Genomic DNA, 57,671 nt, shown 5'->3' on the forward strand with positions numbered 1-57,671 from the left:
TCCACTTACGAGGATGATCAATGATAGGAATCATCGTGGCTTCCTCTATGAGATTCTGAAGAGGAATTCCACTATAACCACGGTCCGCCATCAGATATTCCGCTCTCTCCATGGTCGTTTGACGCATGTTTCGAATCAACCTTTTGGCAACGGTAGGTTCCCCCTCTGAGGCCGTCGTCACTTCCCAAACAACAGGCAGTTCATAAGTCGCATCAACCACAAGATGACAACGATAGCCATAGTGTTTCTCCATAGAGACCGTTCCATTTTTATGATGCCGTTTTTTTATAGCCATATCGGCATCACAGTCAGAGCGTCTATCCTTTCTTTGTTTCTTACCATAAGGACTGGCATAGCTATCAATGAACTTACCATCTAAGGCCAAGTTAACACCGAAATTGGGAAGAAGGTTGTATAGTTCAGATATACCAGATGAAACCCATTCTTCAATATCTGGACAAACCTCTTCCAAGTCTTGGATGAAACGGGAGTAAGCAGATTTTGAGGGGGCATGGACCAGTTTTATCGTCCCGTTTTTTAAGTTAACCCCGTGGGTTTCAAAGCCACAGATTTGACGTAGTTGACTGTTCATGTTTAACTGACGAATCAACTGTTGATCCGTTTCCAGTTGAAGAACTATTTTAGCAATATAGGCAATGAAGTAGGACTGGATGCTGTAATCTTTACGACCATGTTTTCGTTTGGATTCTAACTTGTCAAAGAGATCCGTTTCCGGAAGACCATCTAGTACCATCAAAATTTTTTCCAAATCACCTAGTTCCTGATCCTCAAAAAGGTTAAGCTGTGTTATAATTTTCATAGTGAGACCTCGTTAATAGGGATTTTTGACTTAAAACTATTATAACGCTTTGACGTTTCATTGAGGCTCACAAAGGGGAAAAATCGCTACTTACCGTGGCGATTTTTCTTTTTGAAAGTTTGAAAAGCTATGATGGGTAGGGCATAACCAACTACGGGAATGATTCTTATCGTTTTTCTGTAAAAAAATACCTGCAGAGCTCAGCGCTACAGGTATTTTTTTACTATACTTGTTCTTCTAAACTTGGAAGGGAAATGGTCCGTTTGACCCCATCCTTATCTACAAGTCGAACAACTTTGCTTGTTGCATCATATTCGAAAGCTTCAAAAGAAACTTTGTAACGGTCTGAGAGCGTGACCAGACTTTGTTCAAAGGTTTTGAAGTCCATGCCAAACTCTTCTGCTCTTCGTTTTAATTCTTCTGTAAACTCGTCAATTTCCTCAGTTTCTTCAGAAATGATTTCTTCTTCACTTTCTTCCGTCTCTGTTTCTTCTGTTGATTCAGATGGTGTACTTGGTGTAAATACTCCCCAGCCATCGTCTGAAACTGGGCGTTCTTGTGGATTAGTCATGTAGTATTTAACCGTTGCTAGGAAATCTTCTAGACTATACCCTTCAGGACTTCTTGCACTGCCTTGGTCAAACCATTTAAAGGATACATAGTGATAGTGATCTTGATGCGGAATCACTAGAGTCCCGTTGCGTACTTCGGTCGCATAGCCAGCATTGTAGGTCAGTGCTTCGAAAGGAACGACTTTCTTCGCTTCAACTCGGTTGTAAATTTCCTCTGCTGTTTCTTTGGCAACTTGTGGCTGTTCTGGCGTTGTTGTCTCGCCTGCACTTGTTCCTGTTTCAGTTGGTGCAGGTGTTGACGGTGAACTAGAATTAGATTTCTCACGTTGAGCTACCATAGCCTCTGCTGGGATCAGCTCGCTTAAGTAATTCAAATCACTCTTGTTAATCCGACGGTAACCATCTGTAATCACACGTGGGATGCGATAGTTATCCGTACCTATTTTCACTTTTGGATCTAATAGGTCTGCCGGGTCAAAAATATAGCCGTCTTTCGTTGTATATTTTCCTGCTACCTTAGCTTCTGCCAATTCTTCTGCCGAGTGAACAATTTGCCAATTTTTCAAACCTGCACGTTTCTCAATTGGTGTGACATTTTTCGCCAATTCTTCAGCGTCTCGTTTATCAAGAAGAGTTTGTACAGCTTCCAATTCTTCTTTAGATAAATCTTTCTTGGAAATTGAACGCAGAGAACCACCTGTCGCTCTTGGTAGACTGAATGCTTGACTAAAGACAAAACTTGCTGGATCTAGTACGTCTTCCGCCGAGAAGATATAGCCGTCATTTGTTGCAAATTTCCCTTTTGCACGTGCATCCATGACTTCTTCTGCGGTGTGAATGATTTGCCAATTTTTCAAGCCTAAGCGGTTTGCTTTAGGTGTTGCATTTAGAATTGGGGGAACAAGATCCGTTGCTTCTCCATCACCATGTCCACTTGTAGTCCAAGCAGATGGACGAATTTCAGGATGTTGCATGATATAACGGATCGTTGCAATTTGTTCCTTACTCAACCATGTGTAAGGTAGGACGTGGATGTGATCAATGTGTGGAATAATAAAGGATTGTCCAGTATCATAGGTCGCATTCGCTCCCTTCATCGGAATTTGATCCATACCGACCAACATGGCTGGCGTAAGATCTCCTTCTGCAAGCGGTGCAATATCAAAGATATACTGCTTATCTTTTTCTGCCAAGGTCAACTCAGCAAAAGAGATTTTCATCAAATCTAGTTCGTCACGACCATACGTATAAGTTTTTCCACCTACTTCCATTTCATAAACAACTTTTCCAGCCAACTTACGTTTAGCCGTTACTTGTTTGTATTCAAATGCAGGGCGATTTTCTTCTTGAATTGGTTTTACAGGTTTTGAATCATTCCCTTGACTTGGTGTTGTGGGTTTAGCATCGTTTCCTACTTGTTCAGATGTTTTCGGTGGCACTTGTTTGCCCGCCTTCTCATTAACCCATTCCTCTACTTGCTTGATTTCAAAATCTTCGAGTTCGCCAAAACCAACATAATGGAAATGATCTCCATGACTAGCTATCAACCCTTGATCATCAACTGAGGTAATAGAGGATTTGCTAAAGATGTATCCATCACTTGTAAAATATGCCTTACCATCTAACCCTTTTCCATAAGCAGGAATTTGACGTCCCATATAGGAAACTACTTTCCCTGTTGACCGCTTCGGTTGTGTTGGTAATACTGGTTGTGCAGGCGATACCGGTTGCGTTGTAACCGTGCCGATTGGTGTTACTGGACGATTTGGTTGTGTCGGTGTGTGTTGGGAGTGACTTGCTTGTACACCAGAAGAAACACCTGCTCCATTTACACCAATCATTCGAGAAATCTTCTCCTCTAAAGGAGACATCTGGCTGTATGGGATAAAGTGGTAATGGTCGCCGTGTGGAACGATGACACCTGCTGCGGTTTTCTTCGTAATCGTTCTTGGGTCAAATACCAATCCATCCGCTTCTACATGGCGTTGAGATAGCGGCGTTGCATCCAATTGAGCCAATAAACTAGCCAAATCCTGACCTTGCCCCGCACTAATTGTTGTCTGTTGAGCTCTATTGTTTCTATCGCCATATTGACTACCACTAGCCGAGCTCACACTTCCTTTTTGATTCCAGTAATCTTGAGCAGCCTTCAATTCGGCAGCTGATAAATCTTTTTTAGGAATAAAGTGGAAATGGTCGCCGTGCGGAACGATAAAACCATCTCCCGTGTCTTCAATAACATCTGTCGGATTAAAGACATAGCCATCGTCTGTTCTGTAGCGGCCGTCTTTACTATTTCCTGCTGCCTGATTCTTACTGTCAGCAGAAGAGATTCCTTTTTGCCGCTCCACTTCCTCTTTGCTACGAACATTTTTACGTTTGCTAGGGTCTTTTAGATAGAGATAGTATTTCCCATCGACTTTTATGACGTAGCCATCCTGGACTTCATTGATGATGTGACTGTCTTGTAAAACATAGTTCGGGTCCTTCATGACCAATTCTTCACTAAAAATTGCATCGAAGGGAACTTTTCCATTATAATAATGAAAATGATCTCCGTGTGACGTCACATACCCCTGATCAGTAATCTTAACAACAATTTGTTCCGCATCGATATTTTCCTTGGCAGAAACCTGTTCAGGAGTCAATTGCTCCGCGACCCATGATTCTTCCTTTTGAATATCTTCAATATAAGACACTCGATTTTTTTGTTCTTCCATCGCTTGGAAACGTCCAAGCTGATAGCTACAGAGACTCATCCCCAAAACAAGGGCGGCTACGGAGCCAACAACTACTTTTTTCTTCATTTTTTCTCCTTTCGGTCGATAGAATTCGGCCTTTTATTTTAACTCTCGAGCTAATGTTTCTAAGACTTGCTCTAGATTTTCTAGATAGGTTAAATTATTTTCTGGATCTGCTTCAAGAGGATCCAACACTTTTAAGTCCACACCTGTCGAACTCGCCAATGCCTTGGCAAGCTTATCCGAGGCACCTTTTTCTGTAAAAATTGTTTGCACATTGTAGGTGTCAACAAATTCTTTAATTTCCGCCAACTGTCTAGGGCTTGGTTCCTCCTCTGAAACTCCTGCGATTCCCAACTGCTTCAACCCGAAGCGTTGCGCAGTGTAAGAGAAGGCTGTGTGTTGAGTGACAAATGTTTTTGATGTGGCTTTTGAAAAGATTGGGCTATACTTGTCTGCCAACTTTTGCGCCTTTTCCTCCAAGGTTGCAGCATTTTGACGATAATAATCCGCATTCTTAGGATCACTTTCTGCTAAAAGTTCACCGATCGCAACAGCTTCCTGACCAACTAAAACCGGATCCAACCATGTGTGAGGGTCATATAAACTAGCTTCATCAATCCCTTGACCAGCTTCCATGTCTTCTAAGCCTGGAACCTTTGTCAGCGGTAAATTAGTCGAAGCCTCCAAAACCTTGACAGATGAACCTTGCAAATTAGGTTCCAAACGTCCTGCCCAGGATTCCAAAATTCGCGAATGATAGATAAAAACATCTGCATCGTATATGGCCTTTATGTCCGCAGCCGATGGTTCATAAGAGTGTATGCCCTGTCTTGACCCAATCATTCGAACATCATTTTTGCTCCCAGACACTTCCTTAACCAGTGAATAAATTGGGTAAAATGAGGTGACTATTTTCATTCCTGGCTGTACTTGACTCGCTTCCTTCTGAGCCGAGCAAGCTGCTAAAACAAAACCGAATAAGGCAACAAAACAGCCCCTTATCACTTTCTTTAACATAACTACCTCCTTCATTAACCAGTTAACTATATCACAATAATATTAACCAGTCAAGTATTTTTTTTTAAAAGATGGGAGTGGGAAAGAACTCGACCAGTCTAAAAAGATGATTAAACAAAAAAACCCGACAAAGTCGAGTTTTACAATTTACATTATTATTTTACAGTTGCAGTGCTTGTGATCACTTCTACAGCTTTCTTCACAGCGATGTCGTGTTTAAGCATTTCTGGTGAAAGCAAGCTACGAACTTGTGCGACTTCCATGTTGTAAGTTGCTGCCAAGTCTTCGATTTCTTTGTTGATTTCTTCTTCAGTTGCTTCGAAACCTTCTGCTTTCGCTACTGCTTCAACAACCAAGTTTGTCTTAGTGCGTTTTTCAGCATCTGCTTCGTATTGTTTATGAAGGTCCTCACGAGTTGTACCAGTGATTTGGAAGTACATATCTGGTGAGATACCTTGTTGTTGCATACCACCCAAGAATTCGTTGATTGCACGGTGAACTTCTTCGTGGATCATTTCTTCTGGCAATTCAACGATTTCAGCGTTTTCTACAGCCAATTCAAGAGCTGCTGATTCAACTGCATCGTCAAAGGCAACTTCTTTTGCTGCTTCCAATTCTTTACGGTACTTCGCTTTCAACTCATCAAGTGTTTCTACTTCTTCGTCGATGTCTTTTGCCAATTCGTCATCCAAAGCTGGAACTTCTTTGGCTTTTACTTCGTGGATTTTTGTTACGAAGAGGGCTGGTTTACCAGCAAGGTCAGCTGCTTGATAGTCTTCTGGGAAAGTCACTTCAACGTTTACTTCTTCACCAGCTGCGTGGCCTACCAATTGTGCTTCGAAACCTGGGATGAATTGACCTGAACCAAGTCCAAGTGAGAAGTTCTCGCCTTTACCGCCGTCAAATTCAACACCGTCGATTGAACCTACAAAGTCGATAACAACTGTATCGCCTTCAGCTGCTGGGCCTTCTTTGATAACCAATTCAGCCAAGTTGTTGCGTGCAGCTTCGATTTTTGCATCTACTTCTTCGTCAGATACTTCTTTAGTTGCTTCTACTGAAACTACCAAGTTTTTGTAGTCACCCAATTTTACTTCAGGTTTTGTCACAACTTCAGCAGTGATGGTCCAGTCTTGGCCTTTTTCCATAGATACAACGTCGATTTTTGGTTGTGCAACCACTTCAAGACCAGCTTCTGCTACAGCTGCTTCATAGGCTGCTGGCAAGAGTGCATTTACTACATCTTGATAAAGTGCTTCTTCACCGAATTTTTGGTTGAAAACAGCACGTGGCAAGTGACCTTTACGGAAACCTGGAAGATTGATATCTTTCTTAACTTTGTTGAAAACGCGGTCCAATTCTGGTTTGATTGCATCTTGACCGATTGTGAAAGTCAAAACGCCGCGGTTTGTTTCTTTTGCTTCAAATGATACAGACATTCTGTCATTCTCCTTAAAATTTTATTGCATACTCTTCATTATACCACAAATGACAAGGATTTCAACGATTTTATAGCGGACTTTTGGGAAATGGCAGAGCTGGAAGCTAATCTTCTAATCTGGTTGTTGTCCATCATGGGCCAACCACTTGCAGTCAGTCAAGCTCATTTCGGAAAAGACCGCTTCAAAAGAAGAATCTTCTGGCGAGCAGGCATAGATGCCAAAATGGACACCATCTTTAGAGTTTTCAATGCAGAAATCGCTACCCCGTCGGCTCAAACGATAATAGGTTAACTATTACTCATTATTCAACTGACGAATCCAAGTAGCATAACCCCCTCGCTCCATCTCCTCTTCGGTAAATCGATACGGCGAATTGACAGATTTTAATAATCCATATCCGATAAACCTCATCAATATGAACGTTCCAATAAAGAATAGTATTATACCCCAAAAAATATCGGATTTTGTCAGCAATTGATGTGAAATCGTATAGTAAAACCAATAACTACCAATCGTTGCATGTCCAAATACTACTCCAATTTGACCCGGATTGTAGATACGACGAAGTTTTAACGGAGTAATCAAAACATGAACAACAATCTGACCAAATCCCATCAAAACCGGCCAAAATGCTAGCCAAATACTATTCGGAAATAAAATTGGCAATGTGTATGGAATCCAAATTAATGTATTCATGACCATAGCATTATTTGAATTTAAAGGATAAGCATCTATCGGACCTATGTCATTTTTTTGCATCAACATATTTGTAATTGCTGCTTCCCCACCTGGAAATCGATACTCTTCAAATTGATGAATAGTCAAAGCCAATAGATTTCCAATAGCTAGACGTTGAAGGATTGATATATCAGTCCAAAATACCCATAATGAAAGTCCTGAAATAAAAGCAATAATCAGTGCAATATAATCCCAATATTTACGTAAAAAACTCATAGAAAATTCCTCTTTATAAAATTTGTTTTTTCCAACATACTGTTGTATAGTGAAGATTATACATTAGAAAAATAAAAGTTCAACCAACAATATTCATCAAATTGTTGGATTTTGGAGGATAAATGAAGAATTTTTCAAAAAAATCAAATATAACTAGGCAATCTATTCTGACAGAATTTTTCAATGAAATCAAACAAAAAAGAGTCGAAAAAATCACCATTTCTCACCTGGCTCAAGTTACAAACTTAAACCGAAGCACAATATATCAATACTTCTTGGATACGTATGACATACTTGAGCAACTTGAAGACGACACAATATTTGCGATTCAAAATAAACTACTATCAACTCTACAGTCAAAAGAATATCAAGATATTGAACAATTTCTTCCAGTAGTCGAAGAATTTACAGAAAGAATTTATTATCTCAGTCAAACAAGTCAAGGCCATAACTTTAAAGCGAAACTCTTAGTAACTTTGGAACCATTCTTTATTCAATTACATCAGCTTCAAATTCAAGATAATAACATCAATTTTCAACTCTATATTGTTCAACATGCAATTTTTAATGCCATTAATTACTGGTACGAACATCCTGAAAAGGATCTATTGGATTACCTTAAACAGTTGCAACAACTGATTTTTATTCAATAATATGAAATTTTTGAATTACTTGTTTTGATCTGTCTATTCCAGGTATTTTATTATTCAAATTTTAATTAAAGTGAGTTTTTATACTATCTAGCTTCTTATTCTCTAAAAAGTTCATCATACAGTTAAAAGTATCCTCAGACACAAATCATTTCTAACTGTCTTGCCAAATTTTCCTGTTCTGCATTGACCACTTGGGACATATCAGTTGTCGCACCTGTCAAACCTTCGGAATTGTTAGACTCGATGAAACTATGCACAGCTTCTAGATAGTCGATGACCGCGACTGTGCGACCTGCATCTTTCACATCTTCTATAAAAGGCTTGTCCTTTCGGGAAATGGCAGAGCTGGAAGCTAATCTTCTAATCTGGTTGTTGTCCGTCATGGGCCTGCCACTTGCAGTCTGTCAAGGTCATTTCGGAAAAGACCGCTTCAAAAGAAGAATCTTCTGGCGAGCAGGCATAAATACCAAAATGGATTTTTCCACCGCCTTCATGTAGGTGACAAATCCGCATCTGCTCAAAATGAACACCGTCTCTGGAGTTTTCAATGCAGAAATCACTACCCCGTCGGCTCAAACGGTAATAGATTGACTTGACAGAAGCAGGTATTTCCTGAGTTGCCCAGTCTGAAAAGCCGTGATTGGTCACGACACTGCCTAAGTGCTGAAAGTCTTCATTTTCATACTCAATCGAGCCCTTAATCCAGTTTTCCGAATCCTGATAGACCACGACACCACACTGGTCAAAGCGGGTATGACTATTGGAAAAATCTGTCTTAACCGTAAAGGAAAAATACTCTTCCTCCGTATCCATCAAGAGCAGGGGAGCATTGTCATTGACAAAATGATAATAGGTCTTCTGCCACAAGTCCGTATGAGCTTGGGTTGTGATTCTGATTTCCTTATCTGAAATCTGGTAGTTTTCTGGCTCTCGCACCCAGTAAAAATTCTTGATATTCATTTGATTTCCTTTCACTTTTAGACTATTATACAGGCAAAAGAAAAAGAAGACAAGTAACTCTTTCAAGAGCAGGCTGGGGTGATTTTGGGGACTTTGCAGGCCTTGTATCATCAAGAGTAATAGGGACTATTCCTCCAAAAAGTCTATCAAGGCTGTTGAAAATACCTCTGCATTTTGGAAGATAGATCCGTGACCCGCATTTGGATAGATGATGAGTTGGCTGTTTTTGATTTTCTCATGCATGATATGAGAATTTTCAGTCGGAACTTGCATATCCTTGTCACCATTGACGATCAGCGTTGGTTGCGTGATAAAGGCCATATCTTCTTGAAGGTCTTTGCCCCACCGTTTGATTGCCTTCAGCTGTGTCAAAAATCCTGGGACATTCATGTCCTTGTCTGCATACTCAACTTTTCTTTCTCCCATACGACCCAAAACTTTTTCAGCTTCCAGTCGACCCGCTTCATCGTGGTTGTAGAAAATGTAGCGTTTGGGATCCACGCGCTCCAGACCTGCCTTCAGCATATAGCGAAAAGTTTTTCCTGTCACCTTATCGACTTCAACACCGCCACGAGGTCCTGTTCCTGCTAGAATCAAGCGGTTAACCATTTGACTATCAAGACGGACGATTTCTTGGGCAATAAAACCACCCATAGAAAGACCGAGCAGGTTGATTTTCGTATGCCCCAAGGCCTTGATAATAGCAACAGCCTGCTCTGCCATTCCTGGAATAGTAGAAGCTACCTTGCCTTGACTGGCTCCGACGCCAGGCAGGTCTAGGACGATAATGTGCTCTTTTTCAGCCAGTAAATCTAGCAATTTTGGATCCCAGTTGTCCAAGGTTGCGGCCAAATGGACCAACATGACCAAGGGCAGTTTGGACTTCCCCTTGCCTAGTTCACGGTAGGCAATCTGATTGCCAGCGACAGTAATATATTGATTTTTGGTTGTGATATAAGACATGACTTCTCCTATTTTTCAAAACTGAGGACAGTTTTTCCACGTGAGCGACCGTTTGCGACCTTGTCCAAGGCTGCGTTGACTTCTTCAAATGGATAAACGGTGTCGATAGACGGTTTGATTTCTAGCTTGCTGAAAATATCTGCCACTTCTTGCAACTGTTGCCCGTTGCTTTCTACGAAGATGAAATGGTAGTGCACGCCGTAGCTTGCCGCCATCTTGTCAAACTTGCGACCGACCAAACCAAGCAGGACTTGCTTCCATTTTGGTAGGTTCATACGTTTGGCAAATTCGCCATTTGGCATAGCACGGAGGGAAACCAACTGGCCACCTTTTTTCATAATCGACATTTGTTTTTCGGTTTCTGCACCGCCAAGCGTGTCCAGTACATAGTCGATTTGGGAGAGGGCTTTGGTGTAATCTTCTGTCTTGTAGTCGATAAACTGGTCAGCACCCAGTGCCAATACCCGCTCTGCATTTGCCCCGTCACCGTTGGTAATGACGGTCAAACCCTTGGCTTTAGCAATGGGAATAGCCATGCCGCCGACACCGCCTGTCCCGCCTGAGATGAAAATGGTCTTACCAGCCTCTGCACCCATGAGGTCCAGTGCCTGCATAATGGTCAGGGCAGTCAGGGGAACGGCCGCCGCTTCCACATCAGTCAGATAGGTAGGAACTTTAGCGAGGGCAGCAGCCTCTACCGCCACATACTCGGCAAAGGCACCGATGTTGTCGAGGGGAAGACGACCAAAGACACGGTCACCAGCTTCAAACTTGGTCACGCTTGAGCCGACTTCTGCAACCAAACCAACAACTTCATTACCCGCTGTTTGTGGTAATTTGTAAGGGACAATCATCTTGACATCTCCACGAGAAATCATGTTGTCTAGAGGATTGACACCTGCTGCGGTCACTTTGACAAGGACTTGATTGGGTTTGATTTGAGGTTTAGCAATGTCAGTTAGGTTAAGTACGATATTGTTTTTGTTATAAGATGTGTGTTGTGCTGCTTTCATGGTTTACTCCTTTTATTTTAAGACTTGTATCTGATACAAGTTAATGTTTATTCTTAGAAAATCTGACACTTGGTCAGATACGTTTTTGATTGGCTGATTGGTAGAGATTGGTAATGACATTATCCAAGGTTTCTTGCCCTAGTTCTTTTTCAAGTTGCTCTTCAACCTTAGAAAAAATAGGAGACATGGCACTCTCAATGTGCTTACCAACTGGACATGCCTGGTTAGCATTTTGGTGAATTTGGAAGAGATTAATATGTTCTACTTCCTGGGTGGCAAAATAGATTTCCAATAAGGTCATCTCTTTTGGCGACTTACTTAACTGGTATCCTGAACGCCCTTGTTGCGAAGTGATGAGTCCTGCATTTTTCAGAAGTGCAATCACCTTACGAATGTAACTAGCATTGGTGCCAACACTTTCTGCTAAGGCTTGCGAGCTGAGGACTTCCTTGCTCTCACTAATCATGGTAAGAATATGAAGGGCAACAGAAAATTTTGTATCCATCATAAGATATTCCTTTCTGTTCATGTATCAACTACAAGAACAAGTTTAACATAAAATGATCTCCCTGACAAGTCTTTTACTTCATTTTTTTCAGTTACATGATCAGGGAAATATTTACTGTTTACAGGTCCGTACGTTTGCTGATTTCTACAAAGGTTAAGGTTTTATCAATGCGATAAGCCTGCAAGGCAGAAACATATGAAACAAGTTTCATATTTAACTCAGTAGCAACAGTCCGATAAAACGCTTCTCTTGCTGCTTGATTCGCAAAACCAATCATGATAGAGGAATGAAGATGCTCTGATTTTGGATTGTCATGGGCAACATTCGGAGTGTCCCAGCTTGCTTTGTTCCAAGGCATATAGACTTGCGATCTCACTTCTGTAACACCTGCAACTTGTGAAAGTGTCGTCGCAAACTCATCATTGATAAAGTTTTTGAAGTCACCGCTTCCCACATCTTCTTTTCTACGCAAGTATAGAACATCACGCAAGGCTGTCTCTGAGTCGTCACTTGTTTGAAACCATCGTGAAGAATAGGGAAAGCCCATGTGCATAAGCGTTCTACGAAAGACATTGACTTCATCCTGAAATGCTAAGGCTGTTTGTTTTCTTCCCGCAACTGGTGCCAAAAGATTTTCAAAAGTCACTTCTGCGATACCATCAATGCGGCGATCTGGCGGAATCTGAGTATCCAATCCAGCTACCTCAGGCCAAAAACTATGCTGGGTTTCACTTAAATGTTGCTGACGGTATTCAAGTAACCCCGGTGACGAGGCAATGATCTGCGAATGAGGACCCGACCAATAATCCATTCCCTCTTGGCGTGGTTTATCTTCTCTCATCCAGAGTAAAATAGAAACTGAAAATCGTTTTTCATATTCTTTAGTCATTTGTATATCCCTTTTTTGAGTTGTATCAATTACAAGAACAAGTTTAGCATAAAGAAATCTACTTGGCAAGGAGTTTGTTCAAAAAAATCACAACCATCTGGCTGTGACTAATTTTTCCGTATCTGATCTTCCAGATAAGCCGCACGGGCTCCGCCAATCAATTTTGGACGGCTGGCAAGGGCTGTAACATGGGCCTGGCCGATCTCACGCAAGCTCGGTCTAATTGGCACTTGGACGTGCTTGATGTGCATACCAATCGCCGTATCACCGATGTCCACACCCGCCTGAGCGGTGATAAATTCCACTTCGACTGGATCCTTCATATACTTGAAGGCCGCCAACTGACCAGAGCCTCCTGCATGAAGGGTGGGCAATACATTGACCATTTCCAAATCTTTCTGAATAGCCAATTCCCGCTCCACTACCAAGGCACGATTGAGGTGCTCACAGCCTTGGACAGCTAGGTAAATTCCCTTGGGAGTTAAAATATCCAGAATGGTTTCGACAACGGCTTCACCAACTTCCAGACTGGAATTTTTGCCAATATGCCCACCATTGACCTCACTAGAAGACAAACCCAGTACAAAAATCTGACCCTTTTGAAGATTGCTGAGTTCTAAAACTTCTTCGACAACTTGCTTAGTTTGGTCTTTAATTTCCTTTAATGACATGATTTACTGCACCAATTCTTTCTATTGCCTGAGCCAAGATATAACCTAGTACCAAACCAACTGTGTTTTGCAGGGTATTGCTCATCAGACTTGTAACAGCGTCAGCTACATTATACATGAAACTAGATGCCACAAAATAGCCACCAATCATGGAAAGACTGGCAAGAGCAACTCCAATCAAACGTTTCTTACCCGTCCATCCTGCAAAATAACCCTGAGCACCGTGGAAAAGCAAGCTAAAGAAAGTCCACTGGGGATAGCCCAACAAGAAATCAATCAGAAGCCCTGACAGTCCGCCGACAATGGCTCCTTCTTTCTTACCCAAATAAAAGGCTGTAAAGAAAACTCCAACATCCAGCAGGGATGTAAAGCCGTTTGGAGTTGGTACATGGATAAATGCTAGAACCAAGGTCAAAGCTGTTAGAATGGCCAGCAATACAAGTTCTTGCGTCTTTTTATTTCTCATACTGAATTACCCCATATTGATCTGATTTTAAGATGGCTGCATGGACAAAGTCCTTGGACAATTTGACCGCCTCCAAAGAGTTCTGACCTAGCAAAAGCTGACTGGCAATGCTGGACGCAAAGGTACAGCCTGCCCCCACATTGTTTTCTGAAAGCAGGGGCGACTTAAGCACCACCACTTCCTGACCGTCGTAGAAAACATCGACCGCCTCTGAGCCACCCAAGCGGTTGCCCCCCTTGATGACCACCGACTTGGCACTCAAGTCGTAAAGCGCCACCGCCGCCTGCTCCATCTCTTCCACCGTTTGGATGTCTTTTTGGAGCAATAGCTGAGCTTCTGCCAGATTTGGCGTGATGATGCTGACATAGGGAAGGAATTTCAAGAGTTCATCCCTCAGCTGGCTGACCTCGGTATCATGCGTTTCCTTGCAGACCAAGACCGGATCCAAGACCACTGGAATGTCCTGATGAGCCTTGATAAACTCCAAAGCCTGCTCTGCTATTTCCACAGTCGGAAGCAAGCCAATCTTAATAGCTGAAAAGGGCACATCCTTCAAACTAGCCAACTGCTGGGCAAACACCGCCGCATCTGTCGGAATGACCTCAAAACCTTTTTCCGTCATAGCTGTCAAGCAGGTCACCGCCACAAAACCATGCAGGCCATGGACTGTGTAGGTGGTCAGGTCTGCATGGAGGCCGCCACCGCTGAAAATATCATTGCCCGAAAGCGCCAAAATATACTTAGTCTTCATAGATAATCTCCTTTAGATAGAGGCCGTTGCCTGCCGCAGTTGGACCTGCCAAGCCACGATCTTTTTCTGCCAAAATCCGCTTAATCTGCCCCACAGGCATCCGACCATTGCCAATTTTCAGCAAGGTCCCCACCATATTCCGCACCTGCTTGTACAAAAAGCCATTGCCTGAAAAGGTAAAAATCAAGAACTGGCGCCGCTGGTCGTACTCCATGGTCGCCGCCGTGATGGTCCGCACCTTGTCCTCGACTGAAGTCCCTGATGCCGTAAAGCCTGTAAAGTCATGGGTCCCCACTAGGTCCTGAATAGCTTCTTCTATCAAGCCCAAGTCCAAATCATAGGGATAGAAGGTCGCATAGTGGCGCATCATGGGATTCTTGGGTCGGCCAATGTCCACCAAAAACTCATAGGTCTTGCTGTGCTTGGCATAGCGGCAATGAAAATCATCCGCCACCTGCTCCACCTGGACCACATCAATGTCCTCAGGGGTTTGGGTATCCAAGGCAAAGCGGAGCTTCTCAGTGTCTCGACTGCCAGCCAAGTCAAAGTGTATAACCTGACCGTAGGCGTGTACTCCCGCATCTGTCCGACCCGCACCATGAACGGTTACTGGCTGGCCACTATTCAATCTTACTAACGTTTTTTCGATTTCTTCCTGAACTGTACGAGCATGGGGCTGGCGCTGAAAACCAGAAAAATCATGTCCGTCGTAGGAAATAATTGCCTTATATCTTGTCATGTTTTGATTGTAGCACAGGAAAAGTATGTAAACAAGTCATGAGACATCAAACTGTCCTATGACAGATTTCCTGTCTCAAAATTGACACAACCTCCCAAATACACTATAATGAAACTGAATATTGCATCTTAGAATTTTTATAAAATAGTAACGAAAGGAGGAAACTATGGAACTCCATTCTCACCTCAATGCAGAAAACCAAACTGCCTTTGAACATGTTATTCAACACTTAAAGGAAAAAGGTATTCGCATTACAGAAACACGTAAGGCTGTTGTAGCCTATATCATTGATAGCGACGATCACCCAAGTGCTGAAATGATATACAAAGACCTCCTGCCCAACTATCCTAACATGAGTTTGGCAACTGTCTATAACAATCTCAAAGTGCTCTTAGAAGAAGGATTTGTCACTGAACTCAAGCGTACCAATGATACGACAACCTATTATGATTTCATGGGGCACGAGCACCTCAATGTTATTTGTGAAGTCTGTGGAAAAATCACTGATTTCATGGATGTAGAAATCCCGAGCTTGAAGAAGGAAGCTCATACCCAAACTGGTTACAAAATTACAAAAGAGGTACTATCCATCTACGGCATTTGTCCTGATTGTCAACTAAATAAAGAGTCTTAGAAAGCAACCAGTAGTTGCTTTTTTGCTTTCTCTTTGAATTGTCTGAACTTTATTATTTAGAATTATTCTAAAAAGACTTGACTTTCTATTTAGAACTGTTATAATCAACTTAGGTAAATGATAATTATTCTAAATAAAGGAACTAAAACTATGACACTCGTAACCAACCTCAAACAACACAGCCACATCATCACAACCGCTCTCTGCTTGGCGCTCATTCTAATAGGTATCCTTCTGTTTCAGACTGGACAAGGATGGGCACCCATCCTCTTCATTCTAGCCTTTGTCATCGGTGGCTACCAGTCTGCCAAGGAAGGTCTGACTGAGCTGATTTTCGATAAGCACCTGTCTGTCGACCTGCTCATGATTTTGGCTGCTATCGGATCTGGTCTGATTGGCTACTGGATGGAAGGATCCCTGCTCATCTTCATCTTCTCCCTTTCTTCTACTCTGGAAGAATTAGCCATGGAAAAAAGTAAGAATGCCATCGCAGCTCTGATGAACATGACCCCTCCAACGGCTCGTAAAATCGAGGAAAATGGTGACATCACTGTCTTAGACACCGCGGCCATTCGCATCGGCGACCTCCTGCAAGTCCGCAAGGGCGACACGGTCCCACTGGATGCCACTCTCATCAGTGAGCAATCAATCTTTGACGAGTCCATGATTACAGGCGAGCCGCTCCCTGCGGAGAAAATGGCTGGTGCGGCTGTTATCGGCGGAACCATTAACCAAGGCCCAACTGTGACCGTTCAAGTTACAGCTGAAAAAGGCGATGCCCTCTTTGACAAAATCGTCCAAATGGTTGAAAATGCCCAAGAATCCAAATCAAAAACAGCGACTTTCATTGAAAATATGGAAGATACCTATGTCAAGGTTGTTTTGGTGGTGGTGCCGCTCTTTATCCTCTTTGCTCATTTTGCTCTGGGTTGGGACTGGTTGACTGCCTTCTACCGTGGCATGATTCTCTTGACCATTGCTTCTCCATGTGCCCTTGTAGCGTCTTCTTCACCGGCGACACTTTCTGCCATCAGCCGTGCGGCACGCAAGGGCATGATTATCAAGGGCGGTGATATTGCGGATAACATCGCCAATCTAAAGGCCATCGTCTTTGACAAGACGGGTACCCTGACCATTGGTAAACCTGAAGTTGTTGGAGCGACCTATCTTGGCGATGAAAAACTTATCAAGCAGGTTGTTCAGGCAGTTGAAAAACAATCAAGCCATCCGATCGCCCAGGCTCTCATGACCTATACGGCTGACAGCTCTGCTATTGCCCTCCAAAGCCTAGAAGACGTGACCGGAAAAGGCTTGGTGGCGGGCTATGAGGGCGACAGCTGGAAAATCGGAAAGGCAGGCTTTGTGGTGGATAGTTTGGTGAGTCCCCTGTCTGCTGACTTGCTGGCACAGATCGATGAGGCGGAAAGCACTGGAAAAACCCTGGTCTATGTCAGCCAAAATGATGTGCTGGCAGCGATCTTCATGGTGGAAGACAGTTTGAAGCCAGAGAGCAAGCAGCTGATTGCCCAGTTGAAAGAGATGGGCGTGACGCCAATTCTCTTAACGGGCGACCAAGAAAAGACCGCTCGTTATGTGGCGAGTCAGGTCGGTATTGACCGTGTGATTGCCAACTGCCTGCCGACGGACAAGGCTGCTGTTATCCAAGAACTGCAAACCGAGTTTGCGTCTGTCGGTATGGTGGGCGACGGTATCAACGACGCTCCTGCCCTTGCCCAAGCCAATGTCAGCTATGCCATGGGAAGCGGAACGGACATCGCTATGGAGTCAGCCGACATCGTACTCATGGAAGATCTGACACGGATTCCTTACTCCATTCGCCTCTCTAAGAAAATGCGGGGCATCATCAAGCAAAATATCGTCTTTGCCCTATCTGTCATTGCCCTTCTTATCATCTCCAACCTCTTCCAGTCTATCAACCTCCCACTCGGTGTGGTGGGCCACGAAGGATCAACGATTTTGGTGATTTTGAATGGGTTAAGACTCTTGTATTTTAAATAGCATAAAGCCGCCAAGCGATTGGCGGTTTTCTTATTATTCTTTTTTAAAAAAACGCTTGCATTTCAGAAATTATTGTTTTATAATAATTTTAAAGGTAATATTATCATAAAACAATAATAATCGGAGGTTTGCTATGAAAACCAATCTACTCAAAATAACTGGCATTGTGGCTGCTTGTGTTCGCTATTTCTTCTATTTCATGATTGCTCTCTATGCCTTCATTACCTTGGTAGGTCTTGGAGGCCACTCCTTTGTGATAGACTCTTGGGAATACACCTTTAACAAACCCATTGACCAGATTAACATCTGGCTCATTCTATTAACGACTGGATTGATCTTAATTGTCTTGGCGGCACTCAGTCATATTGCCCACCTGATCCAAAAGCTATGTAAGCTACTTCTGGAAGAAGATTATTTCGCCTCATCTAGCCTAGCACTCTATCAGAAACTCTTGGTCAGTTTACTAATTTTGACTGCTGGTCAATTTTGCCTAACCACTTTGTTTTTCCTGACACATGCTACTAATCCAAACACCTTCCTCAATCTTCGCTGGTCAGACTTTATCCTCAATGCCCTCTTCCTCTTCGCAACTTATTTTGTCTGGACCTTAGTACAAAAGGGGCAACAACTTGAAACAGAGAACAGCGAGTTTATCTGATATGGAAATGATTCGCGTAAACTTAGACAAGGTCCTCAAAGACCGACAAATGACTTCCAAGGACTTGGCCGAGCAAGTCGGCATCACCGAAGCCAACCTGTCCATTCTTAAGACAGGCAAGGCAAAAGGTATTCGTTTTAATACCCTGATGAGCATCTGCCGAATCCTAGACTGCCAACCAGGAGATATTTTAGAATATGTGAGTGAGGGAGAATAGCATGAACAAAAAGATATTTTTCAACATCGTCATACAATTGCTAACGTTTATTCGTTATGGATTGATTGCCTTAACTGGATTGATAATTTTTGCACTTCTTATTCTACTTATAGGCGGGAAACCTATTCAAAATAGCCTACAACTAACTGTCCCTTTGTCTATCATTGTTATCATTCTAATCATAAGTATCGTATTGGTAGTTTGCTTCATCTACCTAGCTACCATACTCAAAAAATTGATCATCAACTTTCAGAAAGGAACTATTTTCTCAACTGAAAATGTAGTCTATACAAAGATAATTTTAGGAACTCTGATCGCATGGACTAGCATACAATTTGCAAGTGCTTTTTTCCTATCTTACCTAGATTTAAAGAATGTAAGTGATCTATATGATTTTTCACTTAGTGACTACTTCATAAATGGTGTACTGATTATTATTGCATTACTAGCAAAAATTGTATTGGAAAAAGGTGTACTTTTACAAGCTGAAAACGATGAAATTATATAAAGGAGCCCATGATGAAAAAGTATATTTCCCTTATTGCACTCTGCATGATGATACCTTGCCTAAGTGCTTGTCACTCTGTCACTTCAGAAGTTAATAAAGAAATGCAAAACGAGCTAACAGCAGCTTCCATCGAAACAGAAAAAGCTCTAAAAACAAACGAAAGTCTGGCTAAGATTGAGAACTTTCAGCAAATTGTCGAAATCGCGGCATCCAAAGGAGAGTTCTCTCTTAAATCGCCTTTCTCTGGCAAAATCTATTTAATGGCAACAAAAGAAAATCTCGCGAAACTCTCAAAAGAAGAGTTTACTCTAAATGAACTTAGTTTCTCAACTATCGATTCTAGTAGTAGCAATGATTTTAATATTCGCTATAAAAAACAGACTTACTTCACTGTTCAAAGCTTATCCGTGCAAGATCTGGAGGATTTCGAATACACCAAACCCTCTCCCACTTCTGCTATTCTTGTGTTCTATCCAAACTAGCAAAAATTCCTCGATTCAAAAGAACCGAGGAATTTTTTAATAAGTCGCCAAGCGTTTTTCCAAACGCACCTGTCCGACAGCATACAAGGTACAGATAACCCAATAAATAAGGGCCACACAGATGTAAACGGTCATGTAGTCCGACTTGGCTCCGCCTACTATTTTTGCCTTATTGAAAATCTCTGGTACCGTAATCATAGCTGTCAGAGAGGTACTTTTGACCATGTCTAAGAGGACGTTGCTAAGAGGTGGAAGGGCAATGCGAAAGGCTTGGGGAATGATGATTTTTCGGTAAATCACATTGGTACGCAAACCCAGGGAACGTGCCGCTTCCCATTGCCCCTTATCAATGGCTGAAAGAGATGCACGAATAATTTCAGAAATGTAGGCACTAGACATGGATGTAAAGGCGATGATAGAGGCTGTAATGGCATCTAACTGCAAGCCCATAAAGGGCAGACCAAAATAAATGAAGAAAAGAAGAACCATGAGGGGAATACCACGCATGAGAGAAATATGGGCCATAGCCAACCAACGCAAGGGGCCAAACTTAGACATCCGCATGAGGGCTACAAAAAATCCACAGAAAGTCCCCAAGGCAAAACCAATTAGGGATAGGGATAAAGTGTAGGGAAGTCCCTCCAAAATCTGTGGAATAGCCTCTCTTGCAATATCTGCATTAAAAACTGCCTGCCAGTTAATATCCATATCCTCTCCTCTTTCCTAAAAACCAGATAGACCTTGCCAGTCTGTGACTGACAAAGTCTATACAAGATGCATTTATCGTCATTTAGTTTTTCTTTTATTACTTCGACGTAAGAGGAAACTCTGTTTCCTTATTTCCAACTTCAAACACTCCACTGGAGTGTTTGAACTCGCCTTGCCTGATTTTGCAAAAGCGACTTGCTCCGCAAGTTTTATCTCCCACCTTGCACTGTCCATTAACTGTGCAAGCAATCTGGGGGACTGTTCCAAGTCAATGCCAAGAAACAAGAAAGCATTGAGATATGCCTGCGGCAGTTGATGCGAACTTTGTTCGCTTTATTTGCAACCTCCAACTATCTCCCAGATAGTTGGAGCGAGTACTAAAAGTAAACTAAAAGGCTATAATTTGTTACTAATTCTTATTCAACTTCGATAACTGGCAATTTATCAGCATTTTCAACAGGGACTGTCAAATCTTGTCCTGCATAGTATTTCTCAGAAATTGCCTTCAAAGTTCCGTCAGCTTTCATTGCTTCAAGAGCTTCGTCAATTTTTTCTTTCAAGCTTGTATCAGCCTTGCTCATGACAATACCTTGTTCAGTTGGGTTGTATTTTGCATCACCCATCTTCACTTTGATGTCTGGGAAGTTGGCATTGACCCATTTGATGGCCATGACTTGTGTATAGTAGTCATTTGGAATGAAGTCTGTACGACCTGTTGATACATCACGCAAATAGACATCGTTGGTTACGTTATCATAGATAACTGGCTCTGCACCTTGCTTTTCAGCAATTTTCATATACTGAGTACCTGCACCACCACCAGCTTTTTTACCAGTCCAGTCGCTCAAGTCAGCTGCTTCGATTCCTGATGAACCATCTTCACGGACGATGTAGCCACCAACTGAATACTTGTAAGGGATAGAGAAATTGTACTTTTCCTTACGTGCTTCCGTCATGTCAAAGTTGTTCACAGAAATATCTACTTTACCGCTATCAACCGCTGTAAAGGCTTCTGCCACACCGATTTCTTGGTATTCGATTTCCAATTTCAAACGTTTACCAATTTCATTGATCATGTCAATTTCATAACCGACCAATTCTTTAGCATCATTGTAGTAAGAAGTTGGGAAAAGGGTACCTGGTGTTGCAACCTTCAAGACACCTGCTTCTTGTACTTTTTCCCATTGAGTTTGTTCAGCAGAAGAACTGCTAGTATTAGAACTTGAGCTAGAACATGCTGCCAAGGTCAAAGTAGAAACCAAGAGAGCTGAGGCCAAAACTTTTTTCAACATAAAACAATCTCCTTTGGAAGCCATAGCTTCCTTTTTACTTTTTCTAGGTGTTAACCCACCAACTTTTACAGGTTAACATTTTGAAAACGTTTTGGCAAATAATTGAACTGAAAAAATGAATTCCCTTACAAGTTGAGTAAACCTGCTGCCTCCATTTGGTCTGCCAACTGCAAGAGTAAATCCTCTCGTCCCTTGGCTGCTGTCAATTGAATGCCGATTGGCAAGCCGTCAGCCCGCACATAAGTTGGCAGACTAATCGAAGGTTGTCCTGTGATGTTTGCCTGCTGGGTAAAGGGTGTCCAGGCCAGACTTTCTGCAAACATCTCCCAAATCAAACTCTGCTGCTCTGCCATTGCCAACTCCTGCGTGTGCAACAAACGGTCCAACATCTCTTGCGAGTGAGTGAACTGGTCAAGCTTGGGCGCCACATCTGCCACGGTCGGCGTCAGAAGGAGGTCGTAATGCTGGTGGAAGTCCGCGATTCTGGCACTGTAGCGGTCCCAATCCTGCAAGACCTTGGAGTAGAGTTTGGCTGGAACGGTCTGTCCACTCTGGTAAATGGCCCAGGTCATGACTTCCATGTCATCAGGTGTCATGGACCGCCCCAACCCTGCCTCTATCTCTTCAAACATCTGAGCTGTCTCGACGCTGTTCATCAGATAATAGGCCTGCATGATCTCAACGCCGTCCAGGATAGGATTTGATAGCTCCGTAATCTGGTGCCCCAGTGCTTCCAGCTGAGGCAGAAGGGACAAGACAGCCTGTTTAGCATGAGCGGAAACTGAACTGCCAATTGGCGATTCTAGACTGTAGGCAATTTTCAGGGGCTTATTCCTGGATGAAAAGAGAGACTGCTCAGGCAGAAGAGCCAAAGGAAAGGGAGCCTCGACTTGATAGGTCTGCAAGTGATAGAGGAGGCGTTTGGTATCGCGAACCGACTTGGTCAGGGCAAAGTTGCTGGAAGCTCCCTGCCAGCCACGATAGGAATGTGGGCCGACCGGAATACGGCCCCGACTGGGCTTTAGACCAATCAAACCGTTGAAAGAGGCGGGAATGCGGATTGAGCCGCCACCGTCCGAAGCTGCTGCCAAGGGGACCATGCTCGAAGCCACCGCAGCTGCTGCACCACCACTGGAGCCACCTGCATTGCGACTCAGATCTAGGGGCAACTTGACTGGCCCATGCAGGCTAGAATCCGATATGTTCTTGAACCCAAACTCTGGCGTATTGGTCCGTCCCAAGGTGATAAAACCCAGGTCCTTGAAAGCCTGCACCAGTTTGTCTGTGTGACCTGCACGGTAATCCTGAAATAGACGTGAGCCTGCTGTTGACAATTGCCCCGCTTCATTTTGCCCCAGATCCTTGAGCAAGAAAGGAACTCCAGCAAATGGCTTGCCCAGATAGTCTTCTTTCTCCGCTTCTTTCAGGGCTTCATCATATTGCTTGCTGACAACCGCATTGAGGGCGGGATTGAGTTTTTCAATCCTGTCAATGGATTCTTGCACCAACTCCTTGGCAGAAACCTGTTTTTGATTGACAGCCTGGGCCATAGCTGTCGCATCATTCCATTTCATAGATTTTCTCCTCGTGAATTCCATATTTTTCCATAGACTGCTTGATGGTCTTTCCGAGCGCCATACAATCAGCCATGTTGTCCGACGAAGGATAAAAGGTAGTCAGAAAAGCCCCGTTTTCAATCAAGACATGCTCAATTCGTGTTTTCATATCCTCCACCGTCACATCCTGACCTACCAAGTCTGACAGATTGGCCATCGAATCCGGATCCACCTGTGGAAATCTGTCCGATACTTCTTGCGGAGCAAAACTTGCTGCATAAAAGTCAGCCACCACTTGCCCTCGTTTGACTTGATTGCCTGACACACTGATATAGGCAGAAATAGCAATGGCCTCTTGGTAAATCCGCTGAGCCAATCCAGCAAACTTCCGCCCCTTGATACTAAGGTCGTAGGTCCCAGGACAATAGGAAGTTGCCACCTCACCACTGACCACCTCGAAGGGAAAATCCGAAAGCGCCTGAACAATCACATCCACCATGACCTGATAAGACTCCCGCAAATCAACCTTGTGACCAGAGGGATTAGGCAAAATCAGAGTGACATTTAAAATCCCCTCATCCGCAACAACTGCCAAACCGCCCAAACTCCGAATTATAGGACTGTATCCCGCCTGACCAATACTGGCCAAGCCCTTGTCCAGCTGGGCAACCTGGCTGTCCATCATCCCCAGAATGACTGTTTGGTCCATGGGCCAAAAATGTAAAATCCCTGTATTGGACTGACGATTGACTTCGCGCAAAAAGACCTCGGTCCACACCAGCGGTCCCTGTTTCAAACCCGTCAAGCCAGACCAATCTTCGTATTTTTTTATGGACACATTCTCAACCCAAGATTTCATCCGTAAGCGTTCTCTTTCCTTTATTAAACTTATTTTATCACAAACTATTTGTATAGGAGAGTGAAAATGCTTCTGCGTTTTTTCTGAAAAAAGAAAAAGACTAGAAATTCTCCAGTCTTCATCTCGATTTATAAATCCTCAAAGGCATCTTTTACCTTGTCAAAGAATCCTTTTTTATGGGGTTTGACATCAATATTTCCCGCTGCCGCAAAGTCTTTAAGGGCTGCACGTTGGCGATCGTTCAAACCTGTCGGAGTGACAATATTTACTGTGACATATTGATCACCAATAGCTCCACCACGAACGCTTGGAGCACCCTTACCTTTTAGTCGGAAGGTCTTACCAGTCTGGGTACCTTCAGGAATGACCATATCCACATCACCGTGAACCGTTGGCACATGAACAGTATCACCAAGTGCTGCTTGGACAAAATTGAGATCTAATTTATAGTAAATTGTTGTCCCTTCACGTTCAAACTTGTCTGATGCCTGAACTTGAACTACAACGTAAAGATCTCCGTATGGACCACCATTGAAACCAGCTTCACCTTGACCTGCCAAGCGAATACGTTGACCAGTTTCCACACCAGCTGGCACCTTAACCGTCACAGTATGGGCTTGTTTTTCATGACCAGTTCCATGACAGGTTGTACATGGGTCTTTGATTTGTTTTCCGCGACCATGACAGACATCACAGGTCATTTGACGGCGCATAGTTCCAAGCGGAGTTTGTGTGTCCACATTGATCACTCCAGAACCATGACAACGCCCACAGGTTACTGGACTTGTTCCAGGTTTGGCACCTGAACCTGTACAGGTTCGACAAGTTGCCTCACGGTTATAGGAAACTTCACGTTCCACACCGAAAATGGCTTCTTCAAACTTCAAGTTGACCGCATACTGCAAGTCATCCCCTTGACGAGGTGCGTTAGGATTGCGCGTCGCACCACCTCCACCAAAGAAGCTAGAGAAAATGTCTTCAAAGCCACCGAAACCTGCTCCGTCGAAACCACCAAAACCACCTGCTCCACCACCGAAGCCTCCATTGGCACCAGCAGGGCCAAATTGGTCATAGGCAGACCGTTTTTGCGGATCGCTTAAGGTTTCATAAGCCTCTTGGATCTCCTTGTATTTATCCTCCGCACCCGGATCCTTGTTAATATCTGGATGGTATTTCTTTGAAAGCTTCCGATAAGCCTTCTTAATCTCGTCTGGCGAAGCATTCTTAGAAACCCCCAGACGATCGTAAAATTCAGTATTGTTCATATAAGATACTAAGGGCGTTAAGCGGACACAGCCAAAATAGGAGTTTTGACGCAGGACGCCACCGTCCTAGGAAAAAACTATCTTTTTGGCACAGTCCGTAGCCCGTGTTCAGTTACGAACACATTCCTTTCTATCATGGTTTTGGAAAAGTGAAAACAGCTAACTGACACAGTGTGTAAAACACACTAGGTGGGTTATCTTTTTCACTAGGTTTTTAGCCTGTGTTCGAATTACCGAACTTGTATTCCTTTCTTTAGAGTATAGAAAGTAGCCCGTGTTCGATTGCAAACACATTCCTTTCTATGAAGATATTAAGCCGTTAAGCGACTCAAAGAAAAATAGGGAGTGAAAGTGTCCAGTGGACACTTTCAGCCCTGTCGCACAAAAACAATAAGCGACAGGTATTTCTCAAAAAGTCTATCCCCAGACTTTTTGACTTTTCACACAGCTTTTAGGGCGGGTTCAATTCCTTTCGTTAAAAAATAGACGAAACTCAGAAAGAAACCTGTGTTCAGTCGAGAACACTTTCCTTTCTATAAAAATTAGCTAAGGCATTTTTTCAAATGTCACTTTGAACTCTTCAAATTCTTTGTCAGATAGCTCAAAAATAAAATCTTCCTCAGAGTAATTGTCCAACTCTTTAAAACACCTACTTGCATCTTCAACCAAAGCAAGACTGGTCAAAACCTGACGAGAAAAGGCATTGACTGTAAAACCTGTTCCTGTAATGATATTGCCATCCTCACAGACTGGTAAGGGACGAAAATTTTCCCTAGGCAAAAAATCAAAATAGTCGATAAAATTTTGCCAAATACCACCTGTGTAAAGAGTCTGTTTCAACAATCCAGCCTTGGCAAGTAGGATAGGTGCTGAAGAAATCGCTGCAATTTTGATTGACTTACTATCTAAGCCTGCAAGAAATCGAATGAGGCATTCATCTCGTAAAGCCTGAGTAAAGTCAATCATCCCTGGGCAAAGAATACAATCATATTCCTCTATATTTACCTCTTCTAAGGTTTTATTGGCATAACAAGGTAGACCGTCCTCCGAATAAATCGTTTCCTTAGTGGAAGCAATAAAATCAATCTTTCTCCCAAAGTTCAACACCAATATGCTAGTCAACGGAGCTATCTCATAAAGAGAAAAATTAGGATAAAGCAAACAAGCAACTTTTTTCATGAAAAACTCCTCATTAGCTATTTACCCAAAAACAGAGGCTGGGTTGCAACCTCTGTGATCGGAAATTTTATTAGTTACAGTGGAATTGCATAACCTTTCCAACTCTCAACATCATACAAATCTTTACAATCTTCACAACGGCAAAATGCATCTGAAAACGTAGCCTGATATCCATAACCACTTCCATTAGGACGTTCTTTCGACCACACCACAGTCCCCTTACCACATGGACACTTATATGTTCTTACCGTTTCATCATATGATCCAACTTCATGTGTCTCAGTAGAAATCAATTCCAACTCAATTCTATTATCCATAATAAATAACTTCCAAACTTACTTTTCAGTAAACTCGCCGTCTACCACATCATCGCCTGCGTTGTTAGCTGTTTGGGCACCTTCTTGGCCTGCAGCTGCTTGTTGTGCTGCTGCGGCTTGTTCATAGAGTTTCACTGCAAGAGCTTGAGCTTTTTCGTTGAGGTTTTCAAGTTTCGCTTTCATGTCGTCCAAGTTGTTAGCTTCTTGAGCTGCTTTCAACTCATCAAGAGCTGCTTGAGCTTGGTCACGTTCTGCGTCGAAGCCTTTGCCTTCTGTTTCTTTAAGCGTTTTCTCAGTCGCAAAGATTGCTTGGTCCACATCATTACGAAGGTCCACTTCTTCCTTACGTTTCTTATCTGCTTCCGCGTTTGCTTCTGCATCTTTCATCATGCGGTCGATTTCTTCATCTGTCAAACCTGAGTTAGACTGGATAACAATTGTTTGCTCTTTTTGCGTACCAAGGTCTTTGGCTTTTACAGAAACGATACCGTTCTTGTCGATGTCGAATGTTACTTCGATTTGTGGAATACCACGAGGTGCTGCAGGGATATCTGTCAATTGGAAACGACCAAGAGTCTTGTTGTCCGCTGCCATTGGACGCTCACCTTGAAGCACGTGGATGTCAACAGCTGGCTGGTTATCTGCCGCAGTTGAGAAGACTTGTGATTTAGAAGTTGGGATTGTTGTGTTGCGGTCGATGAGTTTTGTAAATACACCACCCATTGTTTCGATACCGAGTGACAATGGTGTTACATCGAGAAGGACAACGTCTTTGACATCACCGGTGATTACACCACCTTGGATTGCCGCACCCATAGCAACAACTTCGTCAGGGTTTACAGATTTGTTTGGCTCTTTACCTGTTTCAGCTTTTACAGCTTCTACAACGGCTGGGATACGAGTTGAACCACCGACAAGGATGACTTCGTCAATTTCTGACAAGCTAAGGCCTGCATCTGAAAGAGCTTGACGAACAGGAACTTTTGTACGTTCTACAAGATCGTAAGTCAATTCGTCGAATTTTGCACGTGTCAATGTCATTTCCAAGTGAAGAGGACCTGCTGCACCTGCAGTGATGAACGGCAAGCTGATTTGAGTTGAAGTCACACCTGAAAGGTCTTTCTTAGCTTTTTCAGCCGCATCTTTCAAACGTTGAAGAGCCATTTTGTCAGCTGACAAATTGATGCCGTTTTCTTTCTTGAATTCAGCTACCATGTGGTCGATAATCTTTTGGTCAAAGTCGTCACCACCGAGCTTGTTGTCACCCGCTGTTGCAAGTACGTCAAAGACACCGTCACCAAGCTCAAGGATAGATACGTCGAAAGTACCACCACCAAGGTCGAATACCAAGATTTTCTCATCTTTGTCAGTCTTGTCCAAACCGTAAGCAAGGGCTGCTGCAGTTGGTTCGTTGACGATACGTTCTACTTCAAGACCTGCGATTTTACCAGCATCTTTTGTTGCTTGACGTTGAGCATCGTTGAAGTAAGCTGGAACAGTGATAACGGCTTTAGTTACTTTTTCACCAAGGTACTCTTCCGCGTAGCCTTTCAAGTATTGAAGAATCATAGCTGAGATTTCTTGTGGTGTGTACTCTTTACCATTTGCTGAAACTTTTTCAGAAGTTCCCATTTTTGATTTGATAGAGATGATTGTATCTGGGTTGGTTACCGCTTGGCGTTTTGCCGCATCACCAACGATGATTTCACCATTTTTGAAAGACACAACAGACGGAGTTGTGCGGTTTCCTTCTGGGTTTGCGATGATTTTTGATTCAGTTCCTTCAAGAACTGCAACTGCTGAGTTTGTTGTACCTAAGTCAATACCGATAATTTTAGACATATGTTTTACCTCTTTTTAATTTACTTTCTTTTCAAGTAGTTTAACGACATTTCGGTCAAGTTTTCTTTTTTGGGAAATAGCAGAGCGACTACTCCGATACCACCACCATAGCCGGCCTCAACAGACGTTCATGCAACTTGTAGCCTTTTTGGAAGACTTGTGCGATGTGTTCTGCTGGGCAGTCGTCTGTGGCTGGAACAGTTTGAATGGCCATGTGAAGATTTGGGTCAAAGACATCTGTTGCGACTTCTTCCACCCCTTCTTCTTTGAGGGCTTGAATCAAACTTTCCTGTACCATTTCCAAGCCTTTTTTGACATCTTCTGTCAGGCCTTCGACTTGAAGGGCACGTTCCAAGTTATCCAAGCTCGGCAAGATTTTCTTGGCCAAGTCTTGCGAACGGTAACGCTGAATGGTCTGGCGTTCCTCGTTAGCACGGCGTTGGATATTTTGCATTTCAGCATGGGCACGAAGGTACTTGTTTTCAAATTCCTCTACACGCTCATTTGCCAAGTCCAATTCCGATTTTTCAGGAGCTTCGACAACTTCTTCTGTTGCTTCCACTTCCTCTAGGATTTCTTCATTTTTGATTTCTTCTGACAAAGCATTCTCCTTCTAATTGACTTCATAGTGATTGCTACTTAAGTATCGGTAGTAATCGGTTAATTTCATAAATAGGACGCGGCTGATGATGTTGATCAAACTCAGCTGCCTGCGGTAGTCCATGTCAACAGGACCAAGCAAACTCATCTGGGCCATGCCCCTATAGGGGATTGGAAAGCGATGATGAATGACTGTCACATCTGCAAGGGCAGGATCCATATGTTCCGCCACGGAAATACTGGTCTGCTGGTTTGGCGCTAAACCCTGCCGCAACTCTGGGGCTAATAGCTGTGGGCTATCCAAGAACTGATAGGTGGCGAGATTGCCATAGGTCAGCGAAGCGACCTTTCCACTGATAAAGACTGATTCTTGGAAGAGATTGGAAAAAATGTAGTCCATGAGATCCAAGACATTGTCCGTCGTGGTAAAGTAACGTTGCACCACCTGGGGAATCTCCGTCCGCAGCTTGTAGTGGATTGCCAAAACCGTCTGGTCAACGAAGCGTTCATCCACCAGGCGTTTGAGCACTTCCAAGTCTCTGGTCAAAAAGTTCTTGGGAATGGCAAACTGGACGGTAACAGGTTTGGACTGGTCCAAGGTCAAGACTGCCAAGGCATCGTGGTTGCTGAGTTGCACGATGTCAAAGGAAGTCAACTGCTGACTGGTCGGTTCCACATCTAAGATGACCGAAGTGTAGCCTGTCAAATCTGCCAAGACCTGACTTGCCCGCTCCAAGATGTCTTCCAGCTTGAAGGCTTCAAAGTCGAAGGCCTTGACCACCTGATAAACATCTTCTTCATTGATGTGTTCCAAGTTGAGCGAGTGGTTGACAAAGTATTGAAAACCAGCCCGACTGGGCATCCGACCACTTGACGTGTGAGCTTTTTCTAGCAAGCCCAACTGCTCTAGCTTAGCCATATCATTACGAATGGTAGCCGAACTAGAAGCAATCATCTCCTGCAAGGCCTTAGAACCAACCGGCTCATGATGGCGCGTAAACAATTCAACAATCAGATTCAAAATATCATTTTGACGTTGGGTAATCATCTCCGCTCCTTTCATGAACACTCTGATTTTTGTTTTAGCACTCTCGTATGCCGAGTGCTAAACTTTATACTCCCATTATACGCCGAAAAAATGGATTGTCAAGAGAAAAAGACAAAAAATTAGCACTCTTTTACCTAGAGTGCTAAAAATCGGTCTGAGGACCTAGTTGTTTTTTACAAGTCGGTAAAAACGGTATCCAGTCAACAGCAAGAGAGGGATATAGATAGCAGAAAGAATAAGCGTAAGTACATAATGATGCTCATTCAGATTCACCCCTATCAAAATGAAATAAAGTCCTAAAGATAGTAGATAACGTCTTTGGATGATTGTTTTAACAAATTCCACTTTGCTTTCCCTATCACCGTATATCTCAAGATCTCCCTTTACAGCTGCCTTCCTAAAAATAACGAAGTTTTGGCATGATGTGACAAATTCCCAACCATAGTCCTCGTACATGCGTAGATAGGATTCTCTATCCTTGTTTTTACTTTCTTTAAAATCAACCTGGTAAACGACATCTTCTGGCTCACATTTTTCAAAATGATAAAACAAGCTCCAGCTAATCTTAACTAGCTTCCACCCCTTCTTATGCATGTCACTAAGGTAGCATGCCTGTTGATTGAAATCTGTGATAAAAAATACTTTACATTCTGTTTTAGTCTCCATAACTCTCCCCCTTACTGTTTCGATAAAGTCGTTCAATTCGGGCTAATTCTATGTCTAGAATTTCTCGACCTGTTGCTGTTATTTGGTAAAACTTTCGCTTGTCTTCTTCTCTGACAAAGGCAATCAATCCGTCCTTCTCCATTTTCGACAGGGTGCCGTACATGGTTCCCGGGCTAATCACGACCTGACCTGCCGTGACTTCCTTGGTCTTCTGGGTAATATCGTAACCATGCCGTTCTTCCTGTAAATGAAAGAGAATATAGAAGGCTGTCTCTGTCATGGGAACATAGACGCGTTTTAACTTATCGTTCATAAAACTCCTTTCGCACTACGATACATCGAACTTCGATATACAAATTATATCGCACCTCGATACACTTGTCAAGAAAAAAATCAGAGAAAACTCCCTGATTTCATTTCTTGATTATTTTAGAAAATGGTGTTTTATGTGTCGTGATAAAGTTTTCAATCCAGCTAGCATCACCGCTCTCCGTCGCTACTTCTTCCCTTTCCTCATCCGTGCCCTGTTCTTCATCATCTGAAAAATCGACTTTTCCAAATAGAACTACCTTGCCCTCCGTTTCAGCACTTGCTGAACTGCTATTAGTTGTTAGAAGCCCAAAAGTTACAAAACCTAGCATTGCAAGAGCACCTAAAACAAGTAATTTCTTCATCATTATTTCCTCCAAGATAATTAAGAACCTGTATTCACAGTTCAGCACTTCTAGCTAAGGCTAGTTTTTCAGCTACTCATCGTTCATTTTTTTTCAAAATACAGTCAGTATTCCCTCAAAAAACTGCCTTGATTAGCGAAAAACGATCTCTTATAGTCTTTTAGTTTACTTTTAGTACGAGGCAATGAGCTGCAGACATAACTGAAGTTAGGCAAGGCGAATTAACGAAGTAATAAAAGAAAAACTAAATGACAATATCTAAAAGCACTTTTCTTGTGAATACCGGTTCTAAACATTGTTTTGTAAAGTTGTAAAACTTACAAGTATTATCTTACAGGAAATGACGAGCCACTTAAAATTCATTACATATCTGTAACTTTCTCAATTTCCTTATTGATCTGGTGGATTAAATCATAGCAATCTAAAAATTTGGCAATATGCAGGCATTCCTTCATTATTTCTAGGCCACCATCATTTCCATTCATGTAGGACAAGCGTGCTTTTATGAGCTTAAGCAGCAAGCGATCCCGCATATTCTTTTCCATGATATTGACAGAGTCAAGAATTTTGAGAAAGCGAATCGCAGCAATCTCCTCTCCCCTATCTAACAAACTACTCGAAATATTGATGAGTACCTTATAAACATTATCTCTGTTTTCTGTGATATCCATATAAAACTTTGTTCGATTGAGAACTTCCATTCCCAGAACTTCCAACATTTTGCTAGGAAGACCTCTGCTACAATTTCCGAAAATCCAGAGTTCAAATTTACCCCAATCATCTATGGACATTAAATAGTCCGATAGAATAGCTTTTTCATCCTCAGAAACATCATAATCAGGATCGCACCATTGCTGCTTGAATATATGAAAGGCCGCAACCATCACCCTATCAAACGGACGTCCATCCCTATCATACTCTGCTTGATGGTACAAAATTCTATCATCCATATACTGAGCATTGTGACTATAAACTGCACGGACAAATTCCTCTGATGAAAACAAATTATCTATCTGAAAGTAGGACTGGTAGAGGGTAGAAAATTCGCCCTCTATCACATTCATCCGTCTCAAGCAATAAAAAAATGTATCTACAGAAAGATTACTCTTTCCATTTTCAAAGCGTGATAACTGAGCAGGTGTCACGAAATCCCCTGCCACTTCTTTTAGAGACATATTTTTTGATTCACGAATGAGTTTAAAAATTTTTCCGTAAGTTCCCATTATATTCTCCACGCGTTACATTTATGTAACGAAATTCGCTAACTTTTGAATCTAGTATATCATAGATTTATCATTTTTTTATAGAAAGGCAGGTAGTTATGTCATCTCTCTTATCTACCCAAGAATTATCAAAGCAATATGGGAAACAAAAGGCCGTTCATCAGGTTTCTTTAACGATTAATAAAGGTGAAATCTGTGGCTTAGTCGGTGAAAATGGTGCTGGGAAAACAACACTCCTCAGAATGTTATCGGGCCTCATTTCCCAAACTTCAGGTACCATTACTAGTTCAAAAGATTGTCGTATTGGAGCTTTAATTGAATCCCCTGCTCTACAACCTAATTTATCTGCGATCGATAATCTTCGTTACATGGCTCTGCAATTAAATCTCAAGCAAGCGGATGAAAAAATCTTAGAGACATTAGCAATTGTCGGTTTAGAGGATGTGGATCCTAAGAAAAAATCCAAAGATTTTTCATTGGGAATGCGTCAACGTTTAGCCATTGCCTTAGCTATCCTAGATAGGCCTGATTTTTTAATCCTAGACGAACCGATTAATGGTCTTGACCCTGTTGGAATCAAAGAAATGAGAAGTATTATTTTAAATCTTCGCAATCAATATGGGATGACCATCCTTATCTCCAGTCATATCCTATCAGAGCTTGAGATGGTGGTTGATCGATACATTATTATGCATAAGGGCCTTATCGTCAAAGAATTCTCAAAGCAAGAGCTTGAACAAACCCTAGAAGAACAGCTCTATCTACAAACGAACAACCATCCTATGACCTTGACTATCCTTGAAGAACAGGGCATCGCTTACAAAATAGATAAGGATTATATCAGTCTGTCATCAGATACGAATGTTATGAGCCTCATTCATCTCTTGATAAACCATGAGATGGAGGTCAACGAAATTTTTAAACAACAAATGTCATTTGAAGATTATTACCTGACATTGATTCAAGAAGGAGAAGAGCATGATACATTACTTTAAAGCTGATTTATTTAAGATTCAAAAAGAACAGAGATTAACGGTTTCATTGGGAGTCTTGGCTTTACTGTCCTTTTTATCCGCTTTTTTGTTGCATGGCAACGAAGACTTCACTGGCTCTCTGATTCAATTGCTTTCTCAATTTATCACACTATTTTTTATCGTTCCAGCCAACCTTTTCTTTGGAGAAGATTTTACTTACCGTACCATCAATAATATTATTATCAAACAACAAACAAGAAAAAGGGTGTTTTTCTATAAAGTCTTAGCAACCCTTGTACTAGATCTCTCTTATATCCTTCTAGCCTATTTATTGAGTAGCAGTGTTGGCTTACTTCTAGGTGATCGTGTTGATGTTGCAGTGATAATACAAAGTTTCATTGTTCAAACTCCTTTATTTATCTGTATCTCTCTGTTATCCATCCTGATATTTGTCAAGTCCAATAAGGTCAATCAAGCCTATCTTATCTTTAGTTTAATCAGCCTTCTTTTTGACAATATCACTAACCTCATTACCAGTAACCTACTCCATATAAAATTACCAACAGATTATTTTCTATTCCTTTCCCTCCAACAAGGGGGACATATTTCAAGGTTATCCATGGGTGTTAGCTTTATGGCTACCCTCATCTACCTTTATCTGAGTTACTTTATCTTTAGTAGGAAAGAGTTAAAATGATGTAGCTTAGATTTCATATATAAAAAACATGTATGTCACACATCAGAAAAAACGTATGACATACATGTTTTCATTTCGCATTTATTTCCCTTGGGCAATCAATTCTGCTCCGCGTTTGCGGTAGGATAGGTCGCCAACAGCTTCAATTAAGAGCTTGCCATTTTCGTATTTGAGGACGGTAATTGAACCGTTATCGAGGAAGACATTGGCTCCACGCTCTGGCTCCAATAGATGGGCCAGGGTGGCAATGGTCATACCATGACTGACCACAAGGGCATTGCCGCCGCCTTGCTTTTCCAAGTCTTGGGCAATGGCCTCAAAACCTGTCAGGATACGATTGCTCAAAACTTCCCATGATTCCGCCCAGTCAGCTGTATCTGCTTCTTGAATACCTGCTGCGATTTCCGCAAAGGACATGCCTGTCGCATCAACTGTCCCTTTCAAACGAGGCAGGACACCTTGGAAAAGCTCGGCATCATACATGCCCTCAAAACTACCAAAGCACCATTCACGGATACGCTTATCTTGGTAATATGGGATTTTGCCTAAAATTCCCAACTCACGCTGGGCGATGGTCATGGTCTGAACGGTCCGCCCCAGGTCACTGGATACGGCTAGTTTAAAATCAATACCTGCATCCTTGAGCCCCAAGCCCAGTTCACGAATTCCTTCCTCACCAGCCTTGGTCAGCGGTGTATCACACCAGCCCTGCACGCGCCCGATGGTATTAAACATGGTTTTCCCATGTCGAGAAATATATAATCTTACGTCTGCCATAGTGTTCTCCTTGTCTTTTCTTACAATTAGTATAGCAAAAAAACGACTGCTTGTCGCAATCGGTTTGGAGAAAAATTGGAGTCCCATTTATTTTATTCTATTGAATTATGAGCTTATTATAATATATAAAGATGTTTTTTAGATGAATTTTTGTTCATATATTCAGAGTATCGACTCTAAATATGAAAAAAAGTTCATATAATTCTTGCAAAAAAGAATTAAATGAATTATAATTCATGTGTGGAAATAAAAAATTATGTTGAGGTAACAACTATGGCAAAAGATGATAATAAACAAAAATTAATAAAGGCTACAGACGCTCTCTTAAAGGATAGAAGCATAACTTCTATTACAACAAAAGAGATTACAAAGGCTGCAGGAGTTTCTGTGGGAGTTTTTTATAATTATTTTAGTAGTAAGGAAGATGTCTTTAAAGAATTAATCAAGACATTTTTCAACTATTCTTTAAAGCAAATGGAAGTCTTACGAAAAGAAGTTACAGGAAAAAATATTCGTTCAGAAATTAAATTCAAAGAATTTCTAATTAATGGAATAGATAATAATTGGGAAAATCGTTTTTTAAATAGTGATATTCTGTTACTTTCAAGAAAAGATGAAGAGTTTCAAGAATTAATGATGTATTTTAATCAAAAAATGGTTTCCATTGTTGTAGAGATACTTACAGTTATTAATCCAGAACTACAAGAAAATCCACCTTTTCTAGAAGCAAAAATGATTATGAATTTAATTCAAAATTCCTACCCTAGCTTTTCAAAATTTGGTAGTGAGGACGAAAAAGAGAAGTATATAGAAAAATTAGTAAATATTATTTTTAGTATTAGTTTCAATGAGTAAGAATTAGTTCTGATAATTTTAAAATAGATGGTTTAGAAATTCAAACTGAATTGATAAGAAAACAAGGTATGTTTAATATTAAATGGGAATTTGTGAAAATTGATGGATGCTTACAAGCCGTAATCGAATATCGAAATGAATTGTTCACTGAATCAGAAATAATGTATTTAAAGAAATATTTCCTTGAAACAATCAAAGGAATTATTAAAGAATGAGGGAAGAAATAATGGAAAATCTTTTAGAAGTCAAAAAACTATCAAAAACGTATAAAAACGGAAGAAAAGCATTAGATAATTTAAATTTTAATGTTACAAAAGGTGAGATTCTTGGTTTCCTAGGACCAAATGGTGCGGGAAAAAGCACGACAATAAATATTTTATCTACCTTATTGCAATCTGATGAAGGCGAAATAATATATTTTAATAATGAAAATTTGTCCATCAAGGATGTAAAGAAACAACTCGGAATTGTTCCCCAAGAATTAGCGATTTATGAAGATATCTCAGCCTCACAGAATGTCAAATTCTTTGCTTCTTTATATGGAGTTAAAAAAAGTGAAATCAATGAAAAAGTTGAAAATGCATTAAAAAAAGTAGGACTTGAAGATAGAAAAGATGATAAACCGTCAACTTTTTCTGGTGGTATGAAAAGACGTTTGAATATTGCATGTGCAATAGCACATAGCCCTAAATTGATTATTTTTGATGAACCAACAGTGGGTATTGATCCACAATCTAGGAATCATATTCTAGATTCAATTAAGAATTTAAGGGATGAGGGAGCTACTATCATTTACACAACTCATTATATGGAAGAAGTACAACAAATTTGTGACCGTGTCATTATCATGGATGGAGGGGTAGTACTTTTGAATGATTCTCTTGATGATATTTTAGAACACTATAGTAATTCTAATTATCAAGTTAGAGTAGATCAGCAGTTCTCTCCAGCAGTGTTAGATGAAATTCGTGAATTAACAAGTGTTGAAGAGGTGAACCAAAAAGATGAATTTGAAATAATCTTTAGTATGGGTGAGGAGTCCATGCCGATTAATGTTGTACTGGAGGTTTTAATCAAGTTCAATCTAAATATTACTAGTATTACAATGGTCAAGAAAAATTTAGAAGATGTTTTCTTGCTACTAACTGGGAAAAAATTAAGAGATTAATAGTGGGGTCTGTAATGTTAACAATAATGAAACAAGATACGATGAATCTTTTAAAGAATAAACCAATCATGATGTATCTACTAATTTATCCGGTTGTCCTGATATTAGTAACAGGGTTTGTATTTGGTTCGATTTTTAGTGACGATATTTTAACATCATATGATTATTATGGCGTTACGATGATGATTTATTTATCAATGGCAACTGTCATTATATTACCTGAATTATTATTTGGAAGTAATGTGAAGTATGCAAATTACAGGATTGTATACTCGCCGATCCCACGTTACAAGATTTATTTATCCAAATTAATCGTTTCTATTTCTATTTCGTATTTTATCCTAGCAATTTATATGCTTATTTTTAATAGTATAGGGCTTGTAAACTATGGTAAAACTAATATCGCCTATAGTTTATTACTTGATTTAGCTTTGGTAACCTTTTCTATCACATTTGGAGGTGCTTTCTGTGTGTTACTAAAAAGCGAAGATATTGCAACAAAAATTTTAAATTTAGCTATTAATGTTTTAGCAATTCTATCTGGTTTATTCTTTCCGATGTATATATTTGGGAAAAAAGTTGCTAATTTGTCTACCTTATCTCCAATTTCAAAAGTGATGTCAACATTTTTTTGTATAATTTACGATAAAAATTATAGTTCTTATTTTAATACATTAGGAATTTTGTTACTATGTTCAGTACTATTTTTAATTATCATTCACTTTAAATATCGGCCTGAAAATTTTGGAGAGTAAAATGAAATTTATAATCTTAAGAAATAACTTGCAACGTTTTTTGAAAGAAAAATCATATATTTTTATATCTTTTTTACTAGTTTTTGTAACTATTGCAGCAACATCATTTGTTGTGACAATGAAAAGTCAAAAAGTAAAAATCGGTGTAACAAAAAATGCAATTGAACTATTGGAGATGAGCAATAATAACATTTCTGTCAAAGAAGTAGAAAGGGATGAGGATTATTATGTTAATTTAATAATAGGTAAGTACGATGCATATATTAATAAAGAGGATGGAAAATATAAAGTAACTACAGTAAGAAATTCAACTTTAGGTAAGAAATTAAGTCAGTATTTAAATAAAGGAAAATCTTTAACTGCTCCTACTTCTAGCGGTCATAATCATTATAAAATTATTATTACTGTTATGGCTATGAGTTCTATGATACTATCATTAATACTGTATAGATTCTATTTTGATGATAGAAATGGTCTAGATAAACGAATCTATCTAAGCGGAGTATCAAACTTTTCTTATGTTCTACAGCAGGTAATGTTTAATTTTTTAATTTTATCTATTACGAATTTATTAAGCAGCTTAATTTTATTCCCATTGTTTGATCTTGATATATCGTGGAACTTAGTACTATATATCCTCCTAATTGAGGTATTTTCAGCAAACTTTGGAATGGTTTTATCCACCTGGACTAAAAAAAATCAAGGGGCGCTATTAATAGGAACAATGGTATCTGTTCTGACTATGCTTCTTTCGGGTGCATTATTCTCTGTAAAAAAAGGTTCTATACAAGATAAGATACATTATATTTTTCCTCAGTATTATATTTCAAATTTAGGAAAAAATATTGATGGCAACTCAACTAATTTGACTCAATCGATTACAGTCATTGTAGGATATACACTTTTGTTTTTCCTGATTGCAAATTACTTACAAAATCAAAAAGTAGGTGAATGATACATTTTAAATTGATAGTTCTCCCTTTTATCTGACTTTCGAGGAATAAACTAAATTCAATTTCTAGACTCAAATATCAAGAATCGCTTACCTGACAATATGCCCCCTCCTAATGTGAGTCTAACTACATCATCTTGTAAGTTATCTGAGACATTTGCCTCTATTCAAATAGGCTCCCTAAGCTTAGTGATGGTTTTACCCACCACTGTCTTAGAGAGCCTATTTTTCTTGCATTTCACTTTATAAAACGAGTACTAATAATCGGTCTTCTTTATTTATGACTTCAGGTATGACAAGCTGGACAGAGATAAGATCGCACTAGGTTTCTTTCTCCGCTTTCCTTTTTTAATCGTTGGCATTTTATAACGAATGGTTCAGCTTTAATTCTATCAGGAAAACGAGCCTTGCCAGAATAACTCTCTTAAGCCGTTCTTTTTTAAAAGCCTTCAAAGATTTCTGACGACGACTTCTTGTCATTTCGCTTCCCATCTCAAATCGACCTAAACAATCAATTTAGTTCTTAAAGCTATGAATTGGGGCTGGAATTTGTCCGCCACGTTTGATAAAATCAGCAGACGAAGCCTGATTGACCTTCATGACAGGGGCTGTTCCCAGAAGCCCACCGAATTCAATCATGTCCCCTTCTTTTCCAAGTGGAATAATACGGACCGCAGTAGTTTTCTGGTTGATAACTCCAATCGCTGCCTCATCCGCAATCATAGCCGCGATCGTTTCAGCAGGCGTTGTTTCTGGAATGGCAATCATGTCCAAACCAACTGAACAGATAGCCGTCATGGCTTCCAATTTTTCAAGGTTGAGCGAGCCATTTTGCACCGCCGCAATCATGCCCTCGTCCTCAGATACAGGGATAAAGGCACCTGACAAGCCACCGACTTGGTTGCAGGCCATGACCCCACCCTTTTTGACTGCGTCATTGAGCAAAGCTAGGGCAGCAGTCGTTCCGTGCGTACCTACGGTTTCTAAACCCATTTCCTCCAAAACCCGTGCCACTGAGTCGCCAACGGCTGGCGTTGGAGCAAGGGACAGGTCCACAATACCAAACTTGACACCCAGGCGTTCGCTGGCCATATTGCCGACCAACTGACCGATACGGGTAATCTTGAAGGCCGTCTTTTTGACGGTTTCTGCCACCACATCAAAACTCTCGCCACGCACTTTTTCAAGGGCACGCTTGACCACACCAGGCCCAGACACGCCGACGTTGATGACCACATCCGCCTCGCCGACACCATGGAAGGCACCCGCCATGAAAGGATTGTCCTCAACCGCATTAGCAAAGACCACCAGCTTGGCCGCCCCCATATCAGAAGCCTCCGCCGTCTCCTTGATGATCCGCCCCATGTCCCGCACAGCCGTCATGTTGATGCCCGTCTTGGTCGATCCGATGTTGACTGACGAGCAGACTTTTGTCGTTTGGGCCAATGCCTGCGGTATAGAGTTGATGAGGATTTCATCCCCTTTCTGGTAGCCCTTTTGAACCAGAGCTGAAAAGCCTCCGATAAAATCGATGCCGATCTCATGAGCCGCCTTGTCCAAGGCATGAGCCAAGGGAAGATAATCCGTGGCATCCGTCGCCGCACCAATCAAAGCAATAGGCGTTACCGACACCCGTTTGTTGACAATGGGAATTCCTAGCTCCGCCGCAATCTCATCACCGACCGCTACCAAGTTCTTAGCCTTGGTCACGATTTTAGTGTAAACTTTCTCCGCAGCCTTATCAATGTCCGAGTCGATACAGTCCAAGAGGGAAATCCCCATGGTAATGGTCCGAATATCGAAGTGCTGCTCCTCGATCATCTCAATGGTTTCTCTAACCTGTCTAATATCCATGACCGTTCTCCTTACAAGTTGTGCATAGCATCAAAAATCGCCGCACTTTGAATGTTGATTTTCACGTTCAAACTTTGACCAAAGGCATCCAATTCTGCACGAAGTTGCGTGAAATCTTTCTTCTCATCTGATGACACCACCGCCATCATGGTAAAATACTCATCCAAAACTGTCTGAGAAATATCATCAATATTCAAACCCAATTCCGCAATCTTAGTCGCAACACCCGCAACAATTCCTGACTTGTCCTTACCGACAACTGTAACAATAGCTTTCATCTGAACACCTCTTCTAAATTTTCATTTATTTTATCATAAATATGCAGAAAAAGGTAGAAATCATCTAGTTTCTACTTCTAACATACGTGTTTATAGTCCTTGTTGCTTCTTGTAATCAGTCACAGTCATGCCTGTCCATTTTTTGAAGGCACGGCTGAAGGCATTGACCTCGCTGTAGCCAATCAGATTGGAAATCTCCTCTGCTGGTAATTTCATCTTGAGATAGGAGAAGGTCATGGCCTTTTGGACGGCTTGCAGTTCCTGTTTGAAGCTGGTATTTTGAGCATAACCAAGTTCTTCGCCGTACGTACGCATATTTTCTTGGATAGCTGCCAAGATTTCCAAACGTTCTGCGATTGAAACCTGTGTCCAAGCTTGTGGGTCTAAGTGGTTAAATGCTTCTTGAGCTGTTAGTGTCATAATGATTTCCTCATTCCTTAATTTGTTTTACAAGAATGATTATAGACCTCTGACAGAAAAAGATGAATGACATTTAGCGACTTGTGTTTACCAATTTACGCCAAAGATAAAAACTCCCCAATCCGAAGATGAGAGAGTCCGATCTACTAGTATGGCACTGGAATGACAACCAATACAATAAATTGATTTGATTTAACACTGATATTTAGATGTCCTTTCAATTTCGTAACCCTATCATAAATGCTTTTTATTCCTATACCTTGTCTATCTGGCGATTTGATAGATTTCATACCATCATAATGAATAGCCACATTAGTTTTTTTGATAGAATTAGCTATTTTAAAAACCAATTTGTTATGCTTAAAGCGTAATACTATGTCAATTGGGGTCTTTAAGCCGTTACGTTCAATTTCTTCTATAGCATTATCAAGAATATTCCCAAGAATGGCACACAAATCAATAGCAATAGTACTTAAATCTAAATTATATGGAACTTGTAAATCTAAATTATATAGGATATCATCTTTTTTCATCTTAGATATTTTTTGATTTAATATTGCATCAATGGGGATACATCCTGTAATTTTACGATTAAATACTTCCTGTCCCAATATCTCTTGAGTTATTGTTTGGATGTTCTCACAATCATTATTAGCAGCATAAAAATCAATTGAAGAAATAATATTTTTCAAATCGTGTCTAAGAATGGCTAACTCATTTTCTTGCTTTATAATCTCACTCGTCATGTTATTTTCATCAGAAGCTATTTTGTTTTTGATAATATTGTAGTTTTTTTCACTCAAGTAATTATAAAGCACAATTATAACAATATTAATTAACCACAAATAGCTGTCAAATAAGAGAACTTTACCAAGAGATAACGGTATTTTATGTAATAGCAAGACAATCGAAATAAAAGGAGTGACCGAAAGAATACCATATTCTATTTTGTTCAAACCTATTAAATTGTCTACTTTGAATCGTCTCAATCCTAATACAAATAGCAGAGTCAGCACCATCAGGAAAAATTGAACAAAGAAGATAGCAAATGTTTTAGTTTGTGGTGCATGGTTAAATAGTAAAACAACAATATCTTCTTGAATCAATAACCAAAAAATCAGAAATAAGAAATGAAATATTTTTTTCACTATATCTCCAGATAAAAAGAAGAAGAGAATCAAAAAAGTGAAGAACAGGGAAAAAATTTTCAAATCAATAAAGGTATTCTGATTCACAATTATTGACGTCCTGCCAATAAAATAGATGAATACAATAAAGCAATAGAATCTCAGCTTAGAAATTCTGATAACAAAAAAATGCTGTAAATAGATCCAAATTATAAAGCTTTGAAATAAAAAAAGAGAGAGGAGACCAGTCGTTTTAAATAAACCAATCATAATCCAAAACTCCTCTCAATAAATTGATTATAGGCTGTAACTACCGCTTTCTTTCGACTTCTACTGATAGCAATACAATCGCCATTTACCATTGTTACTTCATTTCTATTAAAAGATGCAACATAGTCTAGATTAATTATTGTACCGCTATTAACTCTAACGAAATGTGTTTGAGGCACCCCTTCTTCAATTGCCGATATCTTCCCATAAAACGACACATTACTACCATCAACTAATTCAAGATGAATTTTTCTACCAAATTCAGAGTACAGGCATACAATATTATCTAAAATCACTTGAAAATGTTCCTTACCTACTTGATAGAATAGGAATTTCTGTTTAGCAGTCAATTCTACAAGAACATCCTTAAGAACAGCTCTCAGTTTCTCAATAGATACAGGTTTTATTAGATAACGAAACGGAGAGACTTCAAAACTCTCTAAAGCATACTGTTCATAACTTGTAACGTAAATTAAGATAAAATTCCGATCAATATCCCTCAATAGTTTTGCAGTCTCAATCCCATCAATTCCTTCCATTTCAATATCCAAAAACACCAAGTGATAACTATCCTTCTGAGTCCTCATCGCTTTCACCAGACGCTCCCCTTTATAATAACCATCAATCTCATATTGAATGTGGCTCTCATCAAAATACGTTGAAATTTGAGTCTCCAAATGACTAACCTGTAAGCTATCATCATCACAAATTGCTATTCTATACATCTATTTCTATAAATTCCTTTTTGGAATATTATATCACTCACAATGCTTTCTTTTCAAATCCTTTCATGGTAGCAATCAATAATAATATACACATCAAAAAATAACTTAACAAATGAGCTATAGACAAACTAATTGTAAATTGATAATTAGGTACAACAAAAAAATATCCAGGAATAAATTTAGAAATAACAGTAACATACGACAACAGTTGACATAAAAAATAGACACCTAAACTTATAAATGCAGCTACTATCGCTGAAACATGTAGTGATAAATAAAAAGCAACGCTAGCAAGCAAGATAATAAAACCTAAATTTACCAAACTAATGACTATTGACTGTACATTCGTAGCATGTAATTCCAAAAAATTCTCATAGCCATATTCACTTCTAGATACAAAACAAATATAAGTGGCTAGTGATGATAAGCAGTTCAGTACATACAAAAATAAGATTGATAAGATGACAACTATATATTTAGAAATAATCAATGTTTTCTTACTAGATACTCGGTTTACTTCTAGTAAAATTTGCCCACCTTGGATTTCTCCTCCTAAAATAAAGGAAGAAGTATACAAAATTAACAATAAGGGAATGGTTAAGATTAGTAAGAACGTCCACATCGTCGTGATAAAGGTAACTAAATCTAATTTAGCACCGATTTTCACAAAATCCCAATGTAAGAAAACACCCAATCCGTAAACTAAGGACCATAAGGATAACACTGCTAATACGATAAAATTTTTCCGTTTCAGTAATTTATAGAGTTCTGCTAAAATAATAGATTTCATAATTTTACCCCCTAAACAATGCCTCGATAGAATCTTTTATTGTGATATCTTTGATTTCACCGTTATACTTGTAAATAAGTTTTAAAATTGAATTTAGCGTTGATACATCCTGCGGTAGAATTATCTGATTTTCTTTTATATCGACTAAAACTTTCAAACATTCCTCTAGCTCTGGCACTACATGATCCAAGGTTATAATTATTTTATTTTCTCCCAGTTTAGAATACGTTTCAACACGCTTTTCATTTATAAATAAGAAATAATCACAAATTTCTTCAATTTCGTGTAACTGATGTGATGAGATTAAAATTGTAACACCCTTTTCTTGACGTAGCTTTACAATATAATCTAGAAGAATCCTAACTCCTGCGGGATCCAAACCAACAAATGGTTCATCTAAAATCAAAAATTCAGGATCATCCAACAATGATAAAGCCAAACCCAATCTCTGTTTCATACCAAATGAATAAGATTTTACTGGTTTTTTACTATTATCTAAACCAACAAATTTTAACAACCCATCAATTCGGTCATCTAAATCTTTTTCACTGAATGTTGAAGAATACATAGAGAATAATTTCAAATTATCATATGCAGAAAAATCTTCAAATAACTTACAATCTAAAAGAAAACCTATTTTATTTAAAACCGTTCTCTTAGTATGATAATTCGAATCACCTTCAAATTGAATATCACCTTCAGTTCGTGATGTGAGACCCAATATCATCTTCATTAGAGTAGTCTTCCCACATCCATTTTTTCCAATCAAGCCAACTATATCTCCTGATTGGATGTCAAAATTGATATTAGTTAACACTTCTTGTGAACCAAACGATTTACTTAAATTACACGCTCGTAGTATTGTACTCATGAATATTACCTCCACTAGTTTCAGTATGCACTAAATAATTATCGAACTAAATCTTTTCAAAAGAGATTCATCTAAATTATAAGAAATCATTAAGATATTTTTCTAAATCCAAAAATTTATAAGCTATTACTTTTGATGATTGTTCATCTAAAGTAAACTCAGCTTTATCAAGTTGATGTTTTTAGTATAGCCCAAATAAGCAAAACAAAAGCTCTTTTGTACTAATTTGTATGTTTACTTGTAGTATCTGGTAATTCATTCTTTTACTCACATTATTGATTATTTGATTGGGGATTCTCCCCAATCAAATCAAAAAACTCGCTTTCGCGAGTTTGATTGTTTATTTTACCAATTGCGACCGACGGGCATAGGCTTTCCAGTCAATCCCACGCGCTTCGCACCAGTTTTGTACATTTGGAGCCAAGACCAAATCTTTCTGACGGAGGTCAGAAATGTTCTTAGCACCCAGCATGGTCATGATTTCAGCCATCTGCCATTGATAAGTCTTAATAGCCTGCAAGCCATCGTCAAAACGATGCCCCTTACCATCCTTGACATACTGAAGGAAATGATTGGACATACCAACAAGGTCTGCACCGAGGGCCAATGATTTGACAATATCTAGTGGCGTCTTAATACCACCAGATGCAATCAAACTTGGGCGAACTTCTTCAGGGACAGACATGGCTTCCACCAAGGATGTCACAGTTGACTGCCCCCAACCTTCTAAATAGGCATAATCATTGAAGGTCCGACGGGCATTTTCAATCTTGGCGAAATCCGTCCCCCCAGTCCCAGACACATCAATGGTCTTGACACCGACAGAAGCCAGCTGGACAACTGTTTCTCGGCTCATACCAAAACCAACTTCCTTGACGATAACCGGTACTTCCATCTCCCGCACCAAGGTTTCAATATTCTTCAACCACATGGTAAAGTCACGGTCTCCCTCAGGCATGACAATCTCCTGAGGTGCATTGACATGGATTTGGATGGCATTGGCCTCCAACAAATCCACCGCCCGTTTGGCGTTCTCAACACTGTGGTGGGCACCTAGATTGGCAAAAATAATACCATAAGGATTTTCCCGACGCATAACGGAGAAGCTTTCCGCAACAGACGAATCCTTGATCGCCGCACTAACCGAACCTGAAGCCAGAGCAATCTTCCCAAAATGCCCCATAATTCCCAACAGACGATTGATTTCCCGCGTCTTCTTGCTTCCACCGGTCATGGCATTGATGAAGAAAGGAAAGGCAAAGTCCAAACCAGCTACGCTGGTCGAAATATCCACTTCATCCACCCTGGTCTGAGGTAGGGAATGATGGACAAACAAGGTCTTCGTAAAGTCCTTAGCCGGTGTGGCACTGTATTGCTGGTTGGCCAAGCCAACGTGTTGATCCTTGCGGTCTAAACCAAATTCTCCTAGATAAAACATAGGGTTCTCCTTATTCTCTACTTGTGATCTTTAGTTGGAGTGGAAGAATGCCGGCTTGTTGCCAAGCCTTCTCAATCGCTACTTTTTGTTCCTTACTGTCTACCAAGCAAATGCCGCAGTCACCACCGCCTGCACCAGATGATTTGGCCACCGCTCCATAAGTCTGGGCCAGGTCACAGAGTCGGCTCAGTCGAGGCGTTTCAATGACCAAGCCCATTCCTCTCGCAAAGTCTCGTAAGAGCTTGCGGTTCTGAGAAATGGCCTGTCTTACTGACGCTGAGTCATTTGTCTGGCAAGCTAATATCATCTGCTCTACACAGGTCTTGGAGTCGGCTAGAAACTGGCTATGAATGTGCTCTTTTTCTGCCTGACTTTTTTGGCTTTCCATCTGGGAAACCAATCGGTCTGTCGAAGCCGCCGACCCTGTCCAGCCAACCAAGAGTTCTAAGCCTTCTGGTAGCTGGATAGGGCTGATGGACAAACCCTGCCAATCACTTTCCACCAAATCAAGCAGAGACAGCTCTGCCATTTTCCCTAAAAGCCAAGAACGGTCCAGGGAATGATAGGCGATCAAGCCACCAAAACTGGAAGCCGCCAAGTCACCGAAGGAACCCGTCATGCCTAGCTTGGTCTGGGCCAGGGCTGCCAGCTTATAGGTCAGCATGGCATCTGGTCGGTGACCATAGTAGGTCAGCATGGCATCTGGTCGGTGACCATAGTAGGTCAGCAGGGCCTTGACCGTCGCAACCGTCACTGCCCCTGACGACCCCAAGCCATACTTGGCACCTGAAGTCTGGTCATCCAGATCAGATTGGACCGCTAGGCTGTAGGTTGCTTGACAAGACTGACCTTTGGCCGTCAAATATTCCTCTGTCACCTGCATGGCGGTTTCAATCAGAGCATAGGGATGGTCCCCTTGGACATGAACGATACCTTCCTGACGTTCCCAGGTCAGATAGAGGTCTGCTTGCTGGCTGGAGTGAAGAAGGCCTCGGTCACTTGGTTCAATGGTGACAGTCAGGTATTGGTCAAGAGCCGCAATCACTGCGGGATAGCCTGCCTCGACGACTGCGTATTCCCCTGCTAGAAAGAGTTTTCCAGGTATCTTTACTTGTACTTTCATGCTACAAGCCCTTTTCAAACGCTGCTTGCGAAGCCTGCCACTCGTCTTCGCTGAGGACATAGGCAGCAGGACCAGGCTTGCTGGTAATGATTTTCTCTCTTGGGAAGACTTTGGCCAATTCAGCTACTAGCTCATCCATTTGACTTGCTCGGCAGAGGACCTTGACATTTGGTCCCGCATCCATGGTCATGTAGGCTGGTAAGCCACTTTCCTCACGAACCTGACGGACTGCCTCTTGGGCCACTAGGCTATCGGCTGACCAGTAGGTAAAGGGCGGATTGGCAGAAAGAGTCGTTGCATGCATTTTCATACCGTTGTGTTCCGTAATCTGACCAAGTTTTTCAAAATCACGGTTGGCAATAGCTGCCTTGATGTCCACCAAGTCTTGTTTGGCAGTTTCTACCCAGGCGGAATAAAATGGCGAGGTAGCAACCGTGTGGTCCATTCCCTCTCGACTAGCAATCTTCTTCGGTCCAGTATTGACGGCTAAGACGACCATGGCAATATCCCAATCGGCATCGTCAATGGGATGAGCCATAGAATCTTCCGAACCCGTTCCCATATCCCACTCGACAAATCCACCGAATAGGCTACGAGTGCTAGAGCCAGAACCCCTGCGAGCAAGGGTTGATAGGGTGGCTGGTGACAAATCTAAATCCAAGGCAGTTGCGGTTGCAAGTGCAAGTGCTGCGAAGGCTGATGCTGAGCTGGCCAAACCAGCCGCCGTCGGAACAAAATTTAGACTTTCCACTCGGGCAAATGCCCTTTCACCTATATATTCGCAAAACAAATTCAAAAATCGAGAAATTTTTAAAATTTCTTTTTCTTTTTGTAAGATTCCGTTGAGATAGAACTCATCAGCAGTTAATTCTGGGTCAAAAACGACCTTGGTATCCGTATAAAATGCGTCAAGGGTCAGGGATAAACTGGAATTCATAGGTAGGAATAATTCCTTATCGCGTTTTCCCCAGTATTTAATCAAGGCAATATTGGTATGGGCACGAGCAATGCCTGTTTGTTTAGTCATTGGTTTCTCCTAAGTACTGTATCCAGGTTTGGCGGGCGCCAGCTTGGTCAAGGATGTGTGCAAGATTTTGGGCATCCTGGGCTGTTCTTGCCAGGGCAATCATGCAGCCTCCTCGACCGCCACCAGTTAATTTGGCTCCAAGGGCTCCATTTTCTTGGGCAAGGCTGACTAGCTTATCCAGGCTGGGATCAGACACGCCTAATTTTTGCAGGAGGGCATGAGCTTGGTTCATTCTGCTTCCTAGAAGCTCTGCCTGGTCTGTGGCTAAATCTTCCTTGGCCTGTCGGGTCAAGTTGCCCAGTTCTTCTACTAGCTTGATAGCCTCTGGCTTTTTCTTCAGCAAATCCGCCACGTCTGAAATGGCTTCTAAGGTGTTTCCCGTCACGCCTGTATCAGCCACCACCAAGTGGGCATGGAGTTTCAGCTCCAAGGGTTCGATGGGCTGGTGCTTGATAAAGAAGACGGGGGACTTGCCGCTGGTGGTCGCCGCATCGATGCCTGATGGATTCCCGTGAGCAATTTTTTCCGAAGATTGGACGATGTCCCAGAGTTCGCTGTCGGTCAGTTCTTTTTCATAGTAGGCAAAGAGGGCGCGTGCCACTGCAACTGCCACGGCTGCACTGGAGCCCATGCCTCGCTCGGCGGGAATAGTCGAACTAATCTCGATATGAATAGCTGGGTCTGTCGGTGCTCCGATACGATAGAGCGAGAAACGGATGGCATGCTTGAGGCTTTCCCAGATTTTTGGCATCTTGTGAACTAAGCCTTTATAAAAGTCACAAGCAACAGTCAGCGCTTCCCCTTGAGCAGTTACCTGAGCAATAATTTCAACAGCAGAAAAAGGCATGGCAATAGCAGGCTGGCCATAGACCACCGCATGCTCTCCCATCAAAATGATTTTCCCATTTGCTTTTCCTACTACCGACATACTTTTCTCCTTATACAATCACTACTATTATACCACTTTTACATAAGAATAAAACACACGAAAACAGCCGACCGCGGCCGACTGTTCTCTGGAGATTATATGATACCTAGCTCTTTGTCGCTTGCGACTTAGAGATAGGGACACCTTTAGGTGAAAAGATGGACGAATATAAACTAAACAAACTTCCAAAATGTGCCGAAACATGAAAACAGCCGGCCGCAAAATGAGGCTGTATATTTCCTCTTTGCTTTGAGTTTCAAGGCTCAGACCTCTTACAGTCCACTGAACTGTAAAATTCATACGATTTTATATATTATCGTATCTAAAAATTTGAATACAACCTAGAAACTCGGAACTATTAATACTTCTCATCTTTTTACACCAATCAAAAACACCTAATTCCAACTCATTCTGAGGAATTTAGATGTTTTATCATCATCTGAACTGATTCCAAATTTTAACTTAGCATCACTGATGGAATCTTATCTCCGAATAATATCACATATGTAAGCAATAATACACTAAATTTAATGAATTTCTTTTTCCTCTTGCGACTCCTGTTCCAATAAATCTATAAGGAGTGACTGAGCTAAATTTTTTAAGAGCTCGTCGCCTTCTAAGTCATAAACAACTATTGATTTTTTAACCATATCAATTGCTTCTGAAATAATGGAGCGTTTTGCTAATATGTTGGCTCTCATTAACAAAGTATTGCCTAACATAAATAAAGTATTTCGACTCTTTAATATTTCTAGTGATTCTGCATTATAAACCAAGGCTTTTTCAAAGTTGTTACACAGGTACAAAATTCTAGAATATCCGTATTGAAATAATACTTTCAACTCCCAATCATTTGACTCATGATAGTGATGAATGAGACTTTCATATTGGTTCATTGATGCTACATACTCTTCTAACTCCGAATATATTCCTGCAATAGCAATACCAACTCGTAAAAATAGATTAGCATTTTCAACCAAAGTAGGCAGCAACCCTTCCAAAATCTCTAAAGCCTCATTTGACTTTTTGTATTTCCCAAATAACAATACCCCGTTAAGATATTGTATATATGGACTTTGAATCGGAGATACAGAATCTTTTGAAATAAACTGCAAAAAATATTCTAATGTATCATACTCTCTTCGGTAAAGAATGGATTTCAATTCATCCGTAAGAATAGATTCTTCTGTACTCTTCTTTAGTTGAAACAATTCCAATATCACACTAGAATCAATGTCTAATTTTTTGACGAGCTTAAAAAATAATTCGACTGATGGAGAAACTTCAGCTTTTTCAATTTTACTAATAACTGCTTGAGCACAAATACCCTCAGACAGTTCTTTTTGACTAAATCCTTTCTCCAAACGAGTCCGCTTAATAAGACTAGCAATTTTTTCTTTCACAATTCACATTCCAATTCATAGTATTTTCTCTATTGTACCACTATTCGGTTGAATTTCCCATATTTCATCGTATAGGCCTAAATCCGACTCTGAATAGTGATGAGCAACCTCAAAGATTGTAATTGGTAAATTGGCAAGTTTTTTACGAATGAGGGCTGAGGATTGTTTATCAATTGCCGATGTCCCCTCATCAACCAATAAAATTTTCTTATTATGAAGGAGGGCTCTGGCAATCTCAATACGTTGTTTTTGTCCTCCTGATAACTGCGCCCCATTTTCACCATAATATTTCTCTAAACAATCCTCACCTAGCTCTTCTACCAACCCCAGTTCTGAAAGCAAAGCTAACAACTCCTCCTCACGGACTGATTCAAGTGCCATTAGGAGATTCTCTTTTAAGCTTGCCTCAAAATAGTAGGGTGATTGTTGGATTCTTGCCATTTGAATGCTAGGATTACTTATTTTTTTCTGATGATTTAATACAGATATTTCCCCTTCCAACGGTTGCAGTACACCCTGTATGCTATCTAGTAAGGTCGTCTTTCCACTTCCTGAAGCTCCTCTTATAAGTATTTTACGACCATACGGGACTGTAGCATTAAAATTTTTGATAATTGCTGCTCCATGTCCAATGGCTACTCCTGAAAAATGAATCTCAGGCGTCACTATTGATTCATCAATATGATTTTCAGACACTTCCTGTTGCTGAGCATCCTGTAACATTTTCTCTAATTTTTTTCGAGTTGGCTCCGTTGATTGTATCATTCGTAAATAGTTCGAAACATTTCTAAATGGATAAATAACACGGTCGCTGGCTAAGAATAAAGCGATAACAATACTAGCATCTAGTTTCCCTTGGGTTACAAATACTAGTGCTACAGTTATTGGAACAATATAACTCAACCACGATAACATGGAAGAAACGAGATTAACTATGCTGTGTTTATTATTTAATGCCTCATTACTATTTTCTAAGTCATTGACAACTGTTTCAGCCATCCCTAAAAACTTACGATTCGCACCATATGTCCATAGAACCGAAAAACCTTGAAAAATATCTTTTATGCTACGAATAAATTTCTCATTCGACTTTGTAAAGTGCTCTGTTGCTGTTCCTAGATATTTGCTAAATAGTATGGCTGGTAACATTGGAAGAAATGAGAAAATAATAAATAATACAGAAATTGCAGGACTTAGATAGACAAGATATATCAATGAAACTGCCCCTAAAAGACTGTAGTATAAGCAATCAAAAAGGACGGAAAAATATTTATCTTCTACTAATTTTAAATCTACTGTTAATACCGCAAGAGACTCTGTAACATCTAATGCATTTCCCTTATTTCCAAGATAGTTTAACAGCTCCATCTTATACTTTTTATTCAGATTTTTTAGTAAATCATTTTTTATTATTGAAACAAATAAATCTGATAATTGAATCAATAAATAGAACAATATACTGCAACCAGCGAATAGTAAAACATCTTTTACAGTTGATTCCGAGCTAAATTGACTAACTCTCGAAATAACTTGAGACATAATAATACCGTCAAAACTCGCTCCTACCAATGCAAGCAAGAGTAAACATATTTTAAACTTAGGCAATATTCTCCATACCTGTTTTAATTTCATAATCCGTTCTCCATTTTCTAAAGATTTCATCAAGTAAATATAAAGCAAATTCTGAAGGCGCTGTTTGCACACCTTGCTTATATTTAACGTATCTGTATAAGACAAGTATAGAATACTTTTCCAGAAAAATCAATTACTTTTTTTGTTTATTTTATAATTTTTACAATATTTTTGAATTATATTCTGTTTTAGAGTGTCTTTTTACTAAAAATCTATCTAAAGAGAAAAATTCACTTTACAGATTTAACTAGATATAAAAAGTCTGAAAATGATTTTAGTTGAAAAAGTCTGTTAACAAAGATAGGGACACCTTTAGGTGAAAAGATGGACGAATATAACTAAGCAAACTTCCAAAATGCGCCGAAACACGAAAACAGTCGACCGCAGTCGACTGTTCTCTAGAGATTATGTGATACCTAGCTCTTTGCCGCTTGCGACTTAGAGATAGGGACACCTTTAGGTGAAAAGATGGACGAATATAACTAAGCAAACTTCCAAAATGTGCCGAAACATGAAAACAGCCGGCCACGGCCGACTGTTCTCTGGAGATTATATGAAAAAGATATGCCAGCCGTTTGAGCTTTAGCTCTTACGGATGACGATACTGAATGAAATTCAGTAAAGTTGTTCGCTATTTCTAGCTTGAATATAGTATATAGCTACTAACTTAAAAGAAACTGAAAGTTTTCTTAGCCCTATCTTAAATTGATTCTTGTTTTGAATACCTATACTGAAAAAATAGCACCCCTGCTCGGAAGGCATTATCTAAAATCGTTGCGAGCCAAATGGCTGACAAACCGATTTTAAAAAATGTTACAAGTAAATAAGCTATGCCAATCCGCACTAGCCACATACCGATAGTTGTGGCATAAAAGGGTAATCTAGCATTTCCTAAACCTTGCCACAGAGCTGTCAAAATAAGAGTACCAGCTGTAAAGGGAACTCCCAACATGGCATAAAATAATACTGTTTGACTAGCTTGTGCTACTTGAATATCCTTAGTATAAAGACTGATTAGGAAAGGCCCCGCAAAATGAGTCACACCAGCTACCAAAAACATAAACAGCAAAGAAAGACTAAAGCTTGTTCGAAAAATATGTCGGACCATAGCCTTATCCTGTCTGTGTTTCGCTGTAAGGATGATTGTCGCGGTAGCAATCCCTAAAGCCGGCATATAATTAAACTGCGTCAGGGTTTCTCCAATCGCATTTCCAGCTACCGTCGCTGTTCCTAAGCTGGTAATCAAAGCTACGACTACCACATCTCCCACCCGCATCATCAACCGTTCACCAGTTGCTGGCAGGGCAAGTCTAAGCAGTTCTTTATCAAAGGACCAGGTCCATGGTTTTAAAGAAATTGGTAAGCGAGACCAAAGCAGGCTACAACCAATCAATCGCGATAATACCGTTCCAATCGCAACCCCTGCTACACCTGCATGAAGCACAAAGACTGCAAATGCTGAAAATAGTGCATTTAAAATGTTAGAAAGCAGGCTGATATACATAGGAAAACGTGGTTCCCCCAAGGTTCGTAAGATTGCACTCAAACTTGTCATAAGTCCAAAAAAAAGCGCTCCCCCACCAACCAATATCAAATAAAGACCTCCAGCCTGTACCACTTCTGATTCTGCCCCCAAGCTAGTAAGTACTATTGGACCTGCCAGAACTGAAAAAATTCCTAAAAGGAGACCGATAAAAACTGTAAACTTGACACTTTCACTAGCAGTTCCTCCAATGCCTTCTGAACCCCCTTCACCCAAAGACTGAGCCAAACGAGAAGACACCGCTGCTGCTAGGGCAATAAAAACCGCCTGATAGACGGCTAAAATATTATTAGCAAGGGAAACTCCAGACAAAGCTACGATGCCAATACTGGCTACTAGATAAGAGTCTACTACTCCCATTAACATCTGGAGAAGGTTTTCCCCCATGGCTGGAAAGGCAATGGTTAAAATTTCTTTATAGGTTTGTTTGTTCATAATCTCTATTTCAACTGTTTAATATCTACTATTTTATCACAAACAAGATTCAATAGCTCTTCATCGTGAGAAATTAACAAAACCAACTTATTCTTCATTTTTAAGTCTACTAAAGCAGAAGCAACTTGTTGCATTCGTCTCAAATCCAAGCCGCTCGTCGGTTCATCAAAAATGAAAATTTCCTTATCTGCCAGTAAGCTGGCCACTATCATCACGCGCTGTTGTTCACCACCCGATAAACTGACCGGATGCCTCTCCAACAAGTCCGATAGACCAAAACGAGCTACCAAACGTTCATCGACAGCTCTATTTTTCCTTCCAAGAGTAAGTTCTCGCTTAACACTTTCCGCAAATAGTTGGAGTCGAACATCCTGCATAACAAAAGCTGTTTTTTCCAATCTCTGGCGACCAGACAAGGTTTGACCTTGCCAAGAAATCCTACTCTTCTTATCTTCCGCTAAACCGACCAGATAACGAGCAAGGCTTGTTTTTCCAGAACCATTCGATCCAACCAAACCCACCACCTGCCCTGGTGCCAAGCAAAGCTTTTCAATCTTGTAGAGAGTATTCTCTTTCTGACTTACCGATAAATTTTCAACAAGTAACCCCTCTTTATCATTAACAAATTGGCCCGCCAGCTCCGCTATTGCCCGCCCAAAAGGTTCCGAATCGTAGCAACGCAACCCCATGTCCTGACGACAGGAATCTGTTCGATTTAAAAATTCTTCTGCCAGATAGTCAGTCACCAAGTGCCCATCTTGAAAATATAAATAGCGATCTGCCAACTGACTGAGATAAGACAGTCTATGCTCGGCAATAATGATGGTCTTTCCTTGGCTTTTTAAAGTTTTCAAGATGTCCTGTACAATCGCAATCCCTTCCTGATCTAGGTTGGCAGTCGGCTCATCTAAAACCAAGACACCTGTCCCTTGCATAGCTGCAACGGCCAAGGCTAGACGTTGTTGCTGACCACCTGATAGACTGGAAATCGTTCGCTGGCTAAGAGAAGCCAAACCAAATAATTCCATAACCCAAGCCAGGCGATTCTCGATTTCTTCTCTTGATAAACCCTGATTTTCACAAGGGAAAACCAATTCCTGCAAGACCTGACTATGAAAAAATTGAGTAGACGGATGCTGAAAGACTGAAGCAATGTGCCGAGATGTTTCTTCCAGACTAGATTTTTGTAAATCCAAGTTCCCTAAGAAAATTTGTCCCGAAAGCTGAGCAGGATAATATTCTGGCGTCAAACCATTCAGTACCTTGAGAAAACTAGACTTCCCAGAGCCACTCTGCCCACATAAAACAACACACTGGCCTTCTGGAATGGTCAGATTCTCTATCTGCAAGGCTGGTTTATCTGCCCCTGAATAAGTTAATGCTACATTTTTTACCGTCACAGCCGGACGAGAATCAGAAAAACGAGACAACATAAGCAAAGACTCCAATCTAGCACGGTCCAAGACGACCGAATATATGCAGGTGATTTTGTAGATACAGCCAAACCTTTTGTCAGACTGGCTACCGTCAATTCCTGAGCTGTTCGCAAGAGAGACATCATCAAGGGAACCAAGAAAAACTCCATGTACTGGAGTGGCTTACAAACCACATCTCTCTTCCGTAAAAAAATTCCTCTAACCTTCAAAGAGGCACAAATCGTACGAGCATCCTGTTTAATGGCAGGTAGGAAACGAAACATTATTCCCAACGTCAAAAGAAATACCTCTGGCAGGTGCCATTTCCGTAAGCCATGAATGAGTTCGTAACCACTTGTCGTCATCAGCAATAGATGTCCTGCCAAAAGCGGAGGCCATGTATAGGTCAATACAAGCAACAAATGCGTCAACCATGCTGGAAAAAATGTAATATAGGATAACAGACAAAAAATAGAGTAGGCTATCGGACTCATTATAGCCATTTTCCGCTTTCCAGAAAACCAGAAAAGCCGGCTAAGGCCTAAGACCAGCACTGCATTTTCTAGTATTGTAAGACGCATCCCATAGGTAAAACTAGTGAAGATGACGAGAATAATTTTTGTACGAGCATCTAATTTCATGAAAGATAACCTGATTGTTTAAAATAGCGCTGAAGCATATATTGACCAAACAGACCACTGATAAGAGCTGTTAAGATAATAGTCGTTGACAACCAGAGTACATTCCCTGGAGTGAAATCAAGCATGACACGAGCGATGTATTCAGCTGATTTTCCACGTGCCAAAAGATTGGCCTCATAGGTATCACGCATGAACCACATAAGAATAATCGGTCCCAGGTTTCCAAAAGAGAAAATGATATAGCTAAGAAGATTGGTCCATTTTTGTTTATAGTGACCTGACTTCGCTACCATTTCTGCCAAAAAACCAAAGGTCAAGCTTGGGAGAAAGGCCGCTGTCATATAGCCTGATAGGAAAAAGAAACAGGCCATTACTGCTCCAACTAGACTAATTGAACCAAATTTACCAACCTTGGCTACCAATAACATATAAACAGGTCCTGCCAAAAGGGCTGCTCCAGCAGGTGCATACATCATGTTACCCGAACGATCAAAAACCAAGCTCAACAAGGTTCCTAGACCAACACAAACAAAGTAGAGGGCAGCAAAAGCCCCTGTTACCATCAGATCTTTTACTTGTAATTTCTTCATTTATTTTTCCTTTACTAATTGTCCGTCTTCCAAGCGGAAAATGGTATCCGCACAAGCCATGGTCGAGCTTCTAT

Annotated in this window: 61 protein-coding genes and 1 pseudogene (1 of these 62 running past the window's edge); 13 read left to right on the plus strand and 49 right to left on the minus strand. The window is 40.8% G+C overall.

Annotated elements, in window-relative coordinates:
- The 6 genes and pseudogenes from ODU55_RS04735 to ODU55_RS04760 form a co-directional block, all read right to left on the minus strand.
- On the minus strand, window positions 1-820 hold an 820-nt coding region (locus tag ODU55_RS04735), incomplete at its 3' end, for a transposase (protein WP_398582050.1).
- Window positions 821-1,043: 223 nt separating this feature from the next.
- Window positions 1,044-4,199 carry a pneumococcal-type histidine triad protein gene (locus ODU55_RS04740; protein ID WP_398582051.1) on the minus strand — a complete coding sequence of 1,052 codons (3,156 nt, stop codon included), beginning with the start codon at window positions 4,197-4,199 and terminating at the stop codon, window positions 1,044-1,046.
- Between the two features lie 33 nt (window positions 4,200-4,232).
- Window positions 4,233-5,153: a metal ABC transporter solute-binding protein, Zn/Mn family gene (locus ODU55_RS04745; protein WP_105119332.1), complete on the minus strand. Its 921-nt coding sequence runs from the start codon at window positions 5,151-5,153 to the stop codon at window positions 4,233-4,235.
- A 155-nt stretch (window positions 5,154-5,308) separates the two neighbouring features.
- Window positions 5,309-6,592 (minus strand): trigger factor, encoded by a 1,284-nt coding sequence (gene tig, locus ODU55_RS04750; protein ID WP_398582052.1) that lies wholly within the window; start codon window positions 6,590-6,592, stop codon window positions 5,309-5,311.
- 114 nt (window positions 6,593-6,706) lie between these two features.
- Window positions 6,707-6,880 (minus strand): annotated as a pseudogene (locus ODU55_RS04755) (DUF1349 domain-containing protein); the annotation flags it as partial.
- A 9-nt stretch (window positions 6,881-6,889) separates the two neighbouring features.
- A complete protein-coding gene (locus tag ODU55_RS04760; protein WP_398582053.1) occupies window positions 6,890-7,549 on the minus strand; it encodes an HXXEE domain-containing protein in 660 nt (219 codons plus the stop codon).
- Window positions 7,550-7,671: 122 nt separating this feature from the next.
- On the opposite strand from ODU55_RS04760, the gene ODU55_RS04765 reads away from it, so the two are divergent.
- Window positions 7,672-8,202 (plus strand): TetR/AcrR family transcriptional regulator, encoded by a 531-nt coding sequence (locus ODU55_RS04765; RefSeq protein WP_398582054.1) that lies wholly within the window; start codon window positions 7,672-7,674, stop codon window positions 8,200-8,202.
- A 134-nt stretch (window positions 8,203-8,336) separates the two neighbouring features.
- Here ODU55_RS04765 and ODU55_RS04770 read toward each other — a convergent pair whose 3' ends face one another.
- The 10 genes from ODU55_RS04770 to truA all read right to left on the minus strand — a co-directional run bounded on the left by ODU55_RS04770 (window position 8,337) and on the right by truA (window position 15,162).
- A complete protein-coding gene (locus ODU55_RS04770; protein WP_398582055.1) occupies window positions 8,337-8,585 on the minus strand; it encodes a hypothetical protein in 249 nt (82 codons plus the stop codon).
- A complete protein-coding gene (locus tag ODU55_RS04775; RefSeq protein ID WP_398582056.1) occupies window positions 8,563-9,162 on the minus strand; it encodes a DUF1349 domain-containing protein in 600 nt (199 codons plus the stop codon). The genes ODU55_RS04770 and ODU55_RS04775 overlap by 23 nt, the downstream gene beginning before the upstream one ends.
- A 126-nt stretch (window positions 9,163-9,288) precedes the next feature.
- Window positions 9,289-10,125 (minus strand): alpha/beta fold hydrolase, encoded by an 837-nt coding sequence (locus ODU55_RS04780; RefSeq protein WP_398582057.1) that lies wholly within the window; start codon window positions 10,123-10,125, stop codon window positions 9,289-9,291.
- An 8-nt stretch (window positions 10,126-10,133) separates the two neighbouring features.
- Window positions 10,134-11,138 (minus strand): NADP-dependent oxidoreductase, encoded by a 1,005-nt coding sequence (locus tag ODU55_RS04785; protein ID WP_398582058.1) that lies wholly within the window; start codon window positions 11,136-11,138, stop codon window positions 10,134-10,136.
- Window positions 11,139-11,211: 73 nt separating this feature from the next.
- Window positions 11,212-11,643 (minus strand): Rrf2 family transcriptional regulator, encoded by a 432-nt coding sequence (locus ODU55_RS04790; protein ID WP_398582104.1) that lies wholly within the window; start codon window positions 11,641-11,643, stop codon window positions 11,212-11,214.
- Between the two features lie 121 nt (window positions 11,644-11,764).
- Complete coding sequence (locus ODU55_RS04795) at window positions 11,765-12,535, minus strand: hypothetical protein (protein WP_398582059.1); 771 nt, start codon at window positions 12,533-12,535, stop codon at window positions 11,765-11,767.
- A 107-nt stretch (window positions 12,536-12,642) separates the two neighbouring features.
- A complete protein-coding gene (locus ODU55_RS04800; protein ID WP_398582060.1) occupies window positions 12,643-13,206 on the minus strand; it encodes a TIGR01440 family protein in 564 nt (187 codons plus the stop codon).
- Complete coding sequence (locus ODU55_RS04805) at window positions 13,187-13,672, minus strand: ECF transporter S component (protein WP_398582061.1); 486 nt, start codon at window positions 13,670-13,672, stop codon at window positions 13,187-13,189. Before ODU55_RS04805 ends, ODU55_RS04800 begins: the two co-directional genes overlap by 20 nt.
- Window positions 13,662-14,423 carry a bifunctional hydroxymethylpyrimidine kinase/phosphomethylpyrimidine kinase gene (locus ODU55_RS04810; protein WP_398582062.1) on the minus strand — a complete coding sequence of 254 codons (762 nt, stop codon included), beginning with the start codon at window positions 14,421-14,423 and terminating at the stop codon, window positions 13,662-13,664. The genes ODU55_RS04805 and ODU55_RS04810 overlap by 11 nt, the downstream gene beginning before the upstream one ends.
- Window positions 14,413-15,162, minus strand: a complete 750-nt coding sequence (gene truA / locus ODU55_RS04815) for a tRNA pseudouridine(38-40) synthase TruA (protein ID WP_024410345.1) — start codon at window positions 15,160-15,162, stop codon at window positions 14,413-14,415. Before truA ends, ODU55_RS04810 begins: the two co-directional genes overlap by 11 nt.
- 166 nt (window positions 15,163-15,328) lie before the next feature.
- Here truA and ODU55_RS04820 point away from each other — a divergent pair, with 166 nt between their 5' ends.
- The 6 genes from ODU55_RS04820 to ODU55_RS04845 all read left to right on the plus strand — a co-directional run bounded on the left by ODU55_RS04820 (window position 15,329) and on the right by ODU55_RS04845 (window position 19,680).
- Window positions 15,329-15,796, plus strand: coding sequence for a Fur family transcriptional regulator (locus ODU55_RS04820; RefSeq protein ID WP_044776765.1), 468 nt, complete (start codon window positions 15,329-15,331; stop codon window positions 15,794-15,796).
- Window positions 15,797-15,946: 150 nt separating this feature from the next.
- Complete coding sequence (locus ODU55_RS04825; protein WP_398582063.1) at window positions 15,947-17,815, plus strand: heavy metal translocating P-type ATPase; 1,869 nt, start codon at window positions 15,947-15,949, stop codon at window positions 17,813-17,815.
- Window positions 17,816-17,948: 133 nt separating this feature from the next.
- On the plus strand, window positions 17,949-18,473 hold the full coding sequence (locus ODU55_RS04830) for a hypothetical protein (RefSeq protein ID WP_024375951.1): 525 nt from the start codon (window positions 17,949-17,951) through the stop codon (window positions 18,471-18,473).
- 1 nt (window position 18,474) lies between these two features.
- A complete protein-coding gene (locus tag ODU55_RS04835) occupies window positions 18,475-18,690 on the plus strand; it encodes a helix-turn-helix transcriptional regulator (protein ID WP_105108521.1) in 216 nt (71 codons plus the stop codon).
- Window position 18,691: 1 nt separating this feature from the next.
- Window positions 18,692-19,198, plus strand: a complete 507-nt coding sequence (locus tag ODU55_RS04840) for a DUF2975 domain-containing protein (RefSeq protein ID WP_398582064.1) — start codon at window positions 18,692-18,694, stop codon at window positions 19,196-19,198.
- 11 nt (window positions 19,199-19,209) lie between these two features.
- A complete protein-coding gene (locus tag ODU55_RS04845; protein WP_398582065.1) occupies window positions 19,210-19,680 on the plus strand; it encodes a hypothetical protein in 471 nt (156 codons plus the stop codon).
- Window positions 19,681-19,716: 36 nt separating this feature from the next.
- Here ODU55_RS04845 and ODU55_RS04850 read toward each other — a convergent pair whose 3' ends face one another.
- The 14 genes from ODU55_RS04850 to ODU55_RS04915 form a co-directional block, all read right to left on the minus strand.
- Entirely contained in the window at window positions 19,717-20,388 is a 672-nt protein-coding gene (locus tag ODU55_RS04850) for an amino acid ABC transporter permease (RefSeq protein WP_253221882.1), read from the minus strand.
- 416 nt (window positions 20,389-20,804) lie between these two features.
- The gene (locus ODU55_RS04855) at window positions 20,805-21,680 is read right to left on the minus strand and encodes a transporter substrate-binding domain-containing protein (protein ID WP_044761002.1); all 876 of its coding nucleotides are present in this window, start codon (window positions 21,678-21,680) and stop codon (window positions 20,805-20,807) included.
- Between the two features lie 125 nt (window positions 21,681-21,805).
- The gene (locus tag ODU55_RS04860; protein ID WP_398582066.1) at window positions 21,806-23,254 is read right to left on the minus strand and encodes an amidase; all 1,449 of its coding nucleotides are present in this window, start codon (window positions 23,252-23,254) and stop codon (window positions 21,806-21,808) included.
- Window positions 23,241-24,095 (minus strand): lipoate--protein ligase family protein, encoded by an 855-nt coding sequence (locus tag ODU55_RS04865; protein WP_398582067.1) that lies wholly within the window; start codon window positions 24,093-24,095, stop codon window positions 23,241-23,243. The genes ODU55_RS04860 and ODU55_RS04865 overlap by 14 nt, the downstream gene beginning before the upstream one ends.
- Before the next feature lie 128 nt (window positions 24,096-24,223).
- Window positions 24,224-25,360, minus strand: a complete 1,137-nt coding sequence (gene dnaJ / locus ODU55_RS04870; protein WP_398582068.1) for a molecular chaperone DnaJ — start codon at window positions 25,358-25,360, stop codon at window positions 24,224-24,226.
- Between the two features lie 546 nt (window positions 25,361-25,906).
- The gene (locus ODU55_RS04875; RefSeq protein WP_398582069.1) at window positions 25,907-26,539 is read right to left on the minus strand and encodes a DJ-1/PfpI family protein; all 633 of its coding nucleotides are present in this window, start codon (window positions 26,537-26,539) and stop codon (window positions 25,907-25,909) included.
- Between the two features lie 74 nt (window positions 26,540-26,613).
- Window positions 26,614-26,856 carry a hypothetical protein gene (locus ODU55_RS04880; protein ID WP_044758305.1) on the minus strand — a complete coding sequence of 81 codons (243 nt, stop codon included), beginning with the start codon at window positions 26,854-26,856 and terminating at the stop codon, window positions 26,614-26,616.
- Window positions 26,857-26,874: 18 nt separating this feature from the next.
- Entirely contained in the window at window positions 26,875-28,698 is a 1,824-nt protein-coding gene (gene dnaK, locus ODU55_RS04885) for a molecular chaperone DnaK (protein WP_398582070.1), read from the minus strand.
- Between the two features lie 88 nt (window positions 28,699-28,786).
- The gene (gene grpE, locus ODU55_RS04890) at window positions 28,787-29,299 is read right to left on the minus strand and encodes a nucleotide exchange factor GrpE (RefSeq protein ID WP_398582071.1); all 513 of its coding nucleotides are present in this window, start codon (window positions 29,297-29,299) and stop codon (window positions 28,787-28,789) included.
- Between the two features lie 12 nt (window positions 29,300-29,311).
- Entirely contained in the window at window positions 29,312-30,346 is a 1,035-nt protein-coding gene (gene hrcA, locus ODU55_RS04895) for a heat-inducible transcriptional repressor HrcA (RefSeq protein ID WP_398582072.1), read from the minus strand.
- 162 nt (window positions 30,347-30,508) lie between these two features.
- On the minus strand, window positions 30,509-31,012 hold the full coding sequence (locus tag ODU55_RS04900) for a DUF2812 domain-containing protein (RefSeq protein ID WP_398582073.1): 504 nt from the start codon (window positions 31,010-31,012) through the stop codon (window positions 30,509-30,511).
- On the minus strand, window positions 31,002-31,325 hold the full coding sequence (locus ODU55_RS04905) for a PadR family transcriptional regulator (protein WP_053867349.1): 324 nt from the start codon (window positions 31,323-31,325) through the stop codon (window positions 31,002-31,004). Before ODU55_RS04905 ends, ODU55_RS04900 begins: the two co-directional genes overlap by 11 nt.
- 100 nt (window positions 31,326-31,425) lie before the next feature.
- Window positions 31,426-31,689: a hypothetical protein gene (locus ODU55_RS04910; RefSeq protein WP_398582074.1), complete on the minus strand. Its 264-nt coding sequence runs from the start codon at window positions 31,687-31,689 to the stop codon at window positions 31,426-31,428.
- A gap of 359 nt (window positions 31,690-32,048) precedes the next feature.
- Window positions 32,049-32,909, minus strand: coding sequence for a helix-turn-helix domain-containing protein (locus tag ODU55_RS04915; RefSeq protein ID WP_398582075.1), 861 nt, complete (start codon window positions 32,907-32,909; stop codon window positions 32,049-32,051).
- Between the two features lie 98 nt (window positions 32,910-33,007).
- Here ODU55_RS04915 and ODU55_RS04920 point away from each other — a divergent pair, with 98 nt between their 5' ends.
- Complete coding sequence (locus ODU55_RS04920; RefSeq protein WP_398582076.1) at window positions 33,008-33,904, plus strand: ATP-binding cassette domain-containing protein; 897 nt, start codon at window positions 33,008-33,010, stop codon at window positions 33,902-33,904.
- The gene (locus ODU55_RS04925) at window positions 33,888-34,580 is read left to right on the plus strand and encodes an ABC transporter permease (protein ID WP_398582077.1); all 693 of its coding nucleotides are present in this window, start codon (window positions 33,888-33,890) and stop codon (window positions 34,578-34,580) included. Before ODU55_RS04920 ends, ODU55_RS04925 begins: the two co-directional genes overlap by 17 nt.
- An 81-nt stretch (window positions 34,581-34,661) precedes the next feature.
- Here the strand turns inward: ODU55_RS04925 and ODU55_RS04930 are convergent, their stop codons facing one another.
- Window positions 34,662-35,357, minus strand: coding sequence for a histidine phosphatase family protein (locus tag ODU55_RS04930; RefSeq protein ID WP_398582078.1), 696 nt, complete (start codon window positions 35,355-35,357; stop codon window positions 34,662-34,664).
- Between the two features lie 222 nt (window positions 35,358-35,579).
- Between ODU55_RS04930 and ODU55_RS04935 the strand changes: the two genes are divergently transcribed.
- From ODU55_RS04935 to ODU55_RS04950, 4 genes are all read left to right on the plus strand, one after another.
- Window positions 35,580-36,212, plus strand: a complete 633-nt coding sequence (locus ODU55_RS04935) for a TetR/AcrR family transcriptional regulator (RefSeq protein WP_398582079.1) — start codon at window positions 35,580-35,582, stop codon at window positions 36,210-36,212.
- A gap of 226 nt (window positions 36,213-36,438) precedes the next feature.
- Window positions 36,439-37,380 (plus strand): ABC transporter ATP-binding protein, encoded by a 942-nt coding sequence (locus ODU55_RS04940; protein ID WP_099810337.1) that lies wholly within the window; start codon window positions 36,439-36,441, stop codon window positions 37,378-37,380.
- 14 nt (window positions 37,381-37,394) lie between these two features.
- Entirely contained in the window at window positions 37,395-38,135 is a 741-nt protein-coding gene (locus tag ODU55_RS04945; RefSeq protein WP_039670305.1) for an ABC transporter permease, read from the plus strand.
- A 1-nt stretch (window position 38,136) separates the two neighbouring features.
- Window positions 38,137-39,090, plus strand: coding sequence for an ABC transporter permease (locus ODU55_RS04950; protein WP_398582080.1), 954 nt, complete (start codon window positions 38,137-38,139; stop codon window positions 39,088-39,090).
- A gap of 513 nt (window positions 39,091-39,603) precedes the next feature.
- On the opposite strand, the gene ODU55_RS04955 is transcribed toward ODU55_RS04950, so the two are convergent.
- From ODU55_RS04955 to ODU55_RS05040, 18 genes are all read right to left on the minus strand, one after another.
- Window positions 39,604-40,941, minus strand: a complete 1,338-nt coding sequence (locus ODU55_RS04955) for a PFL family protein (RefSeq protein ID WP_398582081.1) — start codon at window positions 40,939-40,941, stop codon at window positions 39,604-39,606.
- Window positions 40,942-40,952: 11 nt separating this feature from the next.
- Window positions 40,953-41,219 carry an ACT domain-containing protein gene (locus ODU55_RS04960; RefSeq protein ID WP_053867453.1) on the minus strand — a complete coding sequence of 89 codons (267 nt, stop codon included), beginning with the start codon at window positions 41,217-41,219 and terminating at the stop codon, window positions 40,953-40,955.
- A gap of 90 nt (window positions 41,220-41,309) precedes the next feature.
- Window positions 41,310-41,639, minus strand: a complete 330-nt coding sequence (locus ODU55_RS04965; RefSeq protein WP_398582082.1) for a helix-turn-helix domain-containing protein — start codon at window positions 41,637-41,639, stop codon at window positions 41,310-41,312.
- A gap of 146 nt (window positions 41,640-41,785) precedes the next feature.
- Window positions 41,786-42,874: a GHKL domain-containing protein gene (locus ODU55_RS04970; RefSeq protein ID WP_398582083.1), complete on the minus strand. Its 1,089-nt coding sequence runs from the start codon at window positions 42,872-42,874 to the stop codon at window positions 41,786-41,788.
- Between the two features lie 158 nt (window positions 42,875-43,032).
- On the minus strand, window positions 43,033-43,761 hold the full coding sequence (locus ODU55_RS04975; protein ID WP_398582084.1) for a LytR/AlgR family response regulator transcription factor: 729 nt from the start codon (window positions 43,759-43,761) through the stop codon (window positions 43,033-43,035).
- Window positions 43,762-43,798: 37 nt separating this feature from the next.
- Window positions 43,799-44,551, minus strand: coding sequence for a hypothetical protein (locus ODU55_RS04980; protein WP_398582085.1), 753 nt, complete (start codon window positions 44,549-44,551; stop codon window positions 43,799-43,801).
- A gap of 4 nt (window positions 44,552-44,555) precedes the next feature.
- The gene (locus ODU55_RS04985) at window positions 44,556-45,422 is read right to left on the minus strand and encodes an ABC transporter ATP-binding protein (protein ID WP_398582086.1); all 867 of its coding nucleotides are present in this window, start codon (window positions 45,420-45,422) and stop codon (window positions 44,556-44,558) included.
- Window positions 45,423-45,762: 340 nt separating this feature from the next.
- On the minus strand, window positions 45,763-46,860 hold the full coding sequence (fni, locus tag ODU55_RS04990; RefSeq protein WP_398582087.1) for a type 2 isopentenyl-diphosphate Delta-isomerase: 1,098 nt from the start codon (window positions 46,858-46,860) through the stop codon (window positions 45,763-45,765).
- A 10-nt stretch (window positions 46,861-46,870) separates the two neighbouring features.
- Window positions 46,871-47,983, minus strand: coding sequence for a phosphomevalonate kinase (locus ODU55_RS04995; RefSeq protein ID WP_398582088.1), 1,113 nt, complete (start codon window positions 47,981-47,983; stop codon window positions 46,871-46,873).
- Between the two features lies 1 nt (window position 47,984).
- Window positions 47,985-49,010 carry a diphosphomevalonate decarboxylase gene (gene mvaD / locus ODU55_RS05000; RefSeq protein ID WP_398582089.1) on the minus strand — a complete coding sequence of 342 codons (1,026 nt, stop codon included), beginning with the start codon at window positions 49,008-49,010 and terminating at the stop codon, window positions 47,985-47,987.
- Window positions 49,003-49,938, minus strand: a complete 936-nt coding sequence (mvk, locus tag ODU55_RS05005) for a mevalonate kinase (RefSeq protein WP_029188872.1) — start codon at window positions 49,936-49,938, stop codon at window positions 49,003-49,005. Before mvk ends, mvaD begins: the two co-directional genes overlap by 8 nt.
- 527 nt (window positions 49,939-50,465) lie before the next feature.
- Window positions 50,466-51,341: a helix-turn-helix transcriptional regulator gene (locus tag ODU55_RS05010; RefSeq protein WP_398582090.1), complete on the minus strand. Its 876-nt coding sequence runs from the start codon at window positions 51,339-51,341 to the stop codon at window positions 50,466-50,468.
- 15 nt (window positions 51,342-51,356) lie between these two features.
- Window positions 51,357-52,973 (minus strand): ATP-binding cassette domain-containing protein, encoded by a 1,617-nt coding sequence (locus ODU55_RS05015; protein WP_398582091.1) that lies wholly within the window; start codon window positions 52,971-52,973, stop codon window positions 51,357-51,359.
- A gap of 700 nt (window positions 52,974-53,673) precedes the next feature.
- Window positions 53,674-54,951 (minus strand): MATE family efflux transporter, encoded by a 1,278-nt coding sequence (locus ODU55_RS05020; protein WP_398582092.1) that lies wholly within the window; start codon window positions 54,949-54,951, stop codon window positions 53,674-53,676.
- Window positions 54,952-54,956: 5 nt separating this feature from the next.
- A complete protein-coding gene (locus ODU55_RS05025) occupies window positions 54,957-56,384 on the minus strand; it encodes an ABC transporter ATP-binding protein (protein WP_398582093.1) in 1,428 nt (475 codons plus the stop codon).
- On the minus strand, window positions 56,348-57,007 hold the full coding sequence (locus ODU55_RS05030; protein WP_398582094.1) for an energy-coupling factor transporter transmembrane component T: 660 nt from the start codon (window positions 57,005-57,007) through the stop codon (window positions 56,348-56,350). Before ODU55_RS05030 ends, ODU55_RS05025 begins: the two co-directional genes overlap by 37 nt.
- A complete protein-coding gene (locus ODU55_RS05035) occupies window positions 57,004-57,597 on the minus strand; it encodes an MptD family putative ECF transporter S component (protein WP_398582095.1) in 594 nt (197 codons plus the stop codon). Before ODU55_RS05035 ends, ODU55_RS05030 begins: the two co-directional genes overlap by 4 nt.
- Window positions 57,598-57,671, minus strand: partial view of an ABC transporter ATP-binding protein gene (locus ODU55_RS05040; RefSeq protein ID WP_398582096.1) — the 3' portion only. 1,588 nt of this gene lie beyond the right edge of the window; 74 of the gene's 1,662 nt are visible here — the last part of the coding sequence; its start codon lies off the right edge, out of view; the stop codon is at window positions 57,598-57,600. It lies immediately after the preceding gene.

The organism is Streptococcus sp. 2022WUSS037 (genome assembly GCF_044427225.1).
Classification (GTDB): domain Bacteria; phylum Bacillota; class Bacilli; order Lactobacillales; family Streptococcaceae; genus Streptococcus.

Bases quoted from the DNA above. Each gene is read 5' to 3' on its own strand.
- ODU55_RS04740 (WP_398582051.1), bottom strand. From the start codon at position 4,199: ATGAAGAAAAAAGTAGTTGTTGGCTCCGTAGCCGCCCTTGTTTTGGGG.
- ODU55_RS04745 (WP_105119332.1), bottom strand. From the start codon at position 5,153: ATGTTAAAGAAAGTGATAAGGGGCTGTTTTGTTGCCTTATTCGGTTTT.
- tig (WP_398582052.1), bottom strand. From the start codon at position 6,592: ATGTCTGTATCATTTGAAGCAAAAGAAACAAACCGCGGCGTTTTGACT.
- ODU55_RS04760 (WP_398582053.1), bottom strand. From the start codon at position 7,549: ATGAGTTTTTTACGTAAATATTGGGATTATATTGCACTGATTATTGCT.
- ODU55_RS04765 (WP_398582054.1), top strand. From the start codon at position 7,672: ATGAAGAATTTTTCAAAAAAATCAAATATAACTAGGCAATCTATTCTG.
- ODU55_RS04770 (WP_398582055.1), bottom strand. From the start codon at position 8,585: ATGACGGACAACAACCAGATTAGAAGATTAGCTTCCAGCTCTGCCATT.
- ODU55_RS04775 (WP_398582056.1), bottom strand. From the start codon at position 9,162: ATGAATATCAAGAATTTTTACTGGGTGCGAGAGCCAGAAAACTACCAG.
- ODU55_RS04780 (WP_398582057.1), bottom strand. From the start codon at position 10,125: ATGTCTTATATCACAACCAAAAATCAATATATTACTGTCGCTGGCAAT.
- ODU55_RS04785 (WP_398582058.1), bottom strand. From the start codon at position 11,138: ATGAAAGCAGCACAACACACATCTTATAACAAAAACAATATCGTACTT.
- ODU55_RS04790 (WP_398582104.1), bottom strand. From the start codon at position 11,643: ATGGATACAAAATTTTCTGTTGCCCTTCATATTCTTACCATGATTAGT.
- ODU55_RS04795 (WP_398582059.1), bottom strand. From the start codon at position 12,535: ATGACTAAAGAATATGAAAAACGATTTTCAGTTTCTATTTTACTCTGG.
- ODU55_RS04800 (WP_398582060.1), bottom strand. From the start codon at position 13,206: ATGTCATTAAAGGAAATTAAAGACCAAACTAAGCAAGTTGTCGAAGAA.
- ODU55_RS04805 (WP_398582061.1), bottom strand. From the start codon at position 13,672: ATGAGAAATAAAAAGACGCAAGAACTTGTATTGCTGGCCATTCTAACA.
- ODU55_RS04810 (WP_398582062.1), bottom strand. From the start codon at position 14,423: ATGAAGACTAAGTATATTTTGGCGCTTTCGGGCAATGATATTTTCAGC.
- truA (WP_024410345.1), bottom strand. From the start codon at position 15,162: ATGACAAGATATAAGGCAATTATTTCCTACGACGGACATGATTTTTCT.
- ODU55_RS04820 (WP_044776765.1), top strand. From the start codon at position 15,329: ATGGAACTCCATTCTCACCTCAATGCAGAAAACCAAACTGCCTTTGAA.
- ODU55_RS04825 (WP_398582063.1), top strand. From the start codon at position 15,947: ATGACACTCGTAACCAACCTCAAACAACACAGCCACATCATCACAACC.
- ODU55_RS04830 (WP_024375951.1), top strand. From the start codon at position 17,949: ATGAAAACCAATCTACTCAAAATAACTGGCATTGTGGCTGCTTGTGTT.
- ODU55_RS04835 (WP_105108521.1), top strand. From the start codon at position 18,475: ATGGAAATGATTCGCGTAAACTTAGACAAGGTCCTCAAAGACCGACAA.
- ODU55_RS04840 (WP_398582064.1), top strand. From the start codon at position 18,692: ATGAACAAAAAGATATTTTTCAACATCGTCATACAATTGCTAACGTTT.
- ODU55_RS04845 (WP_398582065.1), top strand. From the start codon at position 19,210: ATGAAAAAGTATATTTCCCTTATTGCACTCTGCATGATGATACCTTGC.
- ODU55_RS04850 (WP_253221882.1), bottom strand. From the start codon at position 20,388: ATGGATATTAACTGGCAGGCAGTTTTTAATGCAGATATTGCAAGAGAG.
- ODU55_RS04855 (WP_044761002.1), bottom strand. From the start codon at position 21,680: ATGTTGAAAAAAGTTTTGGCCTCAGCTCTCTTGGTTTCTACTTTGACC.
- ODU55_RS04860 (WP_398582066.1), bottom strand. From the start codon at position 23,254: ATGAAATGGAATGATGCGACAGCTATGGCCCAGGCTGTCAATCAAAAA.
- ODU55_RS04865 (WP_398582067.1), bottom strand. From the start codon at position 24,095: ATGAAATCTTGGGTTGAGAATGTGTCCATAAAAAAATACGAAGATTGG.
- dnaJ (WP_398582068.1), bottom strand. From the start codon at position 25,360: ATGAACAATACTGAATTTTACGATCGTCTGGGGGTTTCTAAGAATGCT.
- ODU55_RS04875 (WP_398582069.1), bottom strand. From the start codon at position 26,539: ATGAAAAAAGTTGCTTGTTTGCTTTATCCTAATTTTTCTCTTTATGAG.
- ODU55_RS04880 (WP_044758305.1), bottom strand. From the start codon at position 26,856: ATGGATAATAGAATTGAGTTGGAATTGATTTCTACTGAGACACATGAA.
- dnaK (WP_398582070.1), bottom strand. From the start codon at position 28,698: ATGTCTAAAATTATCGGTATTGACTTAGGTACAACAAACTCAGCAGTT.
- hrcA (WP_398582072.1), bottom strand. From the start codon at position 30,346: ATGATTACCCAACGTCAAAATGATATTTTGAATCTGATTGTTGAATTG.
- ODU55_RS04900 (WP_398582073.1), bottom strand. From the start codon at position 31,012: ATGGAGACTAAAACAGAATGTAAAGTATTTTTTATCACAGATTTCAAT.
- ODU55_RS04905 (WP_053867349.1), bottom strand. From the start codon at position 31,325: ATGAACGATAAGTTAAAACGCGTCTATGTTCCCATGACAGAGACAGCC.
- ODU55_RS04910 (WP_398582074.1), bottom strand. From the start codon at position 31,689: ATGATGAAGAAATTACTTGTTTTAGGTGCTCTTGCAATGCTAGGTTTT.
- ODU55_RS04915 (WP_398582075.1), bottom strand. From the start codon at position 32,909: ATGGGAACTTACGGAAAAATTTTTAAACTCATTCGTGAATCAAAAAAT.
- ODU55_RS04920 (WP_398582076.1), top strand. From the start codon at position 33,008: ATGTCATCTCTCTTATCTACCCAAGAATTATCAAAGCAATATGGGAAA.
- ODU55_RS04925 (WP_398582077.1), top strand. From the start codon at position 33,888: ATGATACATTACTTTAAAGCTGATTTATTTAAGATTCAAAAAGAACAG.
- ODU55_RS04930 (WP_398582078.1), bottom strand. From the start codon at position 35,357: ATGGCAGACGTAAGATTATATATTTCTCGACATGGGAAAACCATGTTT.
- ODU55_RS04935 (WP_398582079.1), top strand. From the start codon at position 35,580: ATGAATTATAATTCATGTGTGGAAATAAAAAATTATGTTGAGGTAACA.
- ODU55_RS04940 (WP_099810337.1), top strand. From the start codon at position 36,439: ATGGAAAATCTTTTAGAAGTCAAAAAACTATCAAAAACGTATAAAAAC.
- ODU55_RS04945 (WP_039670305.1), top strand. From the start codon at position 37,395: ATGTTAACAATAATGAAACAAGATACGATGAATCTTTTAAAGAATAAA.
- ODU55_RS04950 (WP_398582080.1), top strand. From the start codon at position 38,137: ATGAAATTTATAATCTTAAGAAATAACTTGCAACGTTTTTTGAAAGAA.
- ODU55_RS04955 (WP_398582081.1), bottom strand. From the start codon at position 40,941: ATGGATATTAGACAGGTTAGAGAAACCATTGAGATGATCGAGGAGCAG.
- ODU55_RS04960 (WP_053867453.1), bottom strand. From the start codon at position 41,219: ATGAAAGCTATTGTTACAGTTGTCGGTAAGGACAAGTCAGGAATTGTT.
- ODU55_RS04965 (WP_398582082.1), bottom strand. From the start codon at position 41,639: ATGACACTAACAGCTCAAGAAGCATTTAACCACTTAGACCCACAAGCT.
- ODU55_RS04975 (WP_398582084.1), bottom strand. From the start codon at position 43,761: ATGTATAGAATAGCAATTTGTGATGATGATAGCTTACAGGTTAGTCAT.
- ODU55_RS04980 (WP_398582085.1), bottom strand. From the start codon at position 44,551: ATGAAATCTATTATTTTAGCAGAACTCTATAAATTACTGAAACGGAAA.
- ODU55_RS04985 (WP_398582086.1), bottom strand. From the start codon at position 45,422: ATGAGTACAATACTACGAGCGTGTAATTTAAGTAAATCGTTTGGTTCA.
- fni (WP_398582087.1), bottom strand. From the start codon at position 46,860: ATGTTTTATCTAGGAGAATTTGGTTTAGACCGCAAGGATCAACACGTT.
- ODU55_RS04995 (WP_398582088.1), bottom strand. From the start codon at position 47,983: ATGAAAGTACAAGTAAAGATACCTGGAAAACTCTTTCTAGCAGGGGAA.
- mvaD (WP_398582089.1), bottom strand. From the start codon at position 49,010: ATGACTAAACAAACAGGCATTGCTCGTGCCCATACCAATATTGCCTTG.
- mvk (WP_029188872.1), bottom strand. From the start codon at position 49,938: ATGTCGGTAGTAGGAAAAGCAAATGGGAAAATCATTTTGATGGGAGAG.
- ODU55_RS05015 (WP_398582091.1), bottom strand. From the start codon at position 52,973: ATGAAATTAAAACAGGTATGGAGAATATTGCCTAAGTTTAAAATATGT.
- ODU55_RS05020 (WP_398582092.1), bottom strand. From the start codon at position 54,951: ATGAACAAACAAACCTATAAAGAAATTTTAACCATTGCCTTTCCAGCC.
- ODU55_RS05025 (WP_398582093.1), bottom strand. From the start codon at position 56,384: ATGTTGTCTCGTTTTTCTGATTCTCGTCCGGCTGTGACGGTAAAAAAT.
- ODU55_RS05030 (WP_398582094.1), bottom strand. From the start codon at position 57,007: ATGAAATTAGATGCTCGTACAAAAATTATTCTCGTCATCTTCACTAGT.
- ODU55_RS05035 (WP_398582095.1), bottom strand. From the start codon at position 57,597: ATGAAGAAATTACAAGTAAAAGATCTGATGGTAACAGGGGCTTTTGCT.